Origin of the sequence: Paenibacillus bouchesdurhonensis, assembly GCF_900155685.1 — a bacterium.
GTDB classification, from domain to species: Bacteria; Bacillota; Bacilli; order Paenibacillales; family Paenibacillaceae; genus Fontibacillus; species Fontibacillus bouchesdurhonensis.
In genome coordinates, this window is record NZ_LT732548.1 from 713,179 (window position 1) to 760,861 (window position 47,683).

The 47,683-nt window shown below is 49.0% G+C and carries 31 protein-coding genes and 1 pseudogene; 26 read left to right on the forward strand and 6 right to left on the reverse strand.

Translation table 11 applies throughout. The features are described 5' to 3' along the window. The 14 genes from argC to CZ379_RS07705 all read left to right on the forward strand — a co-directional run. Positions 1-1,066 (forward strand): N-acetyl-gamma-glutamyl-phosphate reductase (gene argC / locus CZ379_RS07640; RefSeq protein WP_234404851.1); only part of this gene is annotated, 1,066 nt, incomplete at its 5' end. Between the two features lie 18 nt (positions 1,067-1,084). Then, complete coding sequence (argJ, locus tag CZ379_RS07645; protein WP_110931113.1) at positions 1,085-2,320, forward strand: bifunctional glutamate N-acetyltransferase/amino-acid acetyltransferase ArgJ; 1,236 nt, start codon at positions 1,085-1,087, stop codon at positions 2,318-2,320. 80 nt (positions 2,321-2,400) lie between these two features. Continuing rightward, positions 2,401-3,240, forward strand: coding sequence for an acetylglutamate kinase (argB, locus tag CZ379_RS07650; protein WP_110931114.1), 840 nt, complete (start codon positions 2,401-2,403; stop codon positions 3,238-3,240). A 79-nt stretch (positions 3,241-3,319) separates the two neighbouring features. Beyond that, positions 3,320-4,555, forward strand: a complete 1,236-nt coding sequence (locus CZ379_RS07655; RefSeq protein ID WP_110931115.1) for an acetylornithine transaminase — start codon at positions 3,320-3,322, stop codon at positions 4,553-4,555. 1 nt (position 4,556) lies between these two features. Then, positions 4,557-5,516 carry an ornithine carbamoyltransferase gene (argF, locus tag CZ379_RS07660; RefSeq protein WP_110931116.1) on the forward strand — a complete coding sequence of 320 codons (960 nt, stop codon included), beginning with the start codon at positions 4,557-4,559 and terminating at the stop codon, positions 5,514-5,516. 35 nt (positions 5,517-5,551) lie between these two features. Next, the gene (locus CZ379_RS07665) at positions 5,552-6,787 is read left to right on the forward strand and encodes an argininosuccinate synthase (protein WP_110931117.1); all 1,236 of its coding nucleotides are present in this window, start codon (positions 5,552-5,554) and stop codon (positions 6,785-6,787) included. A gap of 835 nt (positions 6,788-7,622) precedes the next feature. After that, a complete protein-coding gene (gene argH / locus CZ379_RS07670; RefSeq protein ID WP_110931118.1) occupies positions 7,623-9,038 on the forward strand; it encodes an argininosuccinate lyase in 1,416 nt (471 codons plus the stop codon). 567 nt (positions 9,039-9,605) lie between these two features. Beyond that, positions 9,606-11,603 carry a methyl-accepting chemotaxis protein gene (locus CZ379_RS07675; protein WP_110931119.1) on the forward strand — a complete coding sequence of 666 codons (1,998 nt, stop codon included), beginning with the start codon at positions 9,606-9,608 and terminating at the stop codon, positions 11,601-11,603. Positions 11,604-12,184: 581 nt separating this feature from the next. After that, positions 12,185-13,141: a carbohydrate ABC transporter permease gene (locus tag CZ379_RS07680; protein ID WP_110931120.1), complete on the forward strand. Its 957-nt coding sequence runs from the start codon at positions 12,185-12,187 to the stop codon at positions 13,139-13,141. Further along, positions 13,138-13,983, forward strand: a complete 846-nt coding sequence (locus CZ379_RS07685) for a carbohydrate ABC transporter permease (protein WP_110931121.1) — start codon at positions 13,138-13,140, stop codon at positions 13,981-13,983. Before CZ379_RS07680 ends, CZ379_RS07685 begins: the two co-directional genes overlap by 4 nt. Before the next feature lie 121 nt (positions 13,984-14,104). Continuing rightward, the gene (locus CZ379_RS07690) at positions 14,105-15,844 is read left to right on the forward strand and encodes a sensor histidine kinase (RefSeq protein ID WP_110931122.1); all 1,740 of its coding nucleotides are present in this window, start codon (positions 14,105-14,107) and stop codon (positions 15,842-15,844) included. Between the two features lie 109 nt (positions 15,845-15,953). Further along, positions 15,954-17,264, forward strand: coding sequence for an ABC transporter substrate-binding protein (locus CZ379_RS07695; protein ID WP_110931123.1), 1,311 nt, complete (start codon positions 15,954-15,956; stop codon positions 17,262-17,264). Positions 17,265-17,393: 129 nt separating this feature from the next. Next, positions 17,394-19,010, forward strand: coding sequence for a response regulator transcription factor (locus tag CZ379_RS07700; RefSeq protein WP_110931124.1), 1,617 nt, complete (start codon positions 17,394-17,396; stop codon positions 19,008-19,010). Between the two features lie 15 nt (positions 19,011-19,025). Next, positions 19,026-21,131, forward strand: a complete 2,106-nt coding sequence (locus CZ379_RS07705) for an alpha-glucuronidase family glycosyl hydrolase (protein ID WP_110931125.1) — start codon at positions 19,026-19,028, stop codon at positions 21,129-21,131. Between the two features lie 194 nt (positions 21,132-21,325). Here the strand turns inward: CZ379_RS07705 and CZ379_RS07710 are convergent, their stop codons facing one another. Continuing rightward, complete coding sequence (locus CZ379_RS07710) at positions 21,326-22,153, reverse strand: MerR family transcriptional regulator (protein WP_110931126.1); 828 nt, start codon at positions 22,151-22,153, stop codon at positions 21,326-21,328. A 244-nt stretch (positions 22,154-22,397) separates the two neighbouring features. Between CZ379_RS07710 and CZ379_RS26070 the strand changes: the two genes are divergently transcribed. From CZ379_RS26070 to CZ379_RS07715, 3 genes and pseudogenes are all read left to right on the forward strand, one after another. Beyond that, positions 22,398-22,619, forward strand: a complete 222-nt coding sequence (locus tag CZ379_RS26070; RefSeq protein WP_199925523.1) for an FMN-binding protein — start codon at positions 22,398-22,400, stop codon at positions 22,617-22,619. Positions 22,620-22,634: 15 nt separating this feature from the next. After that, positions 22,635-22,754 (forward strand): annotated as a pseudogene (locus CZ379_RS27040) (FMN-binding protein); the annotation flags it as partial. A gap of 96 nt (positions 22,755-22,850) precedes the next feature. Then, on the forward strand, positions 22,851-24,332 hold the full coding sequence (locus tag CZ379_RS07715) for an FAD-dependent oxidoreductase (RefSeq protein WP_324616512.1): 1,482 nt from the start codon (positions 22,851-22,853) through the stop codon (positions 24,330-24,332). Between the two features lie 162 nt (positions 24,333-24,494). On the opposite strand, the gene CZ379_RS07720 is transcribed toward CZ379_RS07715, so the two are convergent. Continuing rightward, a complete protein-coding gene (locus tag CZ379_RS07720) occupies positions 24,495-25,808 on the reverse strand; it encodes a CynX/NimT family MFS transporter (protein ID WP_234404852.1) in 1,314 nt (437 codons plus the stop codon). Positions 25,809-27,021: 1,213 nt separating this feature from the next. Continuing rightward, positions 27,022-28,626, reverse strand: coding sequence for a VanW family protein (locus CZ379_RS07725; RefSeq protein ID WP_110931127.1), 1,605 nt, complete (start codon positions 28,624-28,626; stop codon positions 27,022-27,024). Between the two features lie 223 nt (positions 28,627-28,849). Between CZ379_RS07725 and ftsE the strand changes: the two genes are divergently transcribed. The 5 genes from ftsE (at position 28,850) to CZ379_RS07750 (ending at position 35,319) form a co-directional block, all read left to right on the forward strand. Next, positions 28,850-29,536: a cell division ATP-binding protein FtsE gene (gene ftsE, locus CZ379_RS07730; protein WP_110931128.1), complete on the forward strand. Its 687-nt coding sequence runs from the start codon at positions 28,850-28,852 to the stop codon at positions 29,534-29,536. Continuing rightward, on the forward strand, positions 29,526-30,440 hold the full coding sequence (gene ftsX / locus CZ379_RS07735; RefSeq protein ID WP_110931129.1) for a permease-like cell division protein FtsX: 915 nt from the start codon (positions 29,526-29,528) through the stop codon (positions 30,438-30,440). Before ftsE ends, ftsX begins: the two co-directional genes overlap by 11 nt. A gap of 44 nt (positions 30,441-30,484) precedes the next feature. After that, a complete protein-coding gene (locus CZ379_RS07740) occupies positions 30,485-31,705 on the forward strand; it encodes a murein hydrolase activator EnvC family protein (RefSeq protein WP_110934279.1) in 1,221 nt (406 codons plus the stop codon). Positions 31,706-31,907: 202 nt separating this feature from the next. Then, a complete protein-coding gene (locus CZ379_RS07745) occupies positions 31,908-33,353 on the forward strand; it encodes a S41 family peptidase (protein ID WP_110931130.1) in 1,446 nt (481 codons plus the stop codon). 592 nt (positions 33,354-33,945) lie between these two features. Further along, positions 33,946-35,319 (forward strand): PDZ domain-containing protein, encoded by a 1,374-nt coding sequence (locus tag CZ379_RS07750; RefSeq protein ID WP_234404853.1) that lies wholly within the window; start codon positions 33,946-33,948, stop codon positions 35,317-35,319. Between the two features lie 201 nt (positions 35,320-35,520). Here the strand turns inward: CZ379_RS07750 and CZ379_RS07755 are convergent, their stop codons facing one another. Both CZ379_RS07755 and CZ379_RS07760 read right to left on the reverse strand, forming a co-directional pair. Then, positions 35,521-36,381 carry a flagellar motor protein MotB gene (locus tag CZ379_RS07755; protein ID WP_110931131.1) on the reverse strand — a complete coding sequence of 287 codons (861 nt, stop codon included), beginning with the start codon at positions 36,379-36,381 and terminating at the stop codon, positions 35,521-35,523. Next, on the reverse strand, positions 36,378-37,184 hold the full coding sequence (locus tag CZ379_RS07760; RefSeq protein ID WP_110931132.1) for a flagellar motor protein: 807 nt from the start codon (positions 37,182-37,184) through the stop codon (positions 36,378-36,380). Before CZ379_RS07760 ends, CZ379_RS07755 begins: the two co-directional genes overlap by 4 nt. A gap of 274 nt (positions 37,185-37,458) precedes the next feature. Here CZ379_RS07760 and uvrB point away from each other — a divergent pair, with 274 nt between their 5' ends. The 3 genes from uvrB (at position 37,459) to CZ379_RS07775 (ending at position 43,336) form a co-directional block, all read left to right on the forward strand. After that, complete coding sequence (gene uvrB / locus CZ379_RS07765; RefSeq protein ID WP_110931133.1) at positions 37,459-39,453, forward strand: excinuclease ABC subunit UvrB; 1,995 nt, start codon at positions 37,459-37,461, stop codon at positions 39,451-39,453. 135 nt (positions 39,454-39,588) lie between these two features. Then, positions 39,589-42,447 carry an excinuclease ABC subunit UvrA gene (gene uvrA / locus CZ379_RS07770; protein WP_110931134.1) on the forward strand — a complete coding sequence of 953 codons (2,859 nt, stop codon included), beginning with the start codon at positions 39,589-39,591 and terminating at the stop codon, positions 42,445-42,447. Positions 42,448-43,123: 676 nt separating this feature from the next. After that, the gene (locus CZ379_RS07775) at positions 43,124-43,336 is read left to right on the forward strand and encodes a hypothetical protein (protein ID WP_110931135.1); all 213 of its coding nucleotides are present in this window, start codon (positions 43,124-43,126) and stop codon (positions 43,334-43,336) included. Between the two features lie 970 nt (positions 43,337-44,306). On the opposite strand, the gene CZ379_RS07780 is transcribed toward CZ379_RS07775, so the two are convergent. After that, positions 44,307-45,698, reverse strand: a complete 1,392-nt coding sequence (locus CZ379_RS07780) for a helix-turn-helix domain-containing protein (RefSeq protein ID WP_110931136.1) — start codon at positions 45,696-45,698, stop codon at positions 44,307-44,309. A 331-nt stretch (positions 45,699-46,029) separates the two neighbouring features. On the opposite strand from CZ379_RS07780, the gene CZ379_RS07785 reads away from it, so the two are divergent. Continuing rightward, on the forward strand, positions 46,030-47,683 hold a 1,654-nt coding region (locus tag CZ379_RS07785), incomplete at its 3' end, for a peptidase U32 family protein (protein ID WP_199925525.1).

The window sequence follows — 47,683 nt, forward strand, 5'->3', positions numbered from 1 at the left end:
CGGAAATTCGCAAGGACAGGCAAACAAAGTAAAAGTAGCTATCGTCGGTTCCACGGGGTATGGGGGCGTGGAGCTGATTCGTTTTTTATTGGGACATCCGCGGGTGGAGATCGTCTCCGTCATTTCGGCATCGAGTGCCGGTGTGCCAATTACGGATGGGTTTCCCCATTTAACGGACATCTTGGTGAGCGATTTGGACGGAGTCGATCCGGTCGAGATTGCTGAAAAATCCGATGTGGTATTTACTGCAACACCTTCCGGTGTAAGCAGTAAGCTTGTGCCACAATTGCTGGAAACGGGTGTTAAAGTCATTGACCTCTCCGGAGATTTCCGCATCAAGGACGGCTCCGTCTATGAGGCTTGGTACAAACACGATGCCCCGGATGAGCGGGTGCTGGAGCAAGCGGTATACGGACTATGCGAAATTAACGGCGACGATGCCAGCGGATCGGAATTCATTTCGAACCCGGGCTGTTACCCGACTGCGACGCTGCTTGGATTGATTCCGGCGCTAAGCGCGGGCTGGATCGATCCGGCATCGATTATTATCGATGCGAAGTCCGGGGTATCCGGTGCGGGCCGGGGCACGAATCTAATGACGCATTATGCAGAAATCAATGAGAATTTTAAAGCTTATAAAGTCAACAAGCATCAGCATATTCCGGAAATTGAGCAAAGCTTGACGCAAATTGCGGGAGAGCCGGTGACAGTAACCTTTACAACCCAATTGGTACCCATGACGCGAGGCATTATGTGCACGATGTATGCTCAGCTTAAAGGGGCTTATACCGATGAGGACTTAACTGAGCTGTATCGCCAGTATTATGAAGGCAGACCGTTCGTGCGGATTCGGGAGGCGGGCAAATGGCCAGCGACGAAGGAAGTGTTCGGTTCGAACTATTGCGATATCGGATTTGCGGCCGACCATCGCACGGGAAGATTAACGATCATATCTGTGATTGATAATGTTGTAAAAGGCGCGGCAGGTCAGGCCATTCAGAATTTGAATCTAATGATGGGTTGGGACGAGACGACGGGACTGAAGCTAAGTCCGATTTATCCGTAATAACGAGGGGAGAAGGTCATGGGAAAGGTTAGTAAGTTCACGGTAGTTACAGAGGGTACAGTTACAACGCCGCAGGGATTTCAAGCTGGAGGACTGCATTGCGGTCTGAAAAAAACAACGCGCAACGATCTCGGTGCGATCGTATGCGAAGTTCCTGCCGTAGCAGCGGCCGTATATACATTAAATGTGTTCCAGGCTGCGCCGCTTAAGGTGACGCGCGAAAGCATCGCCTCAAGCAGCCAGAGGCTGCGGGCGGTCATCGTGAACAGCGGCAACGCCAATGCTTGCACGGGCACACAGGGCGAGGAGGATGCCTATGCGATGCGCTCGGCTACAGCGGAAGCCTTCGGGCTGCGTCCGGAGGAAGTTGCCGTAGCATCGACAGGCGTGATCGGCGAGCTGCTGCCAATGGAGCGGGTGAACGCGGGAATTCAAGGCCTGCCGGCAGTATTAACGGCAGGAGCAGATGGTGCGGAGGAGTTCTGCCAAGCAATCCTGACCACCGATCTTGTGAAGAAGGAGGTCTGCGTAAAGCTGAACGTAAATGGTCGGGAAGTAAGCATCGCCGGAGCGGCTAAAGGCTCGGGCATGATTCATCCGAACATGGCCACGATGCTTGGCTTTGTAACGACCGACGCCGTCATTGAGCCCGAGGCATTGCAAGGCCTGCTCGGCATGACGACTGATGCAACCTTTAACATGATTACAGTAGACGGTGATACGAGCACTAACGATATGCTGCTGGCGATGTCGAGCGGGCTTGCGGGCAATGAGGCGCTGACGCCGGAGCATCCCGAGTGGGAGAGCTTTGCGGCAGGCTTCGGCTATGTGTGCGAGGTTCTCGCCAAGGCCATCGCTCGTGACGGGGAAGGAGCCTCCAGGCTCGTAGAGGTGAATGTGGAAGGGGCGGTCAGCGATCTGTCGGCGCGAGCCATAGCCAAGACGGTGATCGGCTCAAGCCTGGTGAAGTCCGCCGTATTCGGCGCCGATGCAAACTGGGGGAGAATTATCGCAGCGGTGGGCCGTGCGGGCGAGCCGGTGAACCCGGAAACGGTGGATATTTCACTGGGCAGCATTCCCGTGCTGACGGGCTCTCGCCCGATCCCCTTTGATGAGGAAGAGGCACTGATTTACCTGCAGGGCGACACGGTGGTTATCCATGTCCATCTGCATAATGGTGAAGGCCGGGCCACGGCTTGGGGCTGTGATTTGACCTACGACTATGTACGAATTAACGCAGCTTACCGTACCTAATTGTTTTTTTATTCAAGGACGTAAGGTGCAGATGCAATCATATTTTAATCCATGAGATTCGAAAGAGGGGTTTTGGAGTGATGAGAACAGCGTTGGATAACAGCAAGAATACAGGCGATCAGCTTAAGGCAAACGGTACGTTTGTCATGAAGTGTGGAGGCAGTACGCTCGCAGAGCTTCCGGATTCCTTTTTCGAGGATCTGGTGAAGCTGCAGGAGAACGGGGTGAAGCCGATTATCGTTCACGGGGGCGGGCCAGCGATTTCCGACAATCTTAGCAAGCTGGGCATTGAAACTAAATTTGTGAATGGTCTTCGGTATACGTCCGAGGAAGTACTGGATGTTGTGGAGATGGTACTTGCCGGAAGCATCAATAAGGGTATCGTACGGCGGATCGGGCAGTCCGGGGGCAAGGCTCTCGGCTTATCCGGCATAGACGGCCAACTGATTACGGCACAGCCCGTGGCGGCCAGCGCGGAGGTCGGTCTTGTCGGTGATGTCACCAAGGTTGATGGCACGCTAATTGAAGGCGTAGTGAAGCTTGGATTTATGCCGATCATTGCGCCCCTTGGCGTAGATGCGGATGGTCAACGCTATAATATCAATGCGGACACGGCGGCGGGAGCGGTAGCATCAGAGCTCGGAGTAGAGCGGATGATCGTGGTGACCGACGTGCCGGGGATTCTAAAAACTGTGAATGGTGAAAAAAGAGTGCTTCCTACGGTAACGGTTCAGGAAATCGAGGACATGATTCAGACGGGCGAAATCTACGGCGGCATGATCCCGAAGGTTCGCGCAGCCATTGCCTGCATACACGGTAAAGTGCAGGAGGTCATCATCGTGGACGGCAGCGAGCCGGGGATTTTGAGCCGTGTGCTGTCCGGTGAAGAAATCGGTACAAAAATTGTACGGATGCAGTAGCCTGCTATTTTAGACTGCGTTATATTAAATAGAGCGAAAGAATAGAGATGTTTATCCAAACGATAGGAGTTGACAAGCAATGGCACAAAGTGATCTTAGGGAAGCAAAAGCATCCAAGGCCGCGGACAAAGGAGCAAAAAGCGCGCTTTTTCCCAGCTACGCCCGCTATCCAATCAGTCTCGTCAAAGGACATGGCAGCTGGCTTTGGGATGATCAAGGGAATCGTTATCTCGACTTTATGAGCGGGCTGGCGGTCACGAACCTGGGGCATGCCCCAGAGAAGGTTACTGCTAAGGTAAAAGCGCAGCTGGATGAGCTGTGGCACGTATCGAATCTGTTCCAGATTCCAGGGCAGGAGCAGGCTGCGCAGCTGCTCACGGAGGTCACCTGTGCCGATGTCGTATTTTTCTGCAACAGCGGGGCGGAGGCGAATGAAGCTGCGATTAAGCTGGCGCGCCGTTACCACCAGAAGGTCAAAGGAACGGATCGTTATGAAGTGATTACCTTCGAGCAGTCCTTCCATGGGCGAACGCTGGCCACGCTGACGGCTACGGGCCAACAGAAGGTCAAGGAGGGCTTCCTGCCTCTGCCGGAAGGCTTCAAGACAGTGCCATTGCATGATATGCAGGCCCTTAAGGCAGCCATTGGACCGAATACCGCTGCGGTTATGCTGGAAATGATCCAAGCCGAGGGCGGCGTCTATCCGGTAGAGCCAGACTTCGTTCAAGAGCTGGTTGCACTCTGCAAGAAAGAGGGTCTTCTCTTGATCGTGGACGAGGTGCAGACGGGCATGGGGCGTACCGGCAAATGGTTTGCACATGAGCATTACGGCATGGAGCCGGATATTTTTACCTCGGCGAAGGGCATTGCGAGCGGACTTTCCGTCGGGGCGATGCTGGCGAAGGAATACTTACGTGAAGCGTTCACGCCAGGCAGCCATGCGACGACGTTCGGCGGCAACCCGGTAGCGGCGGCAGCTGTCGTAGCTACGATCGAGACGATGCTGGAGGACAGCATTCCGCAGCGTGCGGACGAGATGGGCAAATATTTGCACGAACGTCTCCAGGAGGCATTCCAGAATGAGCCATTCGTGAAGGCGATCCGTGGCAAAGGTCTGCTGATCGGCATCGAATGCGCCGAGCCGGTGGGGGATTTGGTCATCGAGGGCCAGAAGAATAAATTGCTGTTCGTGACGGCAGGGCCGAATGTCATCCGCCTGCTGCCCAATTTGAACGTGAGCCGGGAGGAGATCGATCAAGCCGTTGATACGCTGGCTGCGATTATTTCTGCCCATACATCCAAGGAGGAAGCGTAATATGAGTCAATCCCATGGAACGAAGCAAACCTTTAATCTGAGCGGTCGCGATTTCATTGAGCTCAGTGATTATACGACGGAAGAAATACAATATTTGATTGACTTGGCGGTGGAGATCAAGACGAAGCACAAGAAGGGGGAAGTTTATCATCCGTTAAAAGGAAAAACCGTCGGTCTTATTTTTGAAAAGTCCTCGACGCGGACACGGGTATCCTTCGAGGTGGGAACCTACCAGCTTGGCGGGCATGCGCTGTTTCTGAGCAAAAATGACATCCAGCTCGGCCGCGGCGAGACGATTGCCGATACGGCCGCGGTCATGTCGAGATACTTGGACGGTATTATGATTCGTACCTTCGGTCATGAGAATGTTGTGGATTTGGCGCGCTATTCGACGGTTCCGGTTATCAATGGGCTGAGCGATCAGGCGCATCCTTGCCAGGTGCTCGCTGATTTGCAGACCATTTATGAATATAAGGGAGCTTTAAAAGGTTTGAAGCTGGCTTATATCGGCGACGGTAACAATATGGCGCATTCCCTCATGATCGGCTGCGCAAAGCTTGGGGTGCATATTTCTGTAGCCAGCCCGGAAGGCTATGAGCCGGATGCGAAAATAACAGCCGAGGCTCAGCAGATCGCCAAGGAGACTGGAGCGGTTATTGAGGTTGTGCGCGATCCGAAGGCAGCGGTAGCGCAGGCTGACGTCATTTATACGGACGTTTGGGCGAGCATGGGCTTTGAGGAGGAGCAGAAGGCGCGCGAGGCGGCTTTTGCAGATTATCAGGTCAATGAAGAGCTTGTGCAGCATGCCAAGCCGGATTACTTATTTATGCACTGCTTGCCGGCCCATCGCGGAGAGGAAGTGAGCGAAGGGGTTATCGACGGCAAGAACTCGATTATTTTTGACCAGGCGGAGAACCGTCTTCATGCTCAAAAGGCTCTGATGGCGGCTTTGATCGGATAGGTCGTGACATACAATTTTTAGGAGGATCATTCATTATGGCAAAAAATAAAATCGTATTAGCCTACTCTGGCGGCTTGGATACATCGATTATTCTTAAATGGCTGAAAGAAACCTATGATGCTGAAATCATCGCCTTTACGGCAGATATCGGCCAAAAAGAAGAGCTGGACGGACTGGAAGAAAAAGCATTGGCAACCGGGGCTTCCAAAGTTTATATTGACGATCTGCGCGAGGAATTCGCCAAGGATTTCATTTACCCGATGTTCCAGGCCGGCGCTATGTATGAAGGACAATATTTGCTGGGCACAAGCATTGCTCGTCCACTGATCGCAAAGCGCATGGTTGAAATCGCGCGTGCGGAAGGAGCGATGGCAATTGCCCACGGCGCTACGGGCAAAGGGAATGACCAGGTCAGATTCGAGCTGGCAGCTGCAGGCCTGGCTCCGGAAATTGACGTAATCGCGCCATGGCGCTTAAGTGAGTTCCGCGACCGCTTCCCAGGCCGGGCTGAAATGATCGCTTATGCGGAAGAGAACGGCATTCCGGTAACGGCATCTGCCGCGAAGTCCTATTCGATGGATCGCAATCTGCTGCATATCAGCTATGAGAGCGGCGTTCTTGAGGATCCTTGGTTTGACGCCAGCGCTGCCGAGAGCAAGGATATGTATTTGCTCAGCGTGGATCCAGAGGATGCGCCGGATCAGCCGGAATATTTGGAGCTGGAATTCGAGCAAGGCAACTGCGTTGGCTTGAATGGACAGCGTCTTGATCCGCTCGGCGTGATGGATAAGCTGAACGAGCTGGGCGGCAAGCACGGCATTGGCCGGGTGGATATGGTGGAGAACCGCTTTGTCGGCATGAAGAGCCGCGGCGTATATGAGACACCAGGAGGTACGATTCTGTTCACAGCACATCGCAAAATGGAATCCCTTACGATGGATCGCGAAGTGATGAATCTGCGCGACAGCTTGATTACCCGCTATAGCACGCTCGTGTATAACGGCTTCTGGTTCGCTCCAGAACGTCTTGCTCTGCAGGCGCTTGTTACGGAAAGCCAGAAGAACGTGACCGGAACGGTTCGTGTGAAGCTGTATAAGGGCAATATTATCGCTGCGGGTGTCAAAAGCCCAGTCAGCCTTTATAATCCGGATATTGCTACGATGGAAGCCGATCCAACAGAAGCCTACGATCAAGGAGATGCAACGGGCTTTATCCGTTTGAACGCGCTGCGCCTGAAAGTAAGCTCCGGCGTGGAGCAAAGCGGCAAGTAAGAAGCAGCTGTAAGAAGCAGCTCTCTGGACAGATCGAGCAATTTTCCGAACAGACGGAGCGATACTCCAAATAGACAGAGCGAAACTCCGAATAGCTGGAGTGATTCTCCGAATAGCCGGAGCGACACTCCGAACAATGGAGCAGGTTATTGAAAGACTAATGCATCCGAAGTGAAGGCTTGTGGTGGCCTTTGTGACTGTTTTTCTGCCTCTTATAAATTTATGGGCCTCTACTATCCAAGAAGTTTGGGGAGTAAAAGTGGAACAGTGGTCGTAGGAACAAATTTACGCCGTCTTACTTGTCCCGAATCCATTGTAATAAATGGATTTATAGTAGTTAGTCTTTACGGTAAAGAGGGGAAAGTAGTTTTAAGTGGATTTCATGTCGTTAAAAGTAGGGAAACAGCTAATCATGGGATGGATTCTTGATTTAAGGGCATAGAATCCATCTGATTCCCTGAAGTATTCCTTAAGAGCGTAATTAGATACGTGAAATCCACTTAATGTATATCATTTTAGTATACGGCTGCTTAGTGTTCGGCTTTCTAGAGCATGGCAGTTGGTGTACAACACAGCTCAGTGGATGTCATCTAATGTTGAATAAAATATCTGGTTTATGACCGCTATGATCTTAGTGTGTAACATCTTGGTTTAAGACAGTTATATATACCTTAGTTGTTCAACCGCATAGCGTGCAAAAGTTTAGTGTGGACCATCTTAGTTGTCCAGTAACATAGTGAGACAGCCTAGTATATACAGAGGATCTTAGTTTTGAAAATTTGGGCGGAGTATATTCGAAACAGATCAGGTTTGATACAGATAAGGAGTGAATCAGGTGAGCAAGCTGTGGGGAGGCCGCTTTACGAAGCAGACCAACAAACTAGTTGAACAATATACTGCATCCATCGGGTTTGACAAGGCGCTGGCCGAGGAGGATGTGCAGGGAAGTCTGGCACATGTGACGATGCTGGCCAAATGTGGAATTGTACCTGAAGAGGATGCCGAGAAGATTAAGGAAGGACTGCAATCCGTGCTGCAAAAAATCCGCCGCGGAGAGCTGGAGTATTCCGTCTCGGATGAGGATATTCACATGAATATCGAGAAAAATCTGATCGAGGAGATCGGCCCGGTCGGCGGCAAGCTGCACACAGGCCGCAGCCGCAACGATCAGGTGGCGACGGATATGCATCTATATTTGCGCAAACGGGTCGTGGAATTTGTAGGCCTGCTGCACGATTTGCAGGAAGCCCTGATTGGACAAGCCAAAGCCAACCTGGACACCATTGTACCGGGCTATACCCACTTGCAGCGGGCTCAACCGATTCTGTTCGCTCACCATTTGCTGGCTTATGTCTCCATGTTCGGGCGGGATATTGAACGCCTGCAGGACAGTTACAAACGCATTAACGTTCTGCCGCTTGGCGCGGGAGCCCTTGCGGGAACGACCTTCCCGATTGATCGCCATTTCGTAGCTGAGCAGCTTCAGTTCGACAGCGTCTACGAGAACAGTTTAGATGCGGTCAGCGATCGTGATTTCATCCTGGAGTTTCTGGCGGACGCATCGATCTTAATGATGCATTTGTCTCGCTTGAGTGAGGAACTGGTCATGTGGAGCAGCACCGAGTTCCGCTTCGTCGAGCTGGACGACGCATTCTGTACGGGCAGCAGCATTATGCCGCAGAAGAAGAACCCGGACGTGCCGGAGCTTGTACGCGGTAAGACGGGCCGCGTTTATGGCAATTTGATGGGGCTCCTGACCGTCCTGAAATGTTTGCCGCTAGCTTACAATAAGGACATGCAGGAAGATAAGGAAGGAATGTTTGATACCGTAGCTACGCTGCAGGGAGCCCTGCAATTGTTCGCTCCGATGATTGCCACGATGAAAGTGAACAAAGAGCAAATGCGCGAAGCCGTGAACAAGGACTTCTCCAATGCGACGGACATCGCCGATTTCTTGGCGAACAAGGGCCTGCCATTCCGTCAGGCACATGAAGTCATCGGCAAGACGGTGCTGTATTGTATCCAGCACAATAAATACTTGCTCGATCTGTCTTTGGAGGAATTCAAGCAGTTCTCGCCGCTGTTCGACGACAGCATCTATGAGGTGCTCCAGCCTGAAACGGTCGTTAACGCCCGCAACGTTTACGGTGGTACGGCAACAGGTCAAGTAACAGCTGCGATCCGTCGGGCTGAGGAGAAGCTGCAGGCGACCGGACAATGGGTTCAAGAATATTTGGAAAAAAGCAAATAGATTTATTGCACATCTTGCGCTAATGTGCTGTAGCAGTTGATGCTTTAATCACTAAAGCGCTTAGTTTTTTAAAAGCACGAGCAGATTTTGTCCATGGGACAGAATCTGCTTTTTTTATATCGCGAACTAAGGTACTTGGTTTGGTACTGGTGCCCATGTGGCTTGTTGCTGGGCATGATGCTCGGTATGGCATACAGATACAAGATTTGGTATGATGCCCGGTGCTTCGGTATGGTAATCAGGTGCGCCACTGGGTATGGCGCTAGACTCAGTATATTGCCTGGCATGGTGTTGGGATTCGGCAATCATAAAAATATACGCTAACTGTATTTGAAGGCTTGTTGATTTTATAAATTGGATAAAGGGGGCCGCCCACAAAGAAAATAAATGAAAATACAGTAAAACATCATTTTTTTCTGAATATTTTCATAAAAAGTATAAAAAAATATCGTTTTTTGTCGAATATAGATATATAGAATCATTGACTTAGTTGAATTGAAGTTAAAAGTCTAGTCACTGAGAGCTAGTAATATGCTATACATTTGAAGATTTCGAAGGGAGAACAAGATGAAAAAAACATGGTCAAAAATAAGACAATTAGTTGAGTTCAATTCGCTGCGCAATCGCCTTTTGCTTGTGTTTGCAATTATGTTGATTATACCTAATCTCCTAATTATGGTAACCAGTCTGACGAGCGCGAAGCATGAAATGGAAGAGAAAATCGGAAATTCAGCCAAGACTAGTGTTGAACTAATGAACGAAGCGCTGAACGCTTCCATAGAAGCGCAAATTCAAAACGTTGAGCAATTGGTCGTGCAGATGAATTCCAAGCAAATCGATGAAAGATCGCCAGAGGTGCAGGCGATGCTGGAGCTGTTCATGGAGAAGCATCCAGGGCTTGAACTGCTTACCGTGGGCAACGATAACAAAGCTTTTCTGAAGGCGCCAGACCCAGGTCCGCATGAATATGATCCTACCGAAAGAGATTGGTATAAGTCTGCGCTTGCCGATCCGACCAACACGGTCATTATTGATCCTTTTCAATCAAGCACTACGGGGCATCATAATCTGTATATCAGCCGGGCGCTTCCGGATGGGCAGGGAGCCATGACGGTGTCTTTTAATATGGAGAATATCAATGAATTCACTCGGAATGTAGAGATTGGTAATGAAGGGTATGTATACATATTCGACCGCAGCAGCAAGATTACTTACCATCCGCAGTACGAGCCCGGCGAAGATGCCGTAGGGGAGCACATTCCGTTAATTCAGGCGATGGATTCTGGCTTTATCGATTATAAAAGCGAGTTGACGGGCAAGCCACAGCGTGCTTATGTTCTGACGAACGAGGTCACGGGTCTTAAAATCGTCGGGGTTCTGGAAATGGGTGAATTCGACAAAGCGATTATTCCAATTGTCAGGACTTCCGTTATTGTACTTAGTATTGCACTCATCGTCTCTGGTATCGTGTTATTTTTGATCATTCGCAGCGTAACTCGTCCGATCGAGCAACTGAACCGCTCTGCGAAGCGGGTAGGAGAGGGTTATCTGAATGAGGAAGTCCAGATCAAGCGGAAGGACGAAGTTGGACAATTAGCCGCTAACTATAATGAGATGGTGGCCTCCATACGGGAAATGGTCATGGATGTCGCTGAAGTTTCCAGCCAGCTTGCCGCATCCAGCGAAGAGCTGACGGCGGGTACCGAGCAGAATGCAAAATCGGTTGAGCATGTTGTCGATCTGGTTCAGGAATCCTCCGAGGGAGCCGAAAGACAGGCCGCCGTTTCGCTCGAAAGTGCCAATACGATGGGGGAAATGTCTGAGGGCATTTATAAAATTGCCGAAGCATCGGGGGCGATTGTCGAATCATCTTCGAAGACCGTAGAGGATGTTCGTTATGGAAGTGAAAAGGTGGAGCAGGTCAGCCTGCAAATGGAGGAAATCCGCCGATCGACAGAGCAGTCAGCCGAGCTGATGCATCGGATGAACGAGTTGAGCGCTCATATTGCCGGTATGAGTACCGCAATTTCCGATATCGCTGTCCAGACGAACTTGCTCGCGCTTAATGCAGCTATAGAAGCGGCGCGTGCTGGTGAAGAAGGGCGCGGCTTCTCTGTCGTAGCGGGAGAAGTACGGAAATTGGCTGAGCAATCCAGAGGGACGGCGGAGAAAATCAGCGAGGACGTCGTGCAAATGACCAGCTTAACAGAGAAAGTATACGAGGTTATGAACGGAGAGGTCGCCGCCAATGTAGAGCGTGGTATCACCGTAACCACGGAAGCGCAGAATGCCTTCCAGCAAATCCAGAGTTCCACGCAGCATATTACGGAGCAAATTCATGACGTATCTGCGATTACGCAGCAAATGTCCGCAAGCGCAGAGGAAATTGCCAACTCTGTAAAGCATATTTCGGAAACCTCGCAGCAAAGCTTGGATTCCTTCCAAAGCGTTACGGCCGCCACACAGGAGCAATTGGCTTCGATGGAGGAAATCTCGTCCGCCGCCGATGGGCTTGCCCGAATGGCCGCAGATATGCAAACTAAAATCGAGCACTTCAAAGTTTAATTTGGCAGCGAGGATACACAAAAAAACTGGATTTGTTGTATCTAAAATCCACGCTCTATCGCTGAATATACCGTTAGTTGGATTCCTTGCAGTTAAAATGAGCTTTAAAGGGGAGAAGGCTAAAAAGCGAGGCTTTAGATACACGAAGTACAGCTATTTAGCGTCACTGTCGTGATGGAACTAACATAAACACAAGAAATCCAGCTAAATCCGATATGGCATTGCGCGCGCACTGCTCTCTGTGCACATGATGTGTTGTTCAGGATTCGGGGCATGCTTGGATGGCTGCCGATCACATTAGAATTAATTCGTGTGCCAATGTGCAGGGCACCAACCGTCCCAATCTGCCCAATGTGAAAAGCACTAACGTATTTCCGCCAATATGCTAATTTTGAGCAGTTCAATACAAATTCGTCATATCCAAAAAACCGTCCGGAGAAATTTCAAATTGCCGGACGGTTTTTTAAAATTCACCGCGCCTCAGATATTCTGAAAATATTGAATGATTTTGAGCAATTGTCTCCTGTAGCTCCCGGGGACTCTCCATCTATACTAAAAGTACAGAAAAGGAGAGTGAACTCATGGAACGAACAACACCTTTAGCTTCCGGGACACCACCCGTGCGTAAAAAATCATTTCTCAAGCGTTGGGACTCTCCCATTGCAGGTTATTTATTCATTTCCCCGTGGCTGATCGGATTTTTGGCGCTAACGGCCTATCCGATGCTGTTGTCCCTATATTATTCCTTCACCAACTATACTCTAATGAAGCCGATCGAATGGGTCGGCATGGAAAACTACAATCGTATTTTCACGGCGGACGAGAAATTCGCTCAATCGCTCAAAATCACGTTTTATTACGTGCTGGCCTCGGTACCGTTGAAGCTCATTGCTGCGCTTCTTGTGGCCATGCTGCTGAATAAGGCGGTGCGCGGGATTTCGGTCTATCGTACAGCCATTTACTTTCCGTCCTTAATTGGGGCGAGTATTGCGGTTTCCCTGCTATGGAAAAATATCTTTGGCGTAGACGGCTTCTTCAACAAAGTCCTTGGCATATTCGGAATTCCAGGCACAGGCTGGGTGACGAACCCGGATACGGCGCTCTGGTCGCTGATCGTGCTGTCGGTATGGCAGTTCGGCTCTTCGATGGTTATTTTCCTTGCTGGCCTGAAGCAGATTCCGACAGATCTTTACGAGGCTTCGGCGGTAGACGGCGCGGGCAAGCTGAGACAATTTTTCAAAATTACGCTGCCGATGCTGTCGCCCACGTTGTATTTCAACCTCATTATGGGGGTTATCAACTCCTTCCAGGTGTTCACGCCTGCATACGTGATTACCGGGGGAGGGCCAATGAACTCCACTTATGTGTATGCGCTTTACTTGTATGAGCGGGCATTCAGCCGCTATCAGTTAGGCTATTCCTCCTCGCTTGCTTGGATTATGCTGCTGCTGATCGTTGCTGCTGCCGTTGCCATTAATCTTACGTCCAAGTACTGGGTATTCTACGAATCTGAGAGTCAAGGAGGGAAAAGAAAATGACCAAGTCGAAATGGAAGGGCCTGACCCGCCACGCGATGCTTACTGTATTCAGCTTGATTATGGTCTATCCGGTCATTTGGTGGATCGGCGCTTCTTTGAAAAGTAATCAGGAGCTGAGCTCGCCGTCGCTTTTCCCAACCGTGCCTCAGTGGTCCAATTATGTTAAAGGCTGGCATTCGGTTCCAGGATTTACGTTTACCGATTTTTATGTAAACACCTTTTATCTCATTATCGCGGTCATCATTGTGACGGTCATTTCCAGTACGCTGGTTGCTTTCGGGTTCGCTAGGCTTGACTTTCCGCTGCGTGGCTTCTGGTTCTCGCTGCTCATGCTCACGCTGATGCTCCCGGGACAGGTGCTTATCATTCCGCAGTATGCGATGTTCCACCAATTCGGTTGGGTCAATACGTATTTGCCGTTTATCGTGCCCCATGCTTTGGCCGGGGGAGCGGGGGGAACCTTCTTCGTCTTCCTGCTCATTCAGTTCATTCGGGGTATTCCGCGGGAGCTGGATGAATCGGCAAAAATCGACGGCTGCAGCTGGTTCGGAATTTATTGGAGAATCATCATGCCGTTGATGAAGCCGTCGATCGTTACCGTCATTATTTTCTGCTTCTTATGGAACTGGGACGATTTCCTCGGGCACTTGCTATACATTAACTCTGTCGATAAATACACGGTAGGATTGGCACTCCGGATGATCAACGACGCTCAGGGAGGCGCGGAATGGGGACAACTGCTGGCGATGTCGCTCGTATCCATTCTACCGGCAACCTTGCTGTTTACCTTCGCTCAGAAGTACTTTGTCGAGGGCGTAGCCACAACGGGAATTAAAGGGTAGCCAGTTAGGAACATAATATATTAAAATTAAGAAAACATTGAGGCAGGTGCAGCTTCAATGTTTTTTTAGTCTGGCATCGGTTCTTTTCTTAGAGACTTGCCTGAAAGAGGGGACGCCCGTTATGACAAATCCATTCAAAAAATATCGCATTGATGTTCTGTTTATCATCTGCTTCGCCGGCCTAATTACACTTGTGCTGGCGAGCACGGCGTGGATCAGCTATGTCATCTCATCACGCGAATTGGCCGAGAATACGTCTTATTACCAAAAGAGGCTGCTGGAGGAGTTGAATAATGAAATTACGGGTCGGCTTACATCGATCGAGCAGGTATCCCTCACCACTTCAAGGGATAGCGATTTGCTTACGTTCCTGTCGGGCAAGGACGACGAGTTCGACCGCTACCGCAGGTCGATGGGCATCAAGCAGGCTCTTGCTCATCTGACCTATTCGATTCCGCAAATCCAGGCGATCGATTTATATCTGGAACAGCCTCAGTGGGGTGACCACCAAAGCTATATCCAGTTTCACCAGCTGGAAAAGGCGGCTGAGCAGCCCTGGTATTCGGCAATAGAGAAGAATGATTTCGCCTGGTCGGAGGAGCATCAAATTTTGACTTTTAAGGGAGAAGCGTCTGTGCTGAGCTTTTCTCGGAAGATTTATTATAATACCCGATTTATGGGCATACTGGTCGTCCATGTGAAGGCCGATTGGATTCGGAGCATGCTGGAGGGATATTCTCAGAACTCGAACCGCATCTTATTGGATAGGAACGGCAGAGAATTGCTCAGCGTGGGCAAGCCGATGAAGGAAGCCGGTCTGCTGGAGTCTGATCCGCGGTTTATTGGTGAATCAGGCGTATTCCGTCTTCATACGCAGCCGCATAGCGTCGAAAATCTTATCGTTTATTCCAAAGTAGCGGATTCCGATTGGATGCTTGTCGAAATTACCCCGTGGAAGCAAATTACGGCCGGGAGCATGAAGCTGGCCGGGGCGATTCTTACGATCGGTATCGGCGCTTTATTATTAGCCTTCTTGTTGACGCTCTGGCTGAGCCGGCAGTTCATGAAGCCGATTGCTCAGCTAGTGAAGGCGATGAAAACTTATGTCGTCGGGGGAGAGCAGGCGGAGCTGACGAGCGACTATACGAATGAGTTCGGCGTTCTGTTTGCGGGCTACCGCCGATTGAATGAGCGCATCGAGGCGCTCTATCTGTCGCTGGCTGAGCGTTACGAGCAGCAGCGCAAGGCCGAGATTGAAGCGCTGCAGGCCAATATCAACCCGCATTTTCTCTATAATACATTGGATCAGCTCAATTGGATGGCGATCGCAGAGGGCCAGGATAAAATGAGCCGCATTCTGGAGTTGATGGGCCGCATGTTCCGCATTGGCTTGTCTCACGGGGAAAGCTTTATTACGATCGGTGAGGAGCTTACCCATGTAGGCTGTTATTTGGAAATTCAGCAGCTGAGATGGGAGGAGGGCTTGGAGTACGAGGTGATAGCTGCGCAGGAGGTACAGAAGCTGTACATCCCGAAGATGACGCTCCAGCCCTTCGTGGAAAATTCGATGATCCATGGGTTTAATTCAAGGCAAAGCGGCCGTATCCTGATTAAAGTGACAGAGGAGGGTGAACGCGTCCGGATGATCATCGAGGATGATGGGATCGGATTATCTCATAATCACGACAAGGGGAATAACCGCAGGAAGGGCGGATACGGCATACGGAACGTGAAGGAAAGATTCACGGCGTATTTCGGCAAGGAGTTTGATATTGCGCTTGCGGATGGCGAGCAGGGTGGAACGATTGTTTCGATTGCCTTTCCACGGCTTGTCGAAGCACCGGGAAGGAGTGAAACATAATCGGACGATTTTATAATAAATTGTGCATCTCTCTTATACTCCGAATAACACGGAATTGATAGGATAAATAATGACTACAATATATTTTTTCTTTAGGGGGTAAGTCAACATGATGAAATGGAAGCGATTGCAAATTGTCGCAGCGCTGCTGGTATGTTCCTTATTGTTAGCTGCCTGCGGCGGCGGTAAGGGAGATAATGCTGGGGCAACGTCTAGCGATACTCCGGCTTCATCTAATTCGGCATCAGAGAAAGTAAAACTGCGCATTATGTGGTGGGGATCCCAGCCGCGTCACGAAGCGACGTTGAAGGCGTTAGAGCTGTACACGGAGAAAAACCCGCATGTCACCTTCGAGCCGGAATACTCCGGAATGGATGGATATCTGGACAAATTGTCCACGCAGGCAGCGGCACATAACGAGCCGGATATTATCCAGATGGATCCGGGCTGGATTTCCGACTGGACGTCACGCAACCAATTGGAAGAGCTTGACTCCAAGGTGAACTTGGATGACTTGACGCCAAGCCTCCTGCCGATTGGACAAAAAGACGGCAAGCAATACGGAGTACCGCTGGGCTCGGTTGCTTTTGGTATGATATATGATAAGGCTGCCTTGGATAAGCTAGGTGTAACTACTCCGCAAGATGGCTGGACATGGGATGACTTCTTTGCATTAGCGGAGGAAGTGAAGCCTAAACTGGCTAAAGGTCAGTACTTCACCCTGGACTATGCCGGCAACTACTTCATGTTTAGTGCTTATCACTATGCCAAAGGCAAAGGGACGCTGATTACCGATGACGGCAAATTCAACATCGATGAAGCGACGTTCCTGGAATGGACGAAAAAGTTTGAACAGCTTCGCAATGAAGGTCTTGTGCCTCCAGCTGATTTGAATGCGTCCGACAAGGAAATGGATCCTACAGCTGACCTGCTGGTTAACGGCAAAGTATTGTTCCGTTATTCCTTCTCGAACAACTATACGACATGGGACAGCATGAAAGAAGGGGCATTCGATCTTGTAACGATGCCGCGGGCTGAGGAGGCAGGCGGCTGGTTGAAACCGTCCATGTTCCTTAGCTTGTCCCCGAACTCCAAGCATAAAGAAGAAGCAGCGAAGTTCATCGACTGGTTCATCAATGATCCAGAGGCTGGAACTATTCTAGGAACAGCGCGCGGCGTACCTGCCAACGCGAAGATCGCAGAAAGCCTGATCCCGACCCTGCCTGAGGGCGAGAAAGTGGGCATGAAACTGATCGATGCAACGACTCCAGACGGCCAAACCTTTACAACTGGACCTGAGGGCTGGGTTAACTTCATCGACAAAGACTTCCCGCTTGTACGCGATGAGCTGAGCTTTGGCAGAACAACGCCAGAGAAAGCTTATGAATCTTTGAAAAAGGCAGCGCAAGAGTACGAATAGGAATAAACTATAACGTCATGCCTGAGAGGCTTAACAGCTTATCGGGCATGACGTATTATCATCATTGTGAAACATTATGCGCGGCATAATGCGAGAACATCACTGTTGCAAGAGAAGGGGGCTCTACAGATGTGGAAGATTGGAATCATCGATGACGACCGCGGGGTGCTGCAGGGAATCAAGAGAGCGATACCCTGGGATGAGTTGAATGCAGAATGGGCGGGCGAGGCGCTTAATGGTGAAGAAGGCCTGGAAATGATTCAATCCGCTAGTCCCGACATTGTCATAACCGACTTATATATGCCTGTTATGAATGGTCTCGATATGATCGAACAGCTGCGGCAAAAAGGGTATACTGGCAAAGTTATTATTTTGAGCGGATACTCTGACTTTGAATACGCTCGCCAGGCTTTGCGGTTGAACGTAAGCGATTACTTGTCCAAGCCAGTCAGCGTTCCAACCCTCAAGTCTGTGCTCGGTCAGGCTATAGCCGATTTGGAGAAGCAGGAAGAGCGGAAGATGAAGCAGGATGAGCTGCTCCAGAAGCTGCGGCTGTATGAGCCTTTTGTTGAGAAGGAGTGGGTGAAGTCGGCTGCGGCAGGCACCCTGCAGAACTCCCGTCTGCATACTGAAATTCCAACGCCTTATCGCTATTGGCCTGAATGCGATCATACCGTTCTTGGCATTGAATTGGTTCGTGATCAACGGGCAGCGAAGCTCAGCTTGCCGGATTGGAGCCTCCTTCGTTTTGCAATCAGCAACATTATTTGCGAGGTGACCCAGGGGGCCTTTGCCTCCTTTGACTATACAGATTTGCACACGAACCGCTCTGTGATTATCGTGCATAGCGATCCTGCGGAGCCTGCTGGTCGATTGCGCCAACGGCTGGAGCAGCTTGGCGTTCGGCTGATCGATTGCGTCAAGAGTTATTTGAAGCTGAAGATTCGCATTGGAATCGGCGAGCGCAAGAACAGCATCAGAGATATCGGCAACTCGACGGAGGAAGCTTTTCGCGTCATCGATTTGAATCCGCAGCCGGCGATTCCCGGCTATGATTTATACGTATATTCGCAAGGGCTGCCAAGCGGAGGAGCGGAAGCGCCGATCCGCCCCGTTAAGCTGTATTTGGAGCTGGCTGGGGCCATACGGACTTCGCAGGAGAATCAGGCGCGCAAAATTATTATGGACTATATGGCGCGGCTTGAAAAAGAGGAAGGCATCACGAAGTCGTATGTCGGCATGCTGGCTGGCGAGCTGTGGGGAATTATCGCTTTTGCTTTCTATGAGATGGGCACGGTATTGGACGATATTTTCTCGAATGATTCCATTACCCGCGAAATTGCCGATTTAAAGCGGCCATCCGAGCTGGCGGAGTGGCTGGGCGCTAAGATCGGGATTGTGTTCAGCAGCCGCGAATGGGGCGGCAACGGCAAGCATAGGCAGGCCGTCGATTTCATGATGGAATATATCCATGAGCATTATGCTGAGGATATTACGCTGGCTGGGCTGGCGGATAAAGTGTATATTTCGCGCAACTATTTATCGATGATTTTTAAGAACATTACGGGCGAGACGTTCAATAATTATTTGACGAGAGTGCGAATTGAAAAGGCGCGGGAACTCTTGATGGAGAAGAAGGCATTAGTGTATGAAGTTGCGGAAATGGTCGGATACAAAAACGTTCCGTACTTCAGCACCGTGTTTAAGAAAATCACCGGGATGAACCCGACGGAAATCGTGAAATAAAGAAGGGGTGGCAAAATGAGCAGCAATTATGATTTGGCTTGGCTGCGATACGACAAAGCATCAGCGGATGGAGCATCCAGGAAACGCTCTTCGGTGCTGAAACAGCTTGAAGGGTATTTGAAATATATCGTGACAGCAGCGGGAGTGTCTTCGCAGGTTTTCCGCACGGCAATTCAAGAGCTGACAAAGGGCATTGACTCACTAACGGGGGAGCAGCCGGTCGTTTCTCCTAAAGCGGAAGCTGACCGTTTCCTGGCCGTAGGAACGCTAGATCATACGGGCAACGCTGGTAGTCTGCCGCTGCTGGATGATTCGCTGGATGCAGCGGAAGCAGCTCGTTTGGGGGATGAAGGTTATGTCATCCGCAAGCTGGCCAGAGAAGGCAAGGAATATATTGTTATTGCTGGAGGAACGGAGAAGGGATTGCTTTATGGCGTTTTTCATTTTCTGCGTCTACTGCAAACGGGTCAGGCGTCCGAATCGCTGGATTTGGTCGAGGTACCGAAGTACCAGCTGCGGATGGTTAATCAATGGGACAATATGGACGGAAGCATTGAACGTGGATATGCGGGCCATTCGATATTTTATCAGGACAATAAAATCGTCTCCGATCTGACTCGCGTGAAGGAGTATGCCAGAATGCTGGCTTCCGTCGGCATTAACGGTATTGCTATCAATAATGTGAACGTGCACGAGGTAGAAACGAAGCTGATTACGCCAGAGCTGCTGCCTGACGTGGCTCGGATAGCCGATGTGTTCCGCGATTACGGGATTCGCCTGTATCTCAGTGTAAATTTTGCCGCACCGATCGAGTTAGGAGATACATCTACAGCTGATCCGCTAGAGCCAGAGGTTCAGGCGTGGTGGAAGCAGAGAGCGGATGATGTCTATCGGCATATTGCTGACTTTGGTGGATTCCTGGTCAAGGCAGACTCCGAGAACCGGCCGGGGCCGTTTACGTATGGGCGGGATCATGCGGATGGTGCCAATATGCTGGCAGAAGCGTTGGAGCCTCATGGCGGACTTGTATTATGGAGATGCTTCGTATACGACTGCCATCAGGACTGGCGGGATCGCAAGACCGATCGGGCTCGCGCGGCATATGATCATTTCAAGCCGCTGGACGGCAGGTTTAAAGATAATGTCATTCTGCAAATCAAAAACGGTCCGATGGACTTCCAGGTTAGGGAGCCGGTATCCCCATTGTTTGGCGCTATGGAGCGTACCAATCAAATGCTGGAATTTCAGGTTACCCAGGAATATACGGGACAGCAAAGGCATGTGTGCTACTTGATCCCGCAATGGAAAGAGGTACTAGAATTCGATACGCTTTGCCAAGGCGAGAACAGCAAGGTAAAAGATATTGTCGCCGGACAGGTTCATCCGTACAAATACAGCGGGATTACGGCGGTATCCAGCATTGGCAATGACTTTAATTGGACAGGACATTATCTTGCGCAGTCCAATTTGTATGGATATGGCCGTCTGTTATGGAACCCGGAGCTGAGCGCAGAGGAGATTGCCGAGGAATGGACGAGCATGACCTTTGGTTCCGATCCGGCTGTGGCAAATACGATTCTGGACATTCTGATGGAATCCTGGCCGACCTATGAGAATTACACCTCCCCGCTTGGCGTAGGGTGGATGGTCGTGCCGCACTATCACTACGGCCCAGACGTGGACGGATATGAGTACTCCAAATGGGGTACATATCATTTTGCGGATCGCGACGGCATCGGCGTGGACAGAACTCAAGCGACGGGTACGGGATACTCTGCTCAATACGTTGGCGCCAATGCGGCTTTGTACGACAGCCTGGAGACTTGCCCGGATGAGCTGCTGCTATTTTTCCACCATGTTCCTTATACCTATGTCTTAAAGTCCGGCAAGACGGTGATTCAGCATATTTACGACACCCACTTTGCCGGGGTGGAGCAAGTGGAGCAGTGGCTGGTGCGCTGGGATGCCTTGGAGCACAAGCTTGACCAGCAGCGTTATACCCATGTGAAGGAGCGTCTGCTCGAACAGCTCGAGAGCGCCAAGCATTGGCGAGATGTGATCAATACGTATTTCTATCGTAAATCCGGCATTAAGGATCAGCACAATCGCGTGATCTACTAGAAGTATTCATTTGACGCGGCTAAGATAGGGTAGTGTAAAGTCTTGAGTTCCGACTTCGGTTGGAGTTCAGGGCTTTTTGCATTAGATTTACAAAGGGGATGTTGTTTGTTTGAAGGTCTCCTAACTAAGGATCGCCTATTGGTTTGGAACATGGCACTTGCTCGAGTTTTTTTATTTTATAATCAGCCTTATCTTTATTCGCTCTCCAAGGGAATCGTAATTTTACGGTGGTAATATTTCGTACCCTTATCCAGCGTTTCAAGTAAAGTTCTAATGAGGATATCACCATTTGGAGTAAAATGATGCTTCTCTAAAATGTCCAGGGCTTTGTTCAAAGTACGATGAATGAAATCTTGCTTTCTAGGACTCCCCCCCACCTGTGTGCTCTGATAAATCAGCCCCCAGCTTTCAACAAATTCCTCTATGGGATCTTCAACATAAAGCTTAAGCGCTTTGGCATGATCTTTGTTGATCGAAAGGCCAAAGATCAAATCATTGTACTTATTCTTATTAGAGGTGATACGGGCGCATTGCTCCACGAAAGGTATGGAATTGATCCAATGGGATAAATGATTCAGAGCAGATCGGGATTGGGGAATAAACTTATATCCGTTTGAATGTGGAAAGAAGTAGAACGAGTCTATCTTCCCGATAAACCATTTACCATCAAAATTATCTTCCTGCAGTTCTCGTAATAGCTTGCATAAATTTTGAGTATAGGTTAGTATTAGCTGTTTTTCGCTAATTTCCTCAGCTAAAGCTTCTGTTTTTTCGCTCAGGCTATCAACTAAGGCATCTATGGATTCATGATTCAACATATTTTCAATCTCACGAAGCTTAAAGCCTAGCTTTTGATACTTTTTACTTTCCAGGATCTGTGGAACCTGTGTGAAATCATAGAAACGGTAACCACCCTCCCCCCGCTTTTCACTGGTAATAATATTATATTTTTCATAATGCTTGAGTAAGTCGGGGGTTACACCCAGATTAATAGCAAAATCCCCAATCTTATATTTATGCATGATATATCTCCCTTAACGTTTCATTTTTTTGCTTATTCCACCGTGATTATCCATTCATTTTAACAGACGATTTTTATGTCATGATTGTATTTGTGAATTTTGTAACAATCCATAACTTTTCTCACTCTTTTTTGTTAAACCATGCGTTTTTTTGTCACAAAGATATCTTTGACCTGGAAGTAACACTTAGTTTTACACTGACTAGGAAATCATATTACTCAATTTACATACGGGGGGCAATGTAATGAAACGTCTGTGGTCAAAGCTTTCACTAGTTTTACTAATTAGTTGTATGGTTCTAAGTGCATGCGACGGAAATGGGGGAAACGGTAATACTTCTAGTATGTCAGATGGGGGGATCTACAAAGCCGGAATTTATACAGGCAGTGGAGAAGGTATAAACGGAGCAGTTACAGTAGAGGTCACTTTCTCTGATGAGGAAATTACCGATATTAAAGTAATCTAGGGTTCAGAAACAGAGGGGATATCCGATCCTGCTATAGAGAAAATCCCTGCAAGTATTATAGAAGGGCAATCTTTAGCGGTTGACGTGATTTCTGGTGCTTCTGTTACAAGTAATGCTATTATCGAGGCCGTTGCCGATTGTGTACAGCAAGCAGGTGGTGATGTAGACAAACTCAAAGCTAAAGCCATCGTTAAAAAAGGGACTGAGGAAGAAATTACAACCCAAATTGTTATAGTCGGAGGTGGTGCATCCGGGTCTGCTGCAGCCTTGCAAGCTTCTGAGAATGGAGCGCAGGTTGTGGTTGTAGAGACAACGGCTAGCCCGGCAGGTCAAGGTACTATGGCAGGCGGCATGTTTGCAACATCATCCTCAGAGCAGATCGCAAAGGGTGAAATGGTTGATCCTAAGTGGTACTATGATCAATTCATAAACATCGGTAACTTTCAAGTGAATGGGGGACTGCTGTCCAAGGTAATTCAAAATTCGGGTAAAACGGTGGACTGGTTAATAGAGAACGGAGTGAAGCTAACACTCGCTCATCCGGCTACTGGTGGCTATTACGAGCATAAAGAGACACATCCAGCTTCCACTCTGCATGGATATACTGAAGGCGGGGTTAAGGGAATCACCGCATTGCATAATTCTATTCAGAATAATGGCGGGAAGGTACTTTATGAAACAACAGCTAAAGATCTTATCTTAGAAAATGGTAAGGTTGCAGGTATTATTGCTGAAAAGGCGGACGGTGGTACACTAACCATTCATGCTGATGTAGTTATTTTAGCTACAGGCGGATTTGGTGGAAATGAAGAAATGGTTGCTGAAACCTTTGGTGAAGGCTTTGGTCAAAGCCGTGTAGCAACCAACATAGGAACTGGTATTGAACTGGCTAAAAAGGCAGGCGGAGACGCTGAATATGATAAAGCGATTATGATGCATTATGGAATATCCAGAGGAGGAACGAATTGGGGTACTACTTTAAATTCAGCGCTGCTTAACCCATATTTGCATGTCGATGTGGATGGCAACCGTTTTATGAATGAAGAATTTACCTTAGAGCCTATTAAATCATCAAATGTAATTAAATCTCTTCCACGGCATACAGCATATGAATTGTTTGATTCCACTATGATCGAAACTGTTAAAGAAAAAGGTTTTGCAGGGATTACGGATGTATTTAGCGGTAATTTAGCTACGGATCCTACAATTTTTATCGAGGTTGGACATGAAATTGATACCTCCAAAAGATATGAAAAGAGTATAAAACCTGTAGATTTAACTGAAGAAATAAATGCGTTGGTTGAGGAAGGCCAAATCATCAAAGCTGAGAGTCCAGAAGAAATGGCCGAAAAGCTTGGAATGTCCAATTTAGTTGATACCATTAATCGTTACAATGAGCTTTGTGCAAAGGGAGAAGACACTGACCATTTTAAATCTGCGAAGTACTTAGATAATTTAGAAGGCACGATTTATGCTGTTAAAATTACCCCTTCTGTATTCCTGGGTACTTTGGGCGGCATTGAAGTGAATCAAAATCTTCAGGTTATTGATAAGGATGGAAAGCCCATTGGCGGACTATATGCTGCAGGAAGTGAAGTAAGCGGCGTTTACAGCGACAGCTATGTTTATCTTGAAGGCGGGACATTGGGTTTTGCCTATGGTTCTGGACGAATTGCTGGAGAGAATGCTGCTGCAGAAGTGGCAAATAATTAGTCGTTGATTTTGTTATGCTCCCATCATAGTAGACAATGGAAAAGACACAATTTTCTACTCTACGATGATGGGAGTTTCTTATAGCGCTACTTGTACGAAAACTTTCTATTTTACTCTCCTAGTAACTGGCAGAGCCAGATAGGGTGAAGGGGGCTCGTACCCTTATTCTGACCCAATATAGCCTTTGCGACCAGCGGCATATCCAAAAAGGATGGTTAGCAGCGATAATCCAGTAATCGTAGCCAATGGAACAGCCCAATTTCCGCTCTGATCATGGATGAAGCCGAACAGAGTCGGGCCGACCGCGGCAAGCAAGTATCCGATGGATTGCGCCATGCCAGATAGTTCAGCGGCCTGGTCAGCTGTGCGCGAACGCAGGGCGAAGAACAAGATGACGAGACTGAAGGTCGTTCCGCAGCCGAGACCGATCGCCATAATAAAAAGAGGCGCCAGTGCTGGACTGCCGAGCCAAACACCCCCGAATCCGATGAGGAACAAAGTGGAGGAAGCGGCAGCCAGTCCTTTTTGACTCTGTGTTCTGGTGGCGATAAGCGGCATGAGGAAAGAGCCGGCCATGCTGGCAACTTGCATCAAGGAGAGCATCCAGCCCGCTTTTGCAGGGCTTAATCCTTGCTCTTGAAGAATTTCCGGCAGCCAGGAGATGCCGACGTAGAACATGATGGATTGGAAACCCATGAAGATCGTTACCTGCCAGGCTATGGCCGATCTCCATACGACCCCTGTTTTGCGATAGGAGCCGGCTCTCTGCGACTTGCCTTTATCGCCGCTGCGCCGCATCTGGGGAATCCATGCCAAGGCGGTCACGGCCGACAGAATGACCCAGTAGACAAGTGCGCCTCTCCACCCTGCGCTGCGGGAAAGAGGGATGCTGATCCCGGAGGCAATGGCAGCCCATCCATTCATGGATGAGGTGTAAAGGCTGGTCATCAGGCCGATTCGATTTGGGAAATCACGTTTGATTAGGCCGGGTACCAACACATTGCAAACGGCAATCGCGCTGCCGATCAGAGCGGTTCCGACGAATAACGCGGGAATACTAGGCAGGTAACGCACGAGAATTCCTGCCGTCATAATGAGCATACAGTAGAACAGTATTCGCTCCATGCCGAACCGCCATGCCAGTTTGGGAGCAGCAAGGGCGAAAATAGCAAAGGCGATGAGCGGCAGTGTGGTCAGCATGCCCGCAGCGGTATGGGACAGCCCCGTGGTGCCTTGGATCTCGCCAATCAGCGAGCCGACGCCAGTGAGCGGAGAACGCAGCGTGGCCGCAGTAAGCAGAATAGCTATCATGAGCAGTACCGATGCGCCAAGTCGTTGATTGGCCGGCCGACTGCCAGCCTTCGAGATTCCGTTGGAATCGGGATCAATAGGGTTGCCTGTATCTTGGGTAGAGGAAGAGAGTGAGGCAGCTTCAATTCCTGTTAGCAAAGATGTGTCGTCTTTTGATTCTTTCATAGCTGTACCATACTCCTCCTGATCGATATGTTGCTGTACTTAATGAAGTGGCTTTACCTTAACATATGAAATCTTTTTCAAGCAATAGTTAAGTTAGGGAAAATCACGCAATACCAATATACTATTTCCTATATATCAACTATATAAGATGGACTATTAAAATGGATGGGGGGCAAGTACGAAAAGTGATTCTACGATTGCTGTTGCTCCCGAGCTCCTTGGATGATATAGGTTCATAAGAGGCAGATTTTCAGTCTCAAGGCACCACGCAAAGGCACCACCACAAAGGCACCACATGTTCATGCTCCAAAGCAGTTTTCTTTCAGTGGTTTCCGTTTCTTTGAAGTCTTTTTTCCCGCTTGCCTGACACCATTTTCTAGTTCATCTTATATAAGCTGCGAATACTAAGGTGTCTACACTAAAGCGTGCCTATACCACGCTGTTGTGAACCAAGATACATATACTAAGCTGTCATACACTAAGAGACATATACCAAGCTGTTGCCAATCAAATGCGCACACTATGCTATCGAACACAAAAAGCCGTACACCCACCATGTCGTACACTAGCTTGTCGTAGATCAATCTGTCACACTGAAATGTCGTACATTAAGCTATTGCAGACTAAGCTGTCGTACGCCAAATGGAATTCATGTATCTAATTATATTTTAAACGGATGTTCCAGAGGATTAGATGGATTTTATGTACCTAGAATCAAGAATCCAGCCCATCATAGCAATTTCCCTCCTTCTAACGACATGAAATCCATTTAAATCAACTTCCCCTTCCTTGCCGCCGAAACTAACTACCTGAAATCCATTTATATATGTTGGACTATACAAAGTGCATATGGGATATGCACACAGTGGAATGAACCATGGCATTGAACCATGACATTGAACCATGGCATTATCTGAATCTGCCCCCGCCCGGATTGCTGATTGTGCCGCAGAATACAACATTTTGCAGCAAATCGTTGCCGGTTAGGTGCCCCTATGCGCTGTAGAAGCAGATTATGCCTAGGTAGATCAATGAGCTGTAGAAGCAAATTTTGCGTAAATACATCATTTAATCTCGCTCCCAGCGCGCGGTGCTTCGCTGCATGACGGATATCCGGTTATGATTGAACAAATTGATACGAACGTACAGGAATCTATTCATGTGTTATGAATCCCAGGCTTTCTCTGAACTCAAAAAGGAACCGGTGCTGTGCTTAGAAGTTAGGCCCGCCTACGCCATCTTCCAATATTGCTTTTGGAGCCTCGGAACCGGGTGCTTTGGGAGAAACTTTTTCTGAAGCATCGTTGGTGTTGGTTTTTTCACCGCTGCTGCCACCGCTGCTGCCACCGCTGCTGCCACCGCTGCTGCCACCGCTGCTGCCACTGCCGTTGCCGCGACTGTCGTCGCCACGAATAGCTATGACGGTTGGCTGGGGCGGGTAGGTATCGCGGGATAGTTTGGTTTTGTCTACTGGTTTGCCGGCTATTTTTTTGATGCGGTACGATTCGACAACGTACCCCGGCTTGCCTTCGATTAGAAGCTCTTGGCTTCCGGGAGAAAGAGCGGGATTGGCGACGTATTTATTTGGAGCGGGAATCGTCTTTGTCGTAATGGATTCGACTTCATATGTAATATCGTCAGGCATATTGCCAAACAGCTTCACGGTCATCTGGTCATCCTTTACCTCGGAGTGGATGAGCAAATGGCGGGCTGAGGTATTTCTGAAGCGGAAATTAATGTAGCCTCTTGCAAACGTGGCATCCAGCCCTTTAGGGACATAGCTGACAGGCAGCGTATGATTGCGTCTCTCCACAATGTCCAGCCCGGCTAAAATAACGGCATTATACAAGGTGCTGGATACCTGGCAAATTCCGCCGCCGACTCCCGGGACGAGCTTGCCTCCAAAAATGACAGGCGCCTCCCGGAAGCCGTACTTGTCCTCCGCAGCTTTAATAACTTGCTCATAGTCAAAGATGTCTCCAGGAGCGAGCACCATCCCGTGAATCGTGCGCGCCGCAGCCTCGACATTATGGCGTCGTCCTTCTCCGCTTCCTTGCAGATCGGTCGTGAACTGGGTGACTTTTCGCTCAATTCCTTGTTGCTGTAGGCGCTCCACCGTTACCTCAGGCTGCAGGATATAAAGCGGTGCTTCGAGGATAAGCCGACTTCTCTTCTTGGCTTGAGGAGATTGTCCGCCGGGCGTTCTTGCAGGAGGCTTATGCAGCCGCTGCAGCTCGTCCTTCACATCTCCTGACAGCTCGACCGGGCTGTGCTTCCGCACGAGCGCCCCAAACGTCTTCCAATCGATTCTTTGGACGGAACGGCCTGGCAGATAGGTGATGGTATCAGCGGCTGAAATAAGGCGTACGGCATTGGCTGGACGGCCGAACTGGGATTGCTCCCACGCTGGGGAGAACAGTTTGCGCAATATTTTTTCATCAAAGGTGATATTCAGCTCCCAAATGTTCGGAAAATGCCATCTGGCATGCGCCCGCTCCCATAGCGTTCCTTGATGTAGACGAGCAAGCGCATCGAAAAAGTGATTTCCGTCGTACTGTACGCCCAACTGCTTCCATGTCGAATCGACTTCGGTTTGCTGCACCATAACGACAACTTTTTCCGCCTCCAGGGATCGAATCATTTCTTCTACCATAGCTATCGCTTCGCTCCGCTCCATATCGCTAATGTCCACTCCGTTTATCGTCACGGCAGCTGGCACAGTATCTCGATTGGCATACAGGAAGAGGGCTCCAAAGAAAATGGATCCTAGAAGCAGTAAGGATGAAAGCAAAATGGTTACAAGGTGTAATTTCTTCATGCGCTTCTCCTTTCAAAATCTAGAAAATAACGGCGTACAGACATATATATGATGAAATTCAGGAAACTTTCGGTGGTTCAGGGTACTCAACAGGTAACATATTTGTTACAATAAAAAACGGGCTGATGAAATAACTCAGCTTTTAAAGGAATTGGCGGGAAAGTGTCGAAATGGAATACAGTCAGCCTACGGGTTAAGGAATCAAGGTTTAGGACGTGATGATTTGATAGAAATGCAAGATGTTTGGAAGACCTATCCCAATGGAACTCACGCCCTTCGAGGCGTCTCGGTTCAGATTGACCGCAATGAATTTGTATATGTCGTCGGGCCCTCCGGAGCAGGGAAATCGACGTTCATGAAGCTTATATATCGAGAAGAAGTACCGACCAAAGGACAAATTTCAGTAAACGGCTTCAACATCGGCAGGCTGAAACCGAGGAAGATTCCTTATGTACGCCGCAATATCGGCGTGATTTTCCAGGACTTCCGGCTGCTGCCGAAGCTGACGGCCTACGAGAATGTGGCGTTTGCGCTGGAGGTCATCGAAGCGCCCAAGAAAGTGATCAAGAAGCGCGTGATGGAAGTGCTGGATCTAGTTGGCCTTAAGAATAAAGCGAATCGCGATCCGTCGCAGTTGTCAGGGGGAGAGCAGCAGCGCGTGGCCATCGCTAGAGCCATTGTGAACAATCCATCGGTCATCATTGCGGATGAGCCGACCGGAAACCTCGATCCTGAGACCTCTTGGGGCATTATGCAGCTGCTGGATGAGATAAATTTCAGAGGAACAACGATTGTGATGGCTACTCATAATAAAGACATTGTAAACAGCATGCGCAAACGGGTTATTGCCATCGAACACGGGCATATTGTCCGTGATGAGCAGAGAGGGGAATATGGTTATGATTTTTAACACCCTCTTGAGACATCTGCGCGAAGGCTCGAAGAATGTTTTTCGGAATGGCTGGATGTCGGTGGCTTCCATCACGTCCATCATAGTGTCGTTATTTGTGTTAGGCGTGTTCATTTTACTAGTGCTTAACGTCAATTCGTTCGCGGACGACGCGGACAGCATGGTGCAAATTAAGACATACCTCAACTCCAACGTCGAAGACAGCATGCGGGAGAAGCTGCATAACGACATTGCGGCGATGGAGGAAGTCAGCAAAGTTACTTTTATCTCCAAAGCGGAGGGACTTAAGGATTTCCGCGAACAGCTCGGGGAAGAAGGCAAGGATTTGCTCGAAGGGTATGACGAAACGACAAATCCTATTCCGGATACGCTGCAGGTCGAGGTCGTTGAACCGACTACGGTTCCGTTCGTCGCTTCGAAGATCGAGCAGCTCAATACCAAATATCCGGATGAACCGATATATAAAGTAAGATACGGGCAAGGAACGACGGAGAAGCTGTTCAAAATTACCCGCGCCGTTCGCAATATTGGATTTGCCTTTGTTGCAGGCCTTGGTTTAATGGCGATGTTCCTGATTTCGAATACGATTCGCGTAACGATTTTAGCCCGTCGCCGGGAAATCGGCATTATGAAGCTAGTTGGTGCGACGAATATGTTTATTCGTTGGCCGTTTTTTGTAGAAGGTGCGCTAATTGGGATGATTGGTTCAGCGGTAACGGTTGGAATTCTGTTCATTGGATACGACCAACTGGCACTTTCCGTTAAAGAGGACATTACTATGGCCTTCCATCTAGTTCCGCTTCAGGAGATCGGACTCCAGCTCGCCGTACTATTGGTTGGACTGGGGCTGCTCATCGGAATTTGGGGAAGTACAGTTTCCATACGTAGATTTCTCAAGGTGTAGTTATTGTGAGGGAGAACAAATTAAAGAAGGACGGGGAAGCGAAGTTGAAAAAGTGGATTTCCGTTGTCGTCGTAGTCACTTTAGCCGCGATAATCTTCCAACCTGATAATGGCTACGCTAAGAGTAAAACCATCAGCCAAATCGATAAGGAACTCAAGCAATTGCAGGAGCAGGCCAAGCAAGCCAAGCAGCAGCAGGAAAAGGCCGCTCAGCAAAAGCAGGAAGCCCAGCATTACGTTAACAAAAATACGAATTACCTCAAGGAAGTTCTCATGCAAATGGATGCTGTGAGCGCTGAACTCGCCAAGATATCCATGCAAATTCATGACACAGAGGAAAGCCTCAGAAATACAGCCGTGAGGCTGAGTGAGACGGAGTCGCGAATTGAAGAGCGTTCCGGCCTGCTGGACTCCCGCGTGCGCTTAATGTATACCGATGGAGCGGTGTCGTATTTGGATGTACTGTTGTCGTCAACCAGCTTTACAGATTTTCTTGAGCGGGCGGACTCCCTGCAGGCGATTGCGAATCAGGATCAGTTATTGCTCAAGGAGCATAAACAGGACAAGCTCTTGATTGAAGATCAGAAGGCTCAATTGGAGCAGGATTATGCCAAGGTAAAACAATTGTATGCGGATGCCGAAATCCGCAGGAGCGAGCTGGAGAAGAAGGAGATCGAGAAGCAGCAGCTGATTGCCAAATATCATGCCGAGATCGAGGAATCGGATGATATTAGCGAAGAGCAGGAGCAGCTTCTTATCGAGCTGGCTACGAAGCGTGCGGCATTGGAGAAAGAGAAGAATAAGCTGAAAGCCGCACAAGTATATACTTATAAGAAGAGTTCTTCATCCGGCTCAGGCGGATTTAAAGGGAATGGCGGCTCGATGGCGCTGCCGGTCAGCGGAGCTAGGTTATCTTCGAATTATGGGACACGGGTTCATCCAATATCCGGCCAGGTGAAGAAGCATACAGGCGTTGACCTTGCGGCTCCGCAAGGAACGGATATCAAGGCGGCCGAAGGCGGCGTGGTCATCGTGGCCGAGTGGTGGAGCGGTTATGGCAACACGGTTATTATCGACCATGGGGATAACGTGTGGACGTTGTATGGACATATTCGCAACGGTGGAATCAAGGTTGAGAAGGGCGAGCAAGTCAAACGCGGACAGAAAATTGCAGAAGTGGGCAGCACAGGCAACTCGACCGGCCCGCACTTGCATTTCGAAGTCCGGATTAACGGCAGTCCTGTAGATCCATCCCCGTATTTATAGTAGATTCGATGGACTTTTTCATCTGGCACTTATAAAATAGAATTATGCGATTTTGAAACGGATACCGTCCTCGCAGGATGAATATCCGTTTTTCCTTCTTTAATCGTTGTATATATTCCGTACAAGCTGAACATATACTATGATGGTTATAACAGGTGGGCTTCGAGTCGGCCGAATTACACAGAGGCGGTGAAATTCTTTCATGTTCAAAGGACGCACGGTTACTCTACTCGTTTTGGTTGCTATGGTGGTTAGTAGTTTACTCACCGTAACTTTGTCGGGCCAATGGAGCTTAGCTGGTTCGGGACAGCTGTCGAGCGGCTTATTCGCGGATATCGGCGGACAATCGAAGAGCGATATTAAGAAAATCGAGACAGCTCTTGATCTGGTGACTAAAAACTATGTGGAAAAAGTGGATCGCAGCAAGCTCGTGGACGGCGCCATTAACGGAATGATGAATGCGCTGGAAGATCCTTTCTCATCATACATGGCAGGGGCAACAGCCCAGCAATTTTCGGAGCAAATCGAAGGCTCCTTTACGGGAATCGGCGCAGAGGTGTCGATGGAGAACGGCAATGTGGTCGTCGTTTCGCCGATCAAGGGCTCTCCCGCGGAGAAGGCGGGAATCAAGCCGAAGGATATTTTATTATCCGTAAACGGAGAGTCATTTGAAGGATTGACCTTGAATGAGGCTGTAACCAAAATCCGTGGCCCTAAAGGGACGGAAGCAAAAATAAAAGTGAAACGCTCCGGTGCCGCAGAAGCATTGGAATTTACGATCGTCCGTGACGATATTGCCTTAGAAACGGTTTACGCGCGGATGGAAGAAGGCAAGGTTGGCCTGATCGAAATTACGGAATTCTCGATGAACACGGCGAACCGCTTTAAGAAAGAGCTTGAGACCTTGGAGAGCCAAGGGATGAAGGGCCTCGTCATCGATGTGCGGAACAATCCGGGCGGCGTGCTGCCGATCGTGATTGAAATGTCGGAGCTGTTCGTTCCGAAAGGCAAAGGGATCGTCCAGGTGGAGAATAAGAACGGCCGCCGCGAAGCTACGTTATCGGACGGCTCCGGCAAATCGTATCCGATTGTCGTCGTCACGAATAAAGGCAGCGCCAGTGCCTCGGAGATTTTAGCGGGCGCATTGCAGGAATCGGCGGGAGCGAGGCTGGTCGGCGAGCCGACTTATGGCAAAGGCACCGTGCAATCGAGCTACTCCCAGGAGATGGGGGACGGCAGCATGCTTAAAATTACGATTGCCAAGTGGCTGACCCCGAAAGGGGAGTGGATCCACAAGAAGGGGATTCAGCCAGATGTTAACATATCGCAGCCCGATTATTTCTCTGTAGCTCCCATTAATAAAGAAAAAACCTATAAGTACGATATGCTCGGCGAAGATGTGAAGAGCGCGCAAGTTATGCTTAAGGGCCTTGGCTTCGATCCGGGCCGGGTGGATGGCTATTTCGACACGAATACAGAGCGTGCACTGAAGCAATTCCAAGGTGCTAATGAGCTTGAAGCCAATGGTGTGCTGGAAGCTAAGACCGCTGAGAAGCTGGAGAGCAAACTGATTGAGCTCATCCGCGATCCGAAGAACGATGCACAACTGAACCGTGCCCTGGAGGAAATCCGGAAGGAAATATCCTAAGTGGCGTCGAATCCATAAGAGGGCTGATTTCAGCCTTCTTTTTTCTTAAGATGGTATTGTTTCTTAAGATGGTCGCTCGGGGATCATTCTGGATTGCTGGCGGGGCGTTATGATGACTGCTGGTGGAAGCTCTAAATGACGGGGACGGTATATGATTGTTGGTATAGCCGACATATCAGAAGCCTTCCAGAGCGCTTGTGGGCTGGGGACGGTATAATGATTCGTTAGAGCCGTTAGGATGTGCTGTGCTGATGCAGTCGTCATGATGGTTACTGGTCAGGCAGTTACGATAGCCGATAGTGAAGCCGTTTTGCTGCTTGCTAGTGTAATCGTTATATAATAACTGGATTCGTGGCATTTAAAATCTGCAATTGAACGTTCAATATTTAATTAGTTGGATTTCCTGTACTTAAAATGAGTCTTTAAGGGAAATTAGGCGAAAAGCTGTACTTTAAATACATGAAATACAGCTATTTTGCCTAATCGGCGTAAAAAGATAAAATAGACACAAGTAATCCAACTAAATCGAATATTAGCCCTAATTAAAGGCAACGATTGTACTTTTCTAAAAGGATAGGAGTGTGAACACCTCTTGGATACAGTGCTTGAAGTTCTGTGGATGCTGGCTGAGGCAGGATGGCAGCTTCTCCTGCAGCCGTTCTATTATATTGCAATTATATTGATTATGCTCATTTATAGACGGCAGGTGCTGCTGGAGCGTAAGTTGTTCCATGTAAAATTGCACAGCTGGGCCGCTCAGACTTGGCGTACTGTTCTGGGGGGGCTCGCGGCAGGAATCGGCGTTTCGCTCGTTTCGCTGTTCCTTGGCATGACCTTAAGCATTGAAGGCATCATCTGCATCTGGGCTGTGACGCTGCTACTGCTACTGTTTCGCGTTCGTTATCTGTGCTTGGCTTATGCGGTCGGGCTGCTCGGCATAGCTCAATTTATTATCAATATGGTGCCGGGGCTGCAAGCCGGGGGCTGGCTGGCCGAGGTTGTACGCATTGTGCGGGAGTTGAATATCCCTGCGCTGCTGTGCCTGGTGGCCGTGCTTCATGTCGCTGAGGGATTGTTGGTACGCTGGCAGGGGGCATCCTTTGCCGGGCCTCTCTTCTTCGAAGGCAAGCGGGGAAAGCTGGTTGGCGGCTATCAATTGCAAAGCCTATGGCCGATTCCATTGTTTCTGCTCATTCCAGCACAGACGACGGGGGCTGTGCTGCCATGGACTCCTTTGTTTGGCGGGGAGGCTTGGCTGGGCGGGTTCCAATTGATCGCGTTCCCCATCGTGATTGGCTTTTCGGAGATGACGGTTGGGCTGCTGCCTCGGGCTAAGGCTCGAGTATCTTCCGGGCGGCTGGCCGCCTATGGCATCGTTCTGCTGGTTTTGGCGCTTCTTAGTTCGTGGTGGAGCCCGCTGACGATTGTCGCTGCGCTGGCCGGAATTATTTTGCATGAAGGATTAATTTGGCTCAGCCGCTTCGAGGAACAGAACCGCAGTCCGCTGTTCGTCAATCCTGTGGATGGGGTCAAGGTGTTGGCTGTATTGCCGGGAAGCCCGGCGGAGGAGCTTGGAATTCAAGTCGGCGAGACGATCATCAAGGTTAATGGCTCTCCCGTGGCTACAAAGGAAGAGCTTCATGCCGGGCTGCGCATGAACCCGGCTTTCTGCAAGCTGGAGGTGCGCAACCTCGCAGGCGAGAGCAAATTCCTTCAGCGCGCAATTTATGCAGGAGAGCACCATCAGCTCGGCGCTATACTGGCGCCGGATGATCGGGCTCCGGTCGCTGTAAGGATGCGGCCGATCTCGCTCATTCATCTGCTTCGCCCACGACGCGAAGGCGAGCCGGCGAGCAGCAGCTCTCGCCGTGCTGCCAGAGGACGTGATGGACGCAATGCAAAGCCGTTGGAGGAGAAGCATCTATCCGCTCCGCAGGGAGAGGTGCAGGCAGAGACGGAAGCTTGATGGAAGCTTGACGGAGAAGGCGCTTAGAATCGCGTATGAGAGGATACGCGTCCTAAGTGCCTTTTTTATGATGATTAGCACCCATGCAGCATCGCAGAAATCTTCAAAAAAATCGCACCGCGCGATTCAACGATCACGCGATGCGAGAAGGGGCAGCTGTATTTCAATGTTAGAGCAAGGTACCACACTAATCCCAATCTGCTATTGTTGCAGTTGACGAAGCACAGTAATCTCCACGCGCCGATTCTTCTGGCGTCCGGCCTCGGTGGAGTTGTCTCCATCCGGGCGGGTGTCCGCATATCCGGCATATTGGAAGCCTCTTGGATCGAGCTTCTCCGTGTCGACGAAATAGCGCAGAACGGACAAGGCTCTGGCTCCGGACAGCTCCCAGTTATCCTTGTACTTCGAAGCATGGATGATAGGCAGATTATCCGTATGTCCTTCGATGCTGATGACTGTGTCTAAGTTGCTGAACAGGCTGGCGAGCTTAGACAACGTCTTGGCGGAGCCCTCCTTGAGCTCGGCTTTGCCCACATCGAACAGGAAACGATCGCTTAATGCAATAGAAATGCCTTTGGGCAAATCGGCTACCGTGATTTGATCCTCAAGCTCATTGTCCTCAATGTACGCTTCAATTATTTTCATTAAACTAAGAAGCTCTTCCTCCTGTTGGCGAAAGGCCAGCTCGCGCTCCGTCAACGGCCCTTGCGAGGCTTCCGGTTGAGGCGCGCTGCCTTGATTCTGATCCTGTCCCTGCGCATCCTTGCCATGGTTACCCTCTTGATTGGTGCCTTGTTCACCGGAAGAAGGAGGATTGCGATGCGTATAGCGGTCGGCGGAGCCCAGTACCCCGCTGCCATTCTCCAGAATGGAATCACCGCTCTTGAACGTTTGCTGCAGCGATGCGGTGACGACTTCATATTTTTCAATATCCAGACGGCTCATAGCATACATGATGACAAAGAAAATCAGCAGCAGCGTAATGAGATCGGCGTAAGTGATCAGCCAGCGATCCCTGGACTCGGTTCCTTCTCTCCTGCGTTGTCTGTTGCGTTGTCTCATAAGTCTTTCTCCATAAAAGACGTCGAAGCTGAAGATGAGGACGAAGGCGCTTCAGAATGAATATCCGTCATAAAAGACTCCATCTTCCGCCGAACGAGCATGGGGTGATTTCCATTTTGAATCGATAATACGCCTTCCAGAAGCATCTCCATACGGCTGATATCATCTTCCCCACGGGCTTTGATCTTAGAAGCAATCGGCAAAAAGATAAGGTTGGCACTCGCGACCCCGTAAAGCGTAGCTGTAAAGGCCAGTGCAATAGAAGGCCCTAGAGCCGTAGGCTCCGTCAGACTGCCCAGAACATGAATAAGTCCCATGACCGTGCCGATAATTCCCATCGTCGGTGCATATCCTCCAGCGGATTCGAATATTTTGGCATAGTTATCGTACTTTTGCTGGGTAGCATCCATTTCATATTCCATGATTTGTTTGATCATTTCCTGCTCCGTGCCGTCTACGACAAGCTGGATGCCTTCACGTAAATAAAGATCCGAATGATCGATGATTTTCTTCTCTAGGGAGAGGACGCCTTCGCGTCTCGCCATCGTCGCCATATCGACAATATCTTCTATTAATTGTTCCGTGTTTGCGTTCGAGGTTGTAAATGCGAGCTTCAAGGCTCGGGGAATCGTCTTTAATCTGCGCATGGGGAAGCTGATCATGACCGCAGCGAATGTGCCGCCAAAAACGATCAGCGCAGCCGTAAGCTGCATGAGGCCTCCAATTTCTCCGCCATCCCACAAAAATCCGCCAATCAAAGCGGCCAGTCCGATAATAATACCAATAATCGTTGCGATATCCATAGATTGCGACAGCTCCTATCCTATACTTACCGATTGCATCCATAGGATGAAAAAGGTATAATGACATGGGAACACTCATTCCTATTTTGCGTAAATGTGGAATACGGGTTCTGACCATATTGTCGGCTAAAACGTCGGGCAAGTTGATTCGTTTCTTTTAAGAACATAGATATAGGTTAATATAATAAGGAGGCAGAAACCTCCTTTTTGGAAATATAAAGTTTATTTTCATTCCCTAGTATTTCATTTTAGACGATAAGGGTGATGTTGGACAATGAGTGATATTGTCTTTAGCAACAATAAATTTGAAATTGTTTCCGAATTCTCTCCTCAGGGCGATCAGCCTTCGGCGATCGACGAGCTGGCTGAGGGCGTTCGTCAAGGCAAGAGACACCAGACATTGCTGGGTGCGACGGGCACTGGAAAGACGTTCACGATTGCTCAGACGATTGCCAGACTTGGTCGTCCAACGCTCGTTATCGCGCATAATAAGACGCTGGCCGCTCAGCTTGCGAGCGAGTTCAAAGAATTCTTTCCGAACAACTCCGTAGATTACTTCGTCAGCTATTATGACTACTATCAGCCGGAAGCTTACATTCCATCCTCCGACACTTACATTGAGAAAGATTCCAGTATCAACGAAGAAATTGATAAGCTTCGGCACTCTGCCACGAGCTCACTGTTTGAGCGGCGCGATGTTATTATCGTAGCCAGCGTATCCTGCATTTATGGTCTCGGTTCTCCGATGGAGTACCGTGATCTTGTGCTTTCTTTGCGAGTCGGCATGGAGCGTCCGCGCAATCAGATTTTGAGTCGTCTCGTGGATATCCAGTATCAGCGGAACGATATCAACTTCGTGCGCGGGACGTTTCGTGTTCGCGGGGACGTGCTGGAGATATTCCCGGCATCCAAGGGAGAGCAGGCGGTACGGATTGAATTTTTCGGCGATGAGATCGAGCGGATTACGGAGATTGACGTGCTGACCGGAGAGTTGGTCGGCGAACGCGAGCACGTGGCTATTTTTCCGGCGTCTCACTTCGTAACCCAGGAAGAAACGATACGCATCGCGATCAAGAATATCGAACGAGAGCTGGAAGAGCAGCTTGAGTTGTTCCGGTCACAGGGCAAGCTGCTGGAAGCCCAGCGGCTGGAGCAGCGTACGCGGTATGATCTTGAAATGATGAAGGAAGTCGGATTTTGCTCGGGGATCGAGAACTATTCCGGGCCGCTGACCTTTAGGGAGCGGGGGGCTACCCCGTATACCTTGCTGGATTATTTTCCGGATGACTTGCTGATTGTGGTAGATGAGTCTCACGTTACATTGCCGCAAATTAGAGCGATGTATAATGGTGACCAGGCGCGGAAAACGGTGCTTGTAGAGCATGGCTTTCGTTTGCCGTCGGCGCTGGATAACCGTCCGCTGAAGTTCGAGGAGTTCGAGGAGAAGGCGAATCAGCTAATTTACGTATCTGCAACGCCCGGTCCTTACGAGATTGAACATACGGATAAAATGGTAGAGCAAATTATCCGGCCGACGGGGCTCTTGGATCCGATCATTGAGGTACGCCCAACGAAGGGACAGATTGATGATTTGATCGGCGAGATTCGGGATCGTTTGGAGAAGGATGAGCGGGTGCTGGTCACGACATTGACGAAGAAAATGGCCGAAGATTTGACCGATTACTTGAAGGAGATCGGCATTAAGGTGCGCTACCTCCACTCCGACATTAAGACGCTGGAGCGGATGAGCATCCTCCGGGATTTGCGGCTTGGCACCTTCCATGTGCTCGTCGGCATCAACCTTTTGCGGGAGGGCCTCGATTTGCCAGAGGTGTCGCTCGTGGCGATATTGGATGCGGATAAGGAAGGCTTCCTTCGTTCCGAGCGTTCCTTGATTCAGACAATTGGCCGGGCTGCGCGGAACTCCGAGGGACGCGTGCTCATGTATGGCGACCAGATTACAGAGTCTATGGATAAAGCGATCAAGGAGACGGAGCGCCGCCGTGAGATTCAGATTGCTTATAACGAGAAGCATGGAATTACGCCGCAGACAATCCGTAAAAAGGTTCGCGATGTGATCGAAGCTACCCGAGTGGCTGAGAGCAAGAGTGAGTACCTGACTGATGTCGGCAAGGGCAAAATGTCCAAGCGCGATCGCCAGGCGATGATCGGACGTTTGGAGGTAGAAATGAAGGAAGCGGCCAAGAACCTGCAATTCGAACGCGCCGCAGAGCTGCGTGATGCTATTCTCGAGCTCAAGGCGGAGTAAATTAACGAAGCCGCGATCTAAACATCAGAACAGGAAACGGAAAACAATAGCGGTCGGAGTAACGTTTCCAGGCGCAGTTGCCTGTATCTATAATAGTTAATAGCAATTTATATAGTATCAAGGAGATGAAATCTATTGGCCAGTGAGAATATAGTCATTAAAGGTGCAAGAGCGCACAACTTAAAAAATATAGATATCACGATTCCGCGGGACAAGTTCGTAGTTCTGACTGGGCTCAGCGGATCCGGAAAATCCTCTCTGGCATTTGATACGATTTATGCGGAAGGGCAGCGCCGATACGTAGAGTCGCTCTCCGCTTATGCGCGTCAATTTTTGGGTCAAATGGAGAAGCCGGATGTGGACTCCATTGAGGGCTTGTCCCCAGCGATTTCGATCGATCAGAAGACGACGAGCCGGAATCCACGATCCACGGTAGGCACGGTAACGGAAATCTATGACTATTTGCGGTTATTGTTTGCCAGGATCGGCCATCCTCATTGTCCCGAGCACGGCATCGAGATTACTTCGCAAACCGTCGAGCAAATGGTAGACCGGATTATGCAATATCCGGAGAGGACGAGACTGCAGATCTTATCGCCCGTAATTTCGGGCAAGAAGGGCGAGCACAAAAGCCTGTTTACCGAAATCGCGAAACAGGGCTTCGTTCGGGTGCGGGTCGATGGAGAGCAGCGCGATCTTTCGGAGAAGATCGAGCTGGAGAAGAATAAGAAGCATTCGATTGAAGTGATCGTCGATCGAATTATTGTTAAGGAAGATGTACGAAGCCGGCTGGCAGACTCGATCGAAACGGCACTAAAAATGTCAGGTGGACAACTGCTCGTCGATATTATCGGCCAGGAGGAGCTGCGCTTCAGCTCTAATTTTGCTTGTCCGATCTGCGGCTTCAGCATTGAGGAGCTGTCTCCGCGGATGTTCTCTTTTAACAGTCCATTCGGAGCTTGTACGGAATGCGACGGCCTCGGCGCAAAAATGATCATTGACCCGGATTTGCTTATTCCAAATCCAAATAAGAGTATTGAAGCCGGCGCGTTTGAAGCTTGGGCGGGAAGTACGTCCAACTACTATCCGCAATTTTTGAAATCGGTATGCGAGCATTATGGTATTCCGCAGGATGTACCGGTTAGCGAATTAACGAAGGAACAAATGGATACGCTTCTGTATGGAACTGGAGACACCAAAATTCGCTTCCGTTATCAGAATGATTTTGGCATGAGCAAGGATGCTTACGTGACGTTTGAGGGGATCGTGCATAATTTAGAGCGGCGGTACCGGGATACGTCCTCCGAAGGCATTCGCGAATTCATTGAAGAATTTATGGGCTCCAAGCCATGTGGGACATGTAAAGGGCACCGCCTCAAGAAGGAAAGCTTGGCGGTGACGATCAATGATCAGAATATGGCTTTTGTGACCAGTCTATCGATTGGAGAGGCGAGAGATTTCTTTGATGGTCTAAGCTTGAGTGAGAAAGAGATGACCATCGCGAATATGATTCTCAAGGAAATCAACAGTCGTCTTGGATTCCTAGTGAATGTCGGTCTAGACTATTTGACGCTAAGCCGCGCAGCTGGGACGTTGTCCGGGGGCGAGGCACAACGAATCAGGCTGGCTACACAGATCGGCTCGAGCCTTATGGGTGTGCTGTATATTTTGGACGAGCCGAGTATCGGACTTCATCAGAGAGACAACGATCGCTTGATTACTACGCTTGCCCATATGCGGGATCTTGGAAATACGCTAATCGTTGTTGAACATGACGAGGATACGATGATGGCTGCCGATTATATTATCGATATCGGCCCTGGTGCGGGCTTGCATGGCGGCCAAGTTGTTGCGCAAGGAACGCCGACGGAAGTGATGGAGGATCCAAACTCGCTTACGGGTCAATATTTAAGTGGCAAGAAGTTCATTCCGGTGAATCCGGAGCGGCGGAAGCCGAACGGTCGTTGGCTTGAGATTAAGGGAGCGAAGGAGAACAATCTCAAGAATATTAACGTGAAGTTCCCGATTGGCGTATTTACTGCAGTTACAGGAGTGTCGGGATCAGGGAAATCTACGCTGGTCAATGAAATTCTGTATAAAACATTAGCCCGCGATTTGAACCGAGCCAAAGTGCGTCCGGGGCAATATCGGGAGATCAAAGGGCTCGAGCATGTCGAGAAGGTCGTTGATATTGATCAATCCCCGATCGGCCGAACGCCGCGTTCGAACCCTGCGACCTATACGGGAGTATTTGATGATATTCGCGACCTCTTCTCCCAGACTTCAGAAGCGAAAATTCGCGGCTACAAGAAGGGACGCTTCAGTTTCAATATTAAGGGAGGCCGTTGTGAAGCGTGCCGTGGCGACGGGATCATCAAAATTGAGATGCACTTCTTGCCGGATGTTTACGTGCCTTGCGAAGTATGTAAGGGAAAAAGATATAATCGCGAGACGCTGGAAGTGAAATATAAGAACAAAAGCATTGCCGATGTGCTGGAGATGACGGTAGAGGTAGCAACAGACTTCTTCCAAAACATTCCGAAAATTCACCGCAAGCTGCAAACTCTGCTTGATGTCGGACTAGGCTACATTAAATTGGGACAGCCTGCTACGACGTTATCTGGTGGGGAAGCACAGCGGGTGAAGCTTGCCTCCGAGCTTTATCGCCGCAGTACGGGCAAGACGATCTATATTCTGGACGAGCCGACGACGGGGCTGCATGTCGATGATATCGACCGCCTGCTTAACGTGCTCCATCGATTGGTGGATTCAGGAGAGACGGTGCTTGTCATTGAGCACAATCTGGACGTCATCAAGACGGCGGATTACCTCGTCGATCTCGGCCCTGAAGGGGGCAACGGAGGCGGCACGATTATTGGTACAGGTACGCCAGAAGAGATTGCCAAGAATGAGCAGTCCTATACAGGCCGTTACTTGAAGCCTGTTTTGGAGCGTGATACGAAGCGAACCCAGGAGCTGCAGCTTCAGGGCTGAAACTGCTGTTAGACTATGAGTGCGGCGCTAACACTGTGCGCTAGCAGCGTCGCACGGTGGCGAACGCGGTGGCGAACATAGAGGTTAAATGATGTGAGATTCATGAGTCTGTAATCTCGTTAATCTAACGTATAACCCCCGGATTCACTTTTCGTGAGTCAGGGGGTATTTTTTAGAGTAGAAGAGGTATAAAGACGTGGACGGTATCTCTTGAATTACTTCGTTCATGCATGTTAACTGGATTAGAGGTAATTAAAGCGTGGCCATTGGTGCAAAATGTACGATTAGTTGGATTTCGTGTCCTTAGATAAGCTTTGTAGATAAGCATGGTTACTAAGGTGTTGTTTTAAGTTCATCAAATCCAACAATTTCACAGAAACTAGCGCTACGCTCTAAAATAAATACATTAAATCACACTAAATTCGGATACAGAGAGATATAAAGTCCGGAGAAAGAGAGACATACCATAAAAAGGCCATCTTTGACGGCGGGTTATAGTTGAGAGTCGTAAAAGTCAAGGAAACTAGTTACTTTATTTCAGTAAACCAGCCCTAAATATTGTCTAAATTGTGACAAATGCGATTTTTATTTGCTGTTCCCCTTGCATCCGCGCCATAGGGAAGATAACATATAGGGAGATGTGTATATACGTGATTTTTTAGAAGGGGGTTACGGCATGCGACTGCTCGCAGAAGCGGCAGGAAATACATCAAACTTTAACGGTTTCGATATTTTTATGCTGCTGTTTACAGTAATTATTTTGATCGGCGTGGTTCGCCTGATGGTCGCTCGTCCGAAGAAGAATTTATTTGCAATCGGTTTCGGCATCGTAAGTTTGCTCGTTTTCCTGGCATCGGATGCTGTGATGATTAGCAGCTGGTTTAAATAAATACGAAATGAGCAGAAGACACTTTGTTTCGTAACGGAACAGGGTGTTTTTTCAATTGAAGGATTGTACATAAAAATAATGCTATAAAAGATGAAAAGGTGAACGCAGGTATTAGATGCAAGCAAAGGAGTACATTGATTCTGAAAAGGCGGTTGCTATCCGGTTCTTTTATATTTCAAGGTACTTATAATCGAACCCGTTGAGCATGTGGTCGACCGACCGCCGTCATGCAGCAAAGCACCGTTCGCTAGGAACTACACGCTGCGCGCTGCGGCTGCCCGATACGCCATGCTAGAGTCGAACTGAGTATTCCATTGCCTGTTGTCTTCATTCCTATATAAACTCAAGTGATCCCGCCTGCCACTTTCATGAGCAAATATTTGTGCTCTCCCGTTCGGAAGCAGCATTATGTTAGTAGGTGTGTCCAATTAGTGGGGAATTGGGGCGCTATTGTTCAAGCGAATCCATCCTTACATGCAAATCCATTCTATGTATACATTTCATTTTATTTGCTTGCGTATACATATTAATTGCTTAACTTTCACAGCCTGCAATCGGTAAATAAGTCTTAATGTTACTAAGCAGCCACCCAATCCGGCATATTGTATTTGGAAATTATGAATTCGAACACACTGTCTTGTGGCGGGTCAAATGCTGGGAATGTGTATGAAAAGTCGAACACAATCTCTAAAAAAGCAGCTTGTAGTAGTATGGCATCAGATTGTGAAGGGGAATTATACGACAATACAGTACATACATCGTTGTGGAATAAACGAAATGAAACGAAACAAACCCATCGTGTAGGAGGTGCTCCTAATGATGGGTTTGTTTGATGCAATCTTCTAAATGCGTTCGTATGAATATGGGCTTTAGAGATGGGATGTAGTTCTACCCTCCATGCAGTCCTCCATAGCTACTAATTTTATTATCTGAGGAGAATTGGATAGGAATAAACAAAGCAAAGGCAAAGCTAGCTGTCAAAAGAGATACTAGGATTTTTTTCTTCATTCTCATAGACTCCTTTAATTATAGTTTTATAACTGAGCAAGGTCTCTTGGGATGCCATATCTCTATATTGTTCAAATAGCCCCATACATTTAAGCATACACTTTCTATTGTTTATAAAGGCGGATTTTTCAAGTCCCTTAAGTAAAAATGAGAATGCAGTAGTATAATTTTTCTTTTTGAGATAATAGTAAGCAAGATTATGTAATAACAATGGATAAAGGTTTGTACTATAGTGACTTTTGAAGATGTCAATAGTCGTGTTCTCATTAACATAGGCTGCAAGTTCGGATTCAAATTGCTTGAGTATATGATCTACATTAAAATGATATCGATTAGCTGCTTCCATAATATTGAATAAAGCTGGGATAAGTTCATCTTGTTCTTTTTCGATATAAACAACGTACTCCGGAAGTACACTGGCATCTCCACACCTTAGCTTATTCACATAAGTATTGGCCTGCGCCCATTCCAGAAAAACATTTTTCCAGTGCCGGGTGTTGTCGTCATCCTCTTTAACCCAGCTTAAATCGGCATAGCAGGAGGTATATTGTAGTGCCTGCTCGTAATCTCTCCGCGTATCGTAAACATCGGCATGGAATAGGTTGGCTAATGCTATATATGTAAACAAGGGTCTGCTTGGTTTAGAGTTTTTTTGGATCATGATAGGTCTTGCAGAGAAGTACAGCGTTTTGGCCAAATGGCCTAGTCTGTTTGCTATCATTTCTACTTTATCCCACTGACTTAAAGTTCGATATATATTACCCAGGTCTCTCAAAGCATCTAGCTGATCAAGTTCATCCAATCTTTCCACGTAAGGCTCGAATAGTATAGCTGTATTATAGTTCTTCTCTTGGTTCGTTCCCAGGCGGATTAAGAATAGCCGATATTGGCAGAAGGCCAGCCGTTCAGAATGTTGATGCCTCTCGCTAAGAGCCACATTTTCAAACAATAGTTCTGCTGCTTTAAGCTTGGTCTGCTGATAGAGGTCTTCCGCTACATCGAACAGAAGGGGAGTGTACATCAGATTATCCATTAACAAATGGATCACTTGCTTCATACAATCTAATTTGTCGAGATCCGCGCAGCGGTATAAAAACGGTTTGAATCTACGCCAGTTGAGGGTATTTTGGCTTAAATGATCTTTAATATATTGCTCGTAAAAAAATCCCTCTGGATAATTCATTACTTTCGTAAGTCGATCCAAATGATCTACTGTTAATATTTTGTTTTTGTTTAATATGGAACTAAGCGTGCCTGCGTTTATATCGGATTTGCTTGCTAATTTCCTAAGATTCATATCTTTCCGGCTCATAAAATCGACGATATGCTGGAGAACGGAAGATGTACAGCTCATACAAATCATCCTTCTTCAGAAGTATTCTTACAGAATTGCATAGTGATTAAAAAAAAGCTTCCGCCATCAAAATATGTCTTTATATCCTTCAAATGTTAATCTATTACAAATATAAACAATATTTAATGGTGGGTCAATTACCTTTAGAAGAATGTCTATATTATGACATAAATTGGACTATGCATATAGAAATATAAATTCTCGTTTGGAAGGGTTTATAGCTAGAGTCTGCACGGAATGTCTGATAAACTAAATAAGTTATCGTCGCTACATTTCAAATTTAATGGATATGATTTACGAGGGTCGATACTACGACCTCTGGGAGGAATATATGAGCAGCACAACATTAACACGGCAAGACGTAGAGTTGTTAGCGCCGGCGGGCGATTGGGATTGTATGCGCGCTGCGGTGGCGAATGGGGCGGATGCGATTTTTTTTGGTGTAGAAAAGTTCAATGCTAGAGCCCGGGCGAACAACTTCCGCATGGACGAGCTCCCGGAAATCATGGCTTTTCTGCACAGCTATGGGGTCAAGGGGTTTCTGACCTTCAATATTCTCGTGTTTGAGGATGAACTGCGGGATGCGGCTGAATTGATCGAGGCTTGCATTGATGCGGGCGTGGACGCGGTGATCGTGCAGGATTTGGGACTGGTTAAAATGATTCGGGAAATGTCGCCGGACTTTCCGATTCACGGTTCGACCCAGATGACGATTACTTCGCCGGAAGCGGTGGAGTTCACGAAGCCATGGAACATGGAACGTGTTGTGCTAGGCCGCGAGAATAATTTGAAGCAAATCCAGAAAATCGGGGAACAGGCGAAGCTGCCGATGGAAGTATTTGTCCACGGGGCGCTTTGCGTTTCGTATTCGGGACAATGCCTGACTTCGGAAATGTGGGGCGGCCGCTCCGCAAACCGGGGCGAATGCGCTCAGGCCTGCCGTCTCCCCTATGACCTGATGGTGGACGGGGAGCAGAAGCCGATGGGGGATGTGGCGTACTTGCTGTCTCCGAAGGATCTGGCGGCAATTGACCTGATGCCGGAGCTCATCGAAGCTGGCGTGACGTCCTTTAAAATCGAGGGCCGCTTGAAAAGCCCGGAATATGTCGCTAACGTAGTGAGCAAATACCGCAAGGCGATTGACCGTTATTTTGATGGGGAGAATGCCCGGCCGTCGAAGGAAGAGGTTCGTGAGCTGCAGCAGAGCTTCTCGCGCGGTTTTACGCACGGCTTCTTGGAGGGCACGAATAACAAAAAGCTCGTGGAAGGTACGTTTCCGAAGAGCCGGGGCGTGTATCTAGGCCGGGTGGAGCAGGTGCTGCGCGACGGCGTGGTATGCCGCCTGGAGGCTCCTGTGAAGCGCGGAGACGGGATCGTCTTTGACGCTGGAGATCCGACGAAAAAAGAAGAAGGCGGACGTGTCTACGATTTGCGCCGCAAAGGTGTGAAGCTGGAAGGCGAAGCGGACGAGAAATGGATCGTCGATATTATACCGGGACGGAATGACGTCGATCTGCGCAAGGTTCACGTCGGCGACCGGATTTGGAAGACGAGCGATCCAGCGCTGGATAAAAGACTGCGCCAGACGTTCGAGACGGACAAGCCGTACCGGGTATTCCCGGTGCAAGTCCGCGCTACGGGGCGGGCCGGCGAGCCGCTGGCAACCTTCTGGAGCGATGTGCAGAAGGGAACAACGGTGCGCGTCGACTCCGAGCTGCTGCTCGAGACGGCGCAGAAGCGGCCGATGGACGACGCCCTGCTCGAAGAGCAGTTCGGCCGTCTCGGCGGCACGCTGTTTCAGCTTGAGCGCTTGGATGCATCGCTGCATGGCGATGTGATCCTGCCGATGCGAGAGCTGAACAGCATCCGCCGGCGCGCAGTGGAGCTGCTCGCCGGCGAACGGCCAAAGCCGCCCGTTTACGTGAAACGGGCGGATGCCGCCACCGCGGCCGCAGCTGTGCTGGGCGCGGAGGCGGGAGGCGCAC

Bases quoted from the DNA above. Each gene is read 5' to 3' on its own strand.
- argJ (WP_110931113.1), top strand. From the start codon at position 1,085: ATGGGAAAGGTTAGTAAGTTCACGGTAGTTACAGAGGGTACAGTTACA.
- argB (WP_110931114.1), top strand. From the start codon at position 2,401: ATGAGAACAGCGTTGGATAACAGCAAGAATACAGGCGATCAGCTTAAG.
- CZ379_RS07655 (WP_110931115.1), top strand. From the start codon at position 3,320: ATGGCACAAAGTGATCTTAGGGAAGCAAAAGCATCCAAGGCCGCGGAC.
- argF (WP_110931116.1), top strand. From the start codon at position 4,557: ATGAGTCAATCCCATGGAACGAAGCAAACCTTTAATCTGAGCGGTCGC.
- CZ379_RS07665 (WP_110931117.1), top strand. From the start codon at position 5,552: ATGGCAAAAAATAAAATCGTATTAGCCTACTCTGGCGGCTTGGATACA.
- CZ379_RS07675 (WP_110931119.1), top strand. From the start codon at position 9,606: ATGAAAAAAACATGGTCAAAAATAAGACAATTAGTTGAGTTCAATTCG.
- CZ379_RS07680 (WP_110931120.1), top strand. From the start codon at position 12,185: ATGGAACGAACAACACCTTTAGCTTCCGGGACACCACCCGTGCGTAAA.
- CZ379_RS07685 (WP_110931121.1), top strand. From the start codon at position 13,138: ATGACCAAGTCGAAATGGAAGGGCCTGACCCGCCACGCGATGCTTACT.
- CZ379_RS07690 (WP_110931122.1), top strand. From the start codon at position 14,105: ATGACAAATCCATTCAAAAAATATCGCATTGATGTTCTGTTTATCATC.
- CZ379_RS07695 (WP_110931123.1), top strand. From the start codon at position 15,954: ATGATGAAATGGAAGCGATTGCAAATTGTCGCAGCGCTGCTGGTATGT.
- CZ379_RS07700 (WP_110931124.1), top strand. From the start codon at position 17,394: ATGTGGAAGATTGGAATCATCGATGACGACCGCGGGGTGCTGCAGGGA.
- CZ379_RS07705 (WP_110931125.1), top strand. From the start codon at position 19,026: ATGAGCAGCAATTATGATTTGGCTTGGCTGCGATACGACAAAGCATCA.
- CZ379_RS07710 (WP_110931126.1), bottom strand. From the start codon at position 22,153: ATGCATAAATATAAGATTGGGGATTTTGCTATTAATCTGGGTGTAACC.
- CZ379_RS26070 (WP_199925523.1), top strand. From the start codon at position 22,398: ATGAAACGTCTGTGGTCAAAGCTTTCACTAGTTTTACTAATTAGTTGT.
- CZ379_RS07720 (WP_234404852.1), bottom strand. From the start codon at position 25,808: ATGAAAGAATCAAAAGACGACACATCTTTGCTAACAGGAATTGAAGCT.
- CZ379_RS07725 (WP_110931127.1), bottom strand. From the start codon at position 28,626: ATGAAGAAATTACACCTTGTAACCATTTTGCTTTCATCCTTACTGCTT.
- ftsX (WP_110931129.1), top strand. From the start codon at position 29,526: ATGATTTTTAACACCCTCTTGAGACATCTGCGCGAAGGCTCGAAGAAT.
- CZ379_RS07745 (WP_110931130.1), top strand. From the start codon at position 31,908: ATGTTCAAAGGACGCACGGTTACTCTACTCGTTTTGGTTGCTATGGTG.
- CZ379_RS07755 (WP_110931131.1), bottom strand. From the start codon at position 36,381: ATGAGACAACGCAACAGACAACGCAGGAGAGAAGGAACCGAGTCCAGG.
- CZ379_RS07760 (WP_110931132.1), bottom strand. From the start codon at position 37,184: ATGGATATCGCAACGATTATTGGTATTATTATCGGACTGGCCGCTTTG.
- uvrB (WP_110931133.1), top strand. From the start codon at position 37,459: ATGAGTGATATTGTCTTTAGCAACAATAAATTTGAAATTGTTTCCGAA.
- CZ379_RS07775 (WP_110931135.1), top strand. From the start codon at position 43,124: ATGCGACTGCTCGCAGAAGCGGCAGGAAATACATCAAACTTTAACGGT.
- CZ379_RS07780 (WP_110931136.1), bottom strand. From the start codon at position 45,698: ATGAGCTGTACATCTTCCGTTCTCCAGCATATCGTCGATTTTATGAGC.